Origin of the sequence: Streptomyces xylophagus, from assembly GCF_000716435.1 — a bacterium.
Taxonomy (GTDB): domain Bacteria; phylum Actinomycetota; class Actinomycetes; order Streptomycetales; family Streptomycetaceae; genus Streptomyces; species Streptomyces xylophagus.
Window position 1 is genome coordinate 1 of the sequence record NZ_JNWO01000017.1, and the last position, 57,671, is coordinate 57,671.

Genomic DNA, 57,671 nt, shown 5'->3' on the forward strand with positions numbered 1-57,671 from the left:
TACTGCAGGGGGGACCCTGTGGGAGAGTAGGACGCCGCCGAACAAATATTGCGAAAACCCCTGTACCGTTTATTCGGTACAGGGGTTTTCTGCGTTTAGAGGCCCTGCTTTTTCAAGCAGGGCTTTCCGCGCGTATTACAGACGTCCCGCACTCTTGAGAGCGAGATACGCGTCCGCCAGTGCCGGAGCAAGGGCGTCCGGTGTTGCGTCGACGATGGTGACGCCGTGCCGGCGGAGTTTTTCCGCGGTGCGGTCGCGTTCGGTCTGGGCGCGTGCCGCGGCTGCCGCCTCGTAGACCGCCTCCGTGGTTCCACGGGCAGTGGCCATGCGGGCTATGTGCGGATCTGCCACGGATGCCACCAGAACCGTATGGCGCTGGGTGAGTTGGGAGAGCACGGGGAGCAGGCCCTCTTCGACAGGGGCCGTGTCGAGGCTTGTCAGCAGGACGATCAGGGAGCGGCGCGGTGCGGTACGGATCGCGGTGGCTGCCAGGCCTCGGGCGTCTGTTTCGACGAGTTCCGGTTCGAGTGTCGCCATCGCGTTGACCAGTGACGGGAGTACGTCACGTGCCGTGCGGCCCTGGACGAGGGCGCGGACCCGGCGGTCGTAGGCGAGGAGGTCCACGCGGTCGCCGGCGCGGGACGCGAGGGCTGCCAGGAGCAGGGCCGCGTCCATGGAGGAGTCGAGGCGGGGGGCGTCGCCGACGCGGCCCGCCGAGGTACGGCCGGTGTCGAGGACGAGGAGGATGTGGCGGTCGCGTTCGGGGCGCCACGTGCGTACTGCGACCGTCGTTTGGCGGGCGGTGGCGCGCCAGTCGATGGAGCGGGTGTCGTCGCCGGGGACGTATTCGCGCAGGCTGTCGAATTCTGTGCCTTCGCCGCGGGTCAGCACGCTGGTGCGGCCGTCGAGTTCGCGCAGGCGGGCGAGTTTCGACGGGAGGTGCTTGCGGCTGGTGAACGGGGGCAGGACGCGTACCGCCCAGGGGGCCGTGTGGGTGCCTTGGCGGGTGAGGAGGCCGAGGGGGCCGTAGGAGCGGATTGTCACTCGGTCTGCTTGGCGGTCGCCTCGGCGGGTGGGGCGTAGGCGGGTGGTGAGGCGGCGGCGTTCGCCGGGCGGGACCGTCAGGCGGTGGCGGGATGCGGCGAATTCTGTGCCCGGGAGCCAGGTGCTGGGGGGCCAGGCGTCGCGGATGCGGGCTCGTAGCAGGCGGCGGGACGGGTTGGTGACCGTCAGGGTGACGTCTGCGGATTCGCCCAGGCGTACGGAGGTGTCGCCCGAGCGGGTCAGGCTCAGGCGACGTACGGGGGCGGCCAGGGCGAAGTCGCAGGCACAGGCCACCGCCAAGGGGGCGTTGACGGCCAGGATGCCCGTCCAGCTGGGTTCCCAGATGCCTACGGGGAGGGAGCCCAGGGCTGCGAGGAGGGCGGCGCGTCCGGTGAGGGCCATCAGCGGGGGACCGGGACGTGGGCGAGGATCGCGTTGATGACGGAGTCCGCCGTCACGCCCTCCATCTCGGCCTCGGGGCGCAGCTGTACGCGGTGGCGGAGGGTGGGGAGTGCCAGGGCCTTCACGTCGTCGGGGATGACGTAGTCGCGGCCCGTGAGCCACGCCCACGCGCGCGAGGTGGCCAGGAGGGCGGTGGCGCCGCGCGGGGACACGCCGAGGGTGAGGGACGGCGATTCGCGGGTGGCGCGGCAGATGTCCACTACGTAGGCGGTGATTTCGGGGGAGATCGTCGTCTTGGCGACGGCCGCGCGGGCTGCTTCGAGGTCGGCCGCGTTCGCTACGGGGCGCAGGCCGGCGGCGCGGAGGTCGCGCGGGTTGAAGCCCTCGGCGTGGCGGGTGAGGACGTCGATCTCGTCCTGGCGGGAGGGGAGAGGGATCGTCAGTTTGAGAAGGAAGCGGTCGAGTTGGGCCTCGGGGAGGGGGTACGTGCCCTCGTACTCGACGGGGTTCTGCGTCGCGGCGACCAGGAACGGGTCGGGGAGCGGGCGCGGGGTGCCGTCGACGGTGACCTGGCGTTCCTCCATCGCTTCGAGGAGGGACGACTGGGTCTTGGGAGGGGTGCGGTTGATCTCGTCCGCGAGGAGGAGGTTGGTGAAGACCGGGCCGGGCTGGAAGCGGAACTCGGCGGAGCGCGTGTCGTAGACCAGGGAGCCGGTGACGTCGCTCGGCATCAGGTCCGGGGTGAACTGGATGCGCTTGGTGTCGAGTTCGAGTGCGGACGCGAGGGCGCGGACGAGCAACGTTTTGGCGACTCCAGGGACTCCTTCTAGGAGAACGTGTCCGCGGCAGAGGAGGGCGACGACGAGGCCGGTCACGGCGGGGTCCTGGCCGACCACGGCTTTGGCGATCTCGGCGCGCAGGGATTCGAGGGAGGCTCGGGCGGTGTCCGGATTCCCCGTGATCCCGGCGTTGTCAGTGGTCGGGTCCATCATGAATGGCGTACCTCTCTTTCGAGGGCGTCGAGTTGGTCGGCAAGTGCGATGAGGGCCGCGTCGTCGCTGGGCGGCGGGCCGAAGAGGAGGGCGTGCAGGGTCTGTCCGTCGCCGTGGAGGTGGGCGGACAGCGCGGGGAGCAGGGACTCGGGCGCGTGCGCCTGGGAGACGGGGACGCCTACGAGGGGGGCGAGGCGAGTGCGGGTGGTGGAGCGCAGGGCGGTGGCCGCGCGGTCGCGGGCGTTGGCCTTGCGGTAGAGGCGGGCGCGGCCTTCGACGGTTTCGGAGGCGCGGATCGCCACGGGGAGTTTCTCGGGCACCAGGGGGCCGAGTCGGCGTGCCCGCCACAGGGCGGCCAGGGCTGCGGCGATGAACAGTTGCAGGGTGCCCCAGAGCCAGCCCGAGGGGAGCAGGTCGAAGAAGCTCTGGCTGCCGGAGTCGGTGGCCGAGATGTCGGACAGCGAGGGGAGGTACCAGACCAGATGGGGGCGCGAGCCGAGGAGTTGGAGGGCGAGCGAGGCGTTGCCCTGCTTGTCGAGACGCTTGTTGAAGAGGATGTCGGGCGCGCCGATGACGACGGTGTCGCCGCTCCCGGACGCGTCCGGGAGCCGGAGCAGGGTCGGACGGCCGTCGCTGGGGTAGCACTCGTCGGCGTCTGTGGCGGTGGTCGTGTACCTGTAGTCGCCGGTCTCCGCGTCGCCCGCGCGCTGGGCGGCCGGCATCGAGCAGTCGGGGGAGAGCGGCGAGTCGAAGCTGGGCCCGGCGTCCACGGTGACCTGGGGGGCGAGTCGCCCCAGGGACGGGCTGCTGGGGGCGACGAGGACCGTACGGCTGCCGGAGTTCGCGAACGCCGCGTGCAGGCCGGACTGTTGACGCTTGGTCAGCAGATCGGGGGCGGCGACCAGGAGGGTGGTGTCCGGGCCGGCCGCGGTGCGGGCCTGGGCCAGGGTGGTGACCACGCGCGTGGACACGCCCCGGTCGCCGAGGAGTTCGGCGACGGCGCGGCTGCCGTAGGGGTCGGCGGAGCGCGGGTCGAGGGCGCCGTGCCGGGCGTCGGAGCGGATCGCGGCGATCGCCACGGCGGCCGCGAGGAGGACCACGAGCGCGAGGACGATGCCCCGCGCGCGGGTCCACACCTGGCGGGCGGTCGGCGAGGCCGAGGTGGCGGGAAGCGTCGCCTCCGTGGTCATTCGGCGGCCCCCTGGCTGGTGTGGTGGGCCGTGTTGTGGGCGCTGCTGGTGAGGACGGGCCTGGTCCGCTCCAGGTCGCGGTCGAGTTCGGCGATGCGGCGGTACGACTGCTCGCTCGCGTTGCGCCCGCCGTACGTCACGTCGTCGAAGTGTCGGGCGGCGGCGCGCAGTTCGGCCGTGTGCGAGGGCAGTGCGCGGCCGGCTTCCGCCACTGCCTCGTCGGCGGTGCGGCCGGGGCGGACGTCGAGCAGGGCTCGCTCCTCCAGGGATCGGACAATGGCACGCATGCGTTCCTGCACGGCGGGGTTCCAGTGTCCCTGGGCGGCATGCGCCTCGGCGGCCGAGCGGTGTTCGGCGGCGCTTCGCGGGCTGTCCTCGAACAGGGCGGCGGCGGAGACGGGTTGGCGGCGTGGGGTGCCCAGGCGCCACCACAGGGCGGCCCCGACCGCGAGGACGGCCAGGATGACGACGACCAGGCCGAGTGTGCCGCCGGGTGTGGCCTCCGACGCCCTGCTGAAGAGTTTGTCGACCCAGTCCGAGATGGCGTTCAGGGCTCGCTGCGCCAGGCCGGGGTCGTTTGCGTGGTACATCTGCTTGGACAGTTCACGCCGGGCGGCCTCCCGCGCGGGGTCGCGCGGGATCGTCACCGGCGGCTCGTCGCCCGAGAGGAGCGACGACTGTACGGCTGTGCCGTGGGCGCGCAGCAGCGTCCCTACGGCCGATTCGACGGCATGCGGCAGCGCCGCGGGTACCGATGTGAGAACTCCCCCCGCCAGGCTCACCGCATCAGCTCCCCGGGGTGGGGCCGTGGGCGGCGGTGCCGTAGTCCTGGACGCCGGCGGCACGGGCCAGGTCGAGGTCGAGGGCCTCGCGGCGGATGCGCTGGTCGATGTACAGGAGGACGGTGACGCCCGCCGTGATCGGGAACGCGATCATGCGGCCGATCACCGAGCCGAGACCGCTGATGATGAGGAACGCCCAGCCGACGTCGCCGGTGCCGTTCACGAGGCCGCTGAGGCCGTCGCCGCTCGACAGCCCGGCGATGAAGGCGAACGGGATCACGAGGATGGACGACAGGATGCTCGCGATGATCTGGGCGAGCAGTTGGATGCCGAAGATGCGCCACCAGGAGCCGCGCACCAGCTTCGCGGAGCGGCTCATCGACTTCACGATGCCCTGCTTCTCCAGCATCAGCGCGGGCGAGGCCAGGGAGAAGCGGATCGCCAGCCACAGGGTGACGACGGAGCCGGCGAGGCCACCGATGACGGCGAGCGCGATGCCCGCGTCCTGCGATCCCGTGACGGCCACGACGATGCCGGGCACGGTGGGGACGCCGATCAGGGCGACGGCCATGAGGAGCAGCAGGCAGATCAGGCCGAACAGCTTGAGCAGCTGGGGCCGGGCGTCGCGCCAGGCCTCTCCGGCGGTGACCGGCTTGCCGAGTACGGCGCGGCTGGTGACCGCCGTGAGCAGGGCGGTGGCGACGACGGTGCCGATGAGGACGACCAAGTAGACGACGCCGGTGCTGAGGAAGGCCTCGCTCATGGCGCGGGTCACTTCGGAGGTGCTGGCGTTCGGGTCGTCGAGGGCGTTGGTGCTGGCGAGGTCGCTGAACGCGAAGCCCTGCACCAGGACGACGATGGTCTGCATGACGACGGCGACGGTGAGCGAGACGCCCAGGACCGTGCGCCAGTAGGTGCGCATGGTGGAGACGGCGCCGTCGAGGATCTCGCCCACACCGAGCGGGCGGAGCGGGATGACACCGGGCTTGGCCGCGGGCGGGGGGCCGCCCCAGCCGGCTCCCCAGCCGCCGGGAGCGCCGTAACCGCCGGGACCGCCGTAGCCTCCGTATCCCCCAGCACCGCCGTAGCCCCCAGGGCCTCCGGGGCCGGCCGGGCCGCCGGGGTGAGCGCCGCCCCAGCCCGGGCCCGGGGGTGGGGGCGGCGGTGCCTGGCCCTGACCCGGGGTGCCGGTGGGCGCGGACCACTGGCCGGGTGGCGGCTGCTCCTTGGACCACTGCGGGCCGGAGCCCGACGGGTCCGTGCCCGGCTGGTCCGCGGGCTGCGCGGGGCCGGGACCGTCCGAGGGTTCGGCCGGGCCGGACGCGCCGGGCTCCGGCCCGTCGGGCGGGGCGGATCCGGGCGAGGCCCAGCCCGGAGTGTCGTTCATCGTCGCTCCTTCACGGTGCCCGTCCGCGGGCGCGGCGGCAGGTTGGCAGCCATCGTGCCATGGGGTGGTCGAGCGGTGACCGGCCGCGGTAGGGGCTGGACACCTTCAATTGTCCGCCGGATACGGGGCAGACTGACCGCATGGCTGATCAGTACGCGCAATCCGGCGAGGACGGCCGGCCGACCGAGATACCCGCGATCCGCTGGGACGAGCCCCCCGAGGGCCCTGTGCTGGTCCTTCTCGACCAGACGAGGCTGCCGGCCGAGGAGGTCGAGCTGGTGTGCACGGACGCGTCCGCGCTGGTGGACGCGATCCGTTCGCTTGCGGTGCGCGGGGCGCCGCTGCTCGGCATCGCGGGGGCCTACGGCGTCGCGCTCGCCGCCGCGCGGGGCTTCGACGTGGACGAGGCCGCAAGGGCGCTGGCGGGCGCCCGGCCCACCGCGGTGAACCTCTCCGTCGGCGTGCGCAGAGCTCAGGCCGCGCACCGCGACGCGGTGGCCAAGGGAGGCGATTCCGCGCGGGCGGCAGGGGCCGCGCTGGCGGCGGCGCGGCGGTTGCACCGGGAGGACGCCGAGGCCAGCGCGCGGATGGCCGCGCACGGGCTGGTCCTGCTGGACGAGCTGCTGCCCGGCGGTGGGCACCGGATTCTGACCCACTGCAACACCGGAGCGCTGGTGTCGGGCGGCGAGGGCACGGCCTTCGCGGTCGCGCTCGCGGCGCACCGGGAGGGGCGGCTGAGGCGGCTCTGGGTGGACGAAACGCGTCCGTTGCTGCAAGGTGCTCGCCTGACGGCGTATGAGGCGGCGCGCAACGGTATGGCGTACACCTTGCTCACGGACAACGCGGCGGGCTCTTTGTTCGCGGCCGGGGAGGTGGATGCGGTGCTGATCGGGGCGGACCGGATTGCTGCCGACGGTTCGGTGGCGAACAAGGTGGGGAGCTATCCGCTCGCTGTGCTCGCCCGGTACCACCATGTGCCGTTCATCGTGGTGGCGCCGGTGACGACGGTGGATCCGGACACGCCGGACGGAGCGTCCATCGAGGTGGAGCAGCGTCCCGGGTTCGAGGTGACGGAGATCACGTCACCCCAGGTGACGATGTCGGGAGCGGGAGGGGGAATTCCGGTGGCACCGCTGGGGACCCAGGCGTACAACCCGGCGTTCGATGTGACGCCTCCCGAGCTGGTGACGGCGATCGTCACCGAAGAAGGCGCCGTTTCGCCCGTGACTGCGGGGGCGCTCGCAGAGCTGTGTGACAGGTCACGACAGGTAACGATTTAGTTAATGGGATGATGTCGTTTATGAAGGGACGAGTCCTTGTCGTCGATGACGACACCGCACTGGCCGAGATGCTCGGCATTGTGTTGCGTGGTGAAGGTTTTGAGCCGTCTTTCGTAGCTGATGGCGACAAGGCGCTGGCCGCTTTCCGTGAGAGCAAGCCCGACCTGGTGCTCCTGGACCTGATGCTGCCCGGACGGGACGGTATCGAGGTGTGCCGCCTGATCAGGGCGGAGTCCGGGGTGCCGATCGTGATGCTCACGGCGAAGAGCGACACCGTCGATGTCGTGGTCGGCCTGGAGTCGGGCGCGGACGACTACATCGTGAAGCCGTTCAAGCCGAAGGAGCTGGTCGCCCGGATCCGGGCGCGGCTGCGGCGGTCCGAGGAGCCGGCGCCCGAGCAGCTCGCCATAGGCGATCTGGTCATCGACGTGGCCGGTCACTCCGTGAAGCGGGACGGGCAGTCGATCGCGCTGACGCCGCTGGAGTTCGACCTGCTGGTCGCGCTGGCCCGCAAGCCGTGGCAGGTGTTCACGCGTGAGGTGCTCCTGGAGCAGGTCTGGGGCTACCGGCACGCTGCGGACACCCGGCTGGTCAACGTGCATGTCCAGCGGCTGCGCTCCAAGGTCGAGAAGGACCCGGAGCGGCCGGAGATCGTGGTGACCGTCCGCGGGGTCGGTTACAAGGCGGGACCGAGCTGACATGTCCAAGGACAGTGCCGCTTCGGCGCCCGGGGGGACCGGGGCCCGCGCGGAGCGGCCTGTCGGCCGGAAGGCTGCGGGCTCCCGCTGGGGACGCCTGTTGGAGGGCGGGCTGCTGCAGGGCGGGGTCCAGGGCAGCCCGGTCCTCCGCCTGTTCATGCGCTGGGTGCGCCGGCCGCTGCTGCCCGTCATGCGGCTGTGGCGGCGCAACATCCAGCTCAAGGTCGTCGTCACGACCCTGCTGATGTCGCTGGGCGTCGTCCTGCTGCTGGGCTTCGTCGTCATCGGCCAGGTGCGCAACGGCCTGCTGGACGCCAAGGTGAAGGCCTCCCAGAGCCAGGCCACGGGCGGCTTCGCCGTGGCCAAGCAGAAGGCCGACGAGGCGGCCAGCGGGACCGCCGACGACGGTTCCGCGACCGACGGCAACTCCTCGCAGAACGTCATCTCCTGGATGAGCGACCTCGTGTCGTCGCTGTCCAGCGGCGGTCAGGGCGCCTTCGACGTGGTGACGTTGCCCGCGGGCGCCGACAGCGGCGGCGGTCGCAGCCCGCGCGGTTCCGGATACGTCGACCCGTCCGCGAGCGTGCCCGAGGACCTGCGCGCGCGGGTCAACGACCGTACGACGGCGGCCCAGAGCTACACGCGCATCATCTACAGCAACGGCAAGGAGTCCCAGCCGGCGCTGGTCGTGGGCAAGCAGGTCAACGACCCGAACGGCGATCCGTACCAGCTGTACTACCTCTTCCCGCTCACCCAGGAGGAGAAGTCCCTCAGCCTGGTCAAGGGCACCCTGGCCACGGCCGGGCTCTTCGTCGTCGTACTGCTCGGGGCCATCGCCTGGCTCGTGGTGCGGCAGGTCGTCACGCCGGTGCGGATGGCCGCCGGGATCGCCGAGCGGCTGTCCGCCGGGCGCCTCCAGGAGCGGATGAAGGTCACCGGCGAGGACGACATCGCGCGGCTCGGCGAGGCCTTCAACAAGATGGCGCAGAACCTCCAGCTGAAGATCCAGCAGCTGGAGGACCTCTCGCGGATGCAGCGGCGGTTCGTGTCCGACGTGTCGCACGAGTTGCGGACGCCGCTGACGACCGTACGCATGGCGGCTGATGTCATCCATGACGCGCGCGTGGACTTCGATCCGATGACCGCGCGGTCGGCCGAACTGCTGGCCGACCAGCTGGACCGGTTCGAGACGCTGCTCGCGGATCTGCTGGAGATCAGCCGCTTCGACGCGGGAGCAGCGGCCCTGGAGGCCGAGCCGATAGACCTCAGGGAGGTCGTACGGCGGGTGCTCAGCGGCGCCGAGCCGCTGGCCGAGCGCAAGGGTACGACGATACGGGTCGTCGGCGACCAGCAGCCCGTGGTCGCCGAGGCCGATGCCCGGCGGGTGGAGCGGGTGCTGCGCAATCTCGTCGTCAACGCCGTGGAGCACGGCGACGGCAAGGACGTCGTCGTCAAGCTCGCCACGGCGGGCGGGGCGGTCGCCATCGCGGTGCGCGACTACGGAGTCGGGCTCAAGCCCGGTGAGGCGACCCGGGTGTTCAGCCGCTTCTGGCGGGCGGACCCGGCACGCGCGCGTACCACCGGCGGTACGGGACTGGGGTTGTCCATCGCCCTGGAGGACGCGCGGCTGCACGGCGGCTGGCTGCAGGCATGGGGTGAGCCGGGCGGCGGGTCGCAGTTCAGGCTGACGCTGCCGCGGACCGCGGACGAACCGCTCCGGGGCTCACCGATACCCCTGGAACCCAAGGACTCGCGCCGTAATCGTGGACTTAATGACGCCGGGTTGCCGAGCGGGGGCGGGGACAAGCGCGCGACGGTCCCGGTGCAGCCGATGGGCGACCAAGGGCCGCCGATACCCGCGCGGAACCCGATCGCTCCCAGGCTGACCGCCGCGACTCCCACGGCGGACCCGACGGCGCTGCCCGGCAATGGCGCGCGCGTGGTGCCCCGGCCGACCGGCGGCACCCGGCGGCAGGAGGACAGGCCAGCAGCGGACACGCCTCGGGGCGACAGCGTGAGCAGCACGGACCCGGCCGCCGCACCGGAGAACTCGAACAAGCAGGGGGAGGCATCTCGTGGGCGCTGACCGCGAGGGGGGCGCCCGGCGGAAGCCGGCACGCGCGGTGGCGTACATCGCGTGCGGCGTCGTAGTGCTGGCGGGATGTGCCTCGATGCCCGACAGCGGGGACCTGCGGGGAGTCGAGTCGACGCCGCGACAGGACACCCAGGTGCGGGTTTTCGCGATGCCTCCCCAGGAGGACGCGTCGCAGGCGGAGATCGTGCAGGGCTTCCTGGAGGCGTTGACCAGCGACGATCCGCGCTACAAGACGGCACGCATGTACCTGACCGCCAAGGCGGCGCGGGGCTGGCAGCCGGAGCTGTCCACCACGGTGCTCGCCGGCGGGCCGAGCACGGAGCCCGTCCGCAACCCCGGCGGCCGGGAGGACAACGACACCTTCACGTACACGCTGACCGGCGACCGGGTCGCCACGGTGGACTCGCAGCAGGCGTACTCGCCGGCGGACGGGCGGTACAGCCAGCGGGTGCACCTGACGAGGGACGCGAAGAGCGGGCAGTGGCGCATCGACGCGCTGCCCCAGGGCGTCGTCATGGGCAACTCGGACTTCCAGCGCAACTACATGTCGGTCAACAAGTACTACTTCGCGTCGAACACGACGGCCGGAGCGACCTCGGAGCCGATCGCCGTGGCGGACCCCGTGTTCGTACGGCGGCGGGTGGACCCCATGACGCAGATGGTGCGGTCCCTCCTCAACGGGCCCACCAGCTGGCTCGGGCCCGTGGTCAGGTCGAGCTTCCCCACCGGGACGGCACTGCAGAAGGGCGTCACCGCGCTGACGCCCGACGACCAGAACAAGCTGACGGTCCCGTTGAACCAGAAGGCCTCGCGGGTGGGGCTGGCCCGCTGCAACGAGATGGCGACGCAGATCCTCTACACGCTCCAGACCATGACGCCGACGGTGGACAAGGTCGAGCTGCAGGCCGCCAACGGCGCGCAGTTGTGCCTGCTCGACGAGAGCGACGCCAAGGACTTCGCGGCCCACGGCCCCATCAAGCAACCCGAGTACCTGTACTTCCTCGACGACAAGCACCGGCTGGTGCGGATGCCCAGCGACGGCCATGGCACGCACGCCGATCCGGTGCCGGGCGCGCTGGGCACGGGCGACACACAGCTGGGATCCGTGGCGGTGTCGCGTGACGAGGAGTCGGCGGCCGGGGTCGGCCTCGACGGGAAGTCGCTCTACGTCGGGTCGCTGGTGTCGGGCGCGTCGCTCGGCGACCCCGTCCTGACCAGCCAGGGCAAGACGGAGGACGACCGGCTGACGGCTCCCAGCTGGGACGCGCAGGGCGACCTCTGGGTGGCCGACCGGGACCCGAAGAACCCCCGGCTGCTCCTGCTGCAGAAGGGCGCGGGACAGCCCATCACGGTGGAGATGCCGGGGCTGGACGGCCGTGTCGAATCGGTACGGGTGGCCGCCGACGGGGTGCGGATCGCGCTCGTCGTGGAGAAGAACGGCAAGCGGTCCCTGTTCATCGGGCGGATCCAGCGGACCGGGGCGACCGGTGAGCAGCCGGTGGTCTCCGTCCTCGAACTGCGTTCCGCCACCCCGGACTTGGAGGAGATCACGGCCATGTCGTGGGCCGGGGACAGCCGGCTCGTGGTGGTGGGCCGCGAGCAACAGGGTGTGCTGCAGATGCGGTACGTCCAGGTCGACGGCTCCACACCGGAGGGTCCGGCGCCGGCGGCCCTGACCGGGGTGAAGGAGATCGCCGCGTCCGAGGACGACAAGCTGCCGCTGGTGGCTGACTCGGAGGACGGGATCGTACGGCTGCCCACCGGGGCGCAGTGGCAGAAGGTGGTCAAGACGGGGTCGGCGCCGGTCTATCCGGGCTGACGCACTGAAGCGCTGAGGTGCAGCGAAAGCGGCCGTCTCCGGCCGGGCCGAGGCCTGGTGGAGGCGGCCGTTCGTGTGTTCCGGGGCGGCTGTGCACTCGTGTGAGGGACGGTCGTCGACGGTTGCGTGTGGTTGTCCACAGGCGGTTGTCCACAGGGGTGGCCGGTCGGCGAGGGCGTTGGCACAGTGGTGGGCATGCGGGGGTGGTGGCGGGACCTCACGGATCTGGTGCTGCCGGCCGAGTGCGGAGGCTGCGGGATGCCTCGCACGGTGCTCTGCCCGGAGTGCCGTGCCGCTCTGAACGGGGCCGTACCGAGCCGGGTACGACCGATGCCTGAGCCGACCGGGCTACCGGCGACGTATGCGGCCGCCCCCTACGCGGACGAGGTGCGCGCCATGCTCCTCGCCCACAAGGAACGAGGGGCGCTGACCCTCGCGGGGCCACTGGGTGCGGCTCTGGCGGGCGCTGTGAGGGCGGGGCTGTGGGAGTGCCGGGTGGAGGGTCATGGGGGCCTGGCGGGGCTGGATGGGGGGTTGGCGGGGGTGTACGGGGATGTGGCGAGGGTGGACGGGGATGTGGCGGGGTTGGACGGGGGCTTCGTGCAAGGACTTGGGACTCAGGCCGATCAGCCGCAGGTCGGGCCGGCTCAGGCGCGGCAGCGCCAGGCAGGCCAGGTTCCGGCGGGGCAACCGGCGTACGTCGGCCATGCCCGCTCCCCGCGTGGCGGTGACGCGCCCGTTTTGCTCGTCCCCGTGCCCTCCGCGCGTGGGGCCGTGCGGGCTCGGGGGCATGATCCGGCGCGGCGGATCGCGTTGGCGGCGGCGGGGGAGTTGCGGCGGGCGGGGACTCCGGCCCGGGTAGTGGCCGTGTTGCGGCAGCGGCGGTGGGTGGCCGATCAGTCGGGGCTCAACTCGCGGCAGCGGCTGGACAATCTCGCGGGTGCGCTGGAGGTCGTCGCGGGTGGTGCCCGGTTGCTGGCCGGGGGACGGGTGGTGCTCGTCGACGACCTGATGACGACAGGGGCCTCCTTGAGGGAGGCGGCGCGTGCCGTCCGTGAGGCGATCGCGTGCGGGGGAGCAGTTCGAGCGACTGCGGCTGTGTACTCGCGTGTGTCCCGGGAAGGCAGAGGGGAACACATCGAGAGATCAATGGAGAACGGGAGGAACATGGCACTCAGTGCACCGGGAATCGTGGGTGTGAACGGCCCAGGTGACCTGATCTGCGCGGCGGTGATCGCCGCGTCGCCGGATTCCTTCGAAATAAACCGGAACTGACTGCGAACTTGCGTCGTTGCAGGTAACGACAGGAGCAATTCACCTGAACGGAGGTACACCGCGGTAGAGGGTGACGACATCCGTCCGGGCGAGATATGTTCGGTTGTGAGAGAAAGGCGCAGGCCGCACCTCTCCTATCCGAATGCCGTGCTGTGGGTTTTCTGCAATCACCCGCGGCCATGGGGTGGAGATCTTGCCCATGGGGGAGGAGGAGGTGGAAGTCACCGAGTCCGAGGTTCCGGGGTGACCGGAGCCTGGTGCAAAAGGGAGACGCTCCGCAGCGAAGCGGAGCGATCCGGGAACGGAGTTCTGCGTGGACATCGTCGTCAAGGGCCGCAAGACCGAGGTGCCCGAGCGGTTCCGCAAGCACGTGGCCGAGAAGCTGAAGCTGGAGAAGATCCAGAAGCTCGACGGCAAGGTGATCAGCCTCGACGTCGAGGTGTCCAAGGAGCCCAACCCCCGACAGGCCGACCGTTGTGACCGAGTGGAGATCACGCTCCGCTCCCGCGGTCCGGTGATCCGGGCGGAGGCATCGGCCAACGATCCGTACGCGGCGCTCGACCTCGCGGCGGAGAAGCTGGATGCCCGGCTGCGCAAGCAGCACGACAAGCGTCACACGCGCCGCGGTGCCCGTCGGCTCACGGCCGCCGAGGTCCCCGACCACGTCCCGGGCGCGGCGACGCTCAACGGCAACGGCCACGCCGCGCCGGACGAGCAGTCGGACGGCGTGCCCACCAAGAAGATCGGCTCGCTGGAAGTGAAGGGCGAAGGCCCCCTCGTCGTCCGCGAGAAGACCCACGTCGCCTCTCCGATGTCCCTCGACCAGGCCCTCTACGAGATGGAACTGGTCGGACACGACTTCTACCTGTTCGTCGACTCCGAGACCAAGGAGCCGAGCGTCGTCTACCGACGGCACGCCTACGACTACGGCGTCATCCACCTGAGCACGGACCCGATGGTCACGCAGGCACAACCGCCCGCGGCGGGCGGCACGCTGGGCGGCTGACCACCCCGGCCGACAACTGAGCCGGTGCCCCTGGAGCGCGTGTGCGCCCCCAGGGGCACCGGTGTGCGACCACTTCGCGCCCCGCTCCGTGACCGCACTGTCGTCCGGGCATGGAATCATGGCCGTACAGGGCCCAACCGGTGGGCCGCTGCCTTGGGTTGGCGATGGCGCAGGACCACAGGCCACAGCCTTCAGGGGGAGGAACGATGGCGGACAGCTTCGGACCGATGCATGTCGAGGATGCCGACGGCGTCGTCACCATGGGCCCGGAAGCGGGCTCGACACGCAAGGAGCCGATCAGAGTCCTTGTCGTGGACGACCACGCCCTCTTCCGTCGAGGCCTGGAGATCGTGCTGGCGGCCGAGGAGGACATCCAGGTCGTCGGCGAGGCGGGGGACGGAGCCGAGGCCGTGGACAAGGCCGCGGATCTGCTGCCGGACATCGTCCTGATGGATGTGCGGATGCCGAAGCGGGGCGGAATCGAGGCGTGCACCTCCATCAAGGAGGTGGCGCCCAGCGCGAAGATCATCATGCTGACGATCAGCGACGAAGAGGCCGATCTCTACGACGCGATCAAGGCGGGTGCGACGGGTTATCTCCTCAAGGAGATCTCGACCGACGAAGTGGCCACCGCCATTCGCGCCGTGGCCGACGGACAGTCGCAGATCAGCCCCTCCATGGCGTCGAAACTGCTCACCGAGTTCAAGTCGATGATCCAGCGCACCGACGAGCGCCGACTGGTGCCGGCGCCGCGGCTCACCGACCGTGAGCTGGAGGTTCTCAAACTCGTCGCCACCGGAATGAACAACCGCGATATCGCCAAGCAGTTGTTCATCTCCGAGAACACCGTGAAGAACCATGTGCGCAACATCCTGGAGAAGCTCCAGCTGCACTCCAGGATGGAGGCGGTGGTCTACGCGATGCGGGAGAAGATCCTCGAGATCCGGTGACAGATCCGGTGACGCTCAGGCCAGGAGGCGCGTGAGTTCGCCGACGAGGGGTGTGCGGAGCTCGGGGGCGTCGACCCGCTCCACGCGTACGTCCGTGCAGTCCACCCAGCTCGCGGCCTCGACCAGGGCCTGGGCCACGGACGGAACGGCCTTCGCGCCGTCCAGGGTGACCTGCTTGGCGACCAGGGTGCGGCCCTCCCGCGCCGGGTCCACCCGGCCGACCAGCCGGCCGCCGGCGAGGACCGGCATCGCGAAGTAGCCGTAGACGCGCTTCGGTTTGGGGACGTAGGCCTCCAGGCGGTGGGTGACGCCGAAGATCCGCTCTGTGCGTGCCCGCTCCCAGATCAGGGAGTCGAACGGGGACAGGAGTGTGGTGCGGTGCCGGCCTCGCGGGGGTGTCTCCAGGGCCGTCGGGTCGGCCCAGGCGGGCTTGCCCCAGCCCTCGACCGTGACCGGGACCAGGCCCGAGTCGGCGATCACCGCGTCGACCTGCTCGCCCTTGAGGCGGTGGTAGTCGGCGATGTCCGCGCGTGTGCCGACGCCCAGGGACTGTCCCGCCAGCCGGACCAGACGGCGGAGGCACTCGGTGTCATCCAACTCGTCGTGCAGCAGCGGCTCCGGGATCGCGCGCTCGGCGAGGTCGTACACCCGCTTCCAGCCGCGGCGCTGTACGCAGACCACCTCGCCGTACATGAGCGCGCGCTCGACGGCGACCTTGGCGCCGGACCAGTCCCACCACTCGCTGGTGCGCTTGGCGCCGCCCAACTCCGTGGAGGTGAGGGGGCCTTCGGCGCGGAGCTGTTTGATGACCTGGTCGTAGGTGCCGTCCGGGAGGTCGTGGTTCCAGTGCGGGCGGCTGCGGTAGGCGCGGCGCCGGAAGGCGAAGTGGGGCCACTCCTCCACGGGGAGGATGCAGGCGGCGTGGGACCAGTACTCGAAGGCGTGTGTCTGGGTCCAGTACGCGTCCTCGACCGTCTTGCGGGGGACGGCGCCGAGGCGGGCGTACGGGATCAGTTCGTGGGAGCGGGCGAGGACCGAGATGGTGTCGAGCTGGACCGCGCCGAGATGGCGGAGCACGCCGCGCACACCCGCGCGGCGGTCGGGGACACCGAGGAAACCCTGGGCGCGCAGGGCGATGCGGCGGGCGTCGTCTGCCGACAGGTCGGTCGTGGGGCGCGGGGCACTCGTCATGTCTCCGCACGATAGAGGGTGCCACTGACAATGCGGGCTGACCTGCGGATTCGCCGTGCTACGGCTGGGCGGGCAGGTACGGTGCCGTCGACGGCAGGCCCAGGTCGGACGGGAGCAGGGAGGCGACCCAGCAGTCCCGTCGTACGCCCTTGTTGTTGATCGCGGAGCGGAGTGTGCCCTCGACAGTGAAGCCGGCGTGCTCGGCGACCGTGCGGGAGCCCCTGTTGCCTACCTCCGCGCGCCATTCCACGCGGTCGATCGACAGCCGGGTGAACGCCCAGCGGGAGACGGCGACGGTCGCCTCGGTGATGTAGCCGTTGCCCCGGTACTGCTTCGTGGCCCAGAAGCCGACCTCGCCGACACCCAGGGAACGCATCGTGATGGCGAGCATGCCCACCAACTCCCCTTCGAGGAGAAAGACACCGAAGGTGAACATCGAACAGTTCGCCCAACCCTCGGGCACCAGTTGCTCGGTGAAACTCTGCGCGTGCTCCAGGAGATAGGGCGAGGGGATCGTCGTCCAGCGCTGGATCTCGGGGTCCTGGGCGGCGGAATACACGACGTCGGTGTCCTGCGGGCCGACGCTGCGCAGGAGGAGACGGTCGGTCGTGAGCGTGACGGGTTCCATCGGCCGATTCTGCTCGGGGGCGCACAAGGACGCCATGCTTTTGCGCTGTGTGAGCGGGTGATCACATTTCGCGCAATTCCTCGGAGGGACACGGCACCATCGGCGACCCCCGGCCGTTGTCCCCTTTGAAGCAGATTTGAAGGAGTGGACGGTCGGCGTCCCCGACAGGCCTCCCGGCCCGGCGGGGTCCTCGCATACGATGTCCGTTGCTCAGTTATGTCATTGGAAACCGACCGTCCCAGGCCCGACCGGCAAGGAGACCAACCCCCGTGTCCGTCCTCTCGAAGATCATGCGTGCAGGCGAAGGCAAGATCCTGCGCAAACTGCACCGCATCGCGGACCAGGTCAACTCCATCGAAGAGGACTTCGTCGACCTCTCCGACGCCGAGCTGAAGGCCCTCACCGAGGAGTACAAGCAGCGCTACATCGATGGTGAGACCCTGGACGACCTGCTGCCCGAGGCGTTCGCCACCGTGCGCGAGGCCGCCAAGCGCGTCCTTGGCCAGCGCCACTACGACGTGCAGATGATGGGCGGCGCGGCGCTGCACCTCGGCTACGTCGCCGAGATGAAGACCGGCGAGGGCAAGACCCTGGTCGGCACCCTGCCCGCATATCTGAACGCCCTCTCCGGAGACGGCGTCCACATCATCACGGTCAACGACTACCTGGCCGAGCGCGACTCCGAGATGATGGGCCGCATCCACAAGTTCCTGGGCCTCGAGGTCGGCTGCATCCTCGCCAACATGACGCCGACCCAGCGTCGCGAGCAGTACGCGTGCGACATCACCTACGGCACGAACAACGAGTTCGGTTTCGACTACCTGCGCGACAACATGGCGTGGTCGCAGGACGAGCTGGTGCAGCGCGGCCACAACTTCGCGATCGTCGACGAGGTCGACTCCATCCTCATCGACGAGGCCCGTACGCCGCTGATCATCTCCGGGCCGGCCGACCAGGCCACCAAGTGGTACGGCGACTTCGCCAAGCTGGTCACCCGCCTGAAGAAGGGCGAGGCCGGCAACTCGCTCAAGGGCCTGGAAGAGACGGCCGACTACGACGTCGACGAGAAGAAGCGCACGGTGGCCATCCACGAGGCCGGTGTCAGCAAGGTCGAGGACTGGCTGGGCATCGACAACCTCTACGAGTCGGTGAACACCCCGCTGGTGGGCTACCTGAACAACGCCATCAAGGCGAAGGAGCTCTTCAAGAAGGACAAGGACTACGTCGTCATCGACGGCGAGGTCATGATCGTCGACGAGCACACCGGCCGTATCCTCGCCGGCCGCCGCTACAACGAGGGCATGCACCAGGCGATCGAGGCGAAGGAAGGGGTGGACATCAAGGATGAGAACCAGACCCTTGCCACGATCACCCTGCAGAACTTCTTCCGCCTCTACAGCAACCTCTCGGGCATGACCGGTACGGCGATGACCGAGGCCGCCGAGTTCCACCAGATCTACAAGCTCGGTGTCGTCCCGATCCCGACCAACCGGCCCATGGTCCGCAAGGACCAGTCCGACCTGATCTACCGCACCGAGGTCGCGAAGTTCGAGGCGGTCGTCGACGACATCGCCGAGAAGCACGAGAAGGGCCAGCCGATCCTCGTCGGTACGACGTCGGTCGAGAAGTCCGAGTACCTCTCGCAGCAGCTCGCAAAGCGCGGCATCCAGCACGAAGTGCTGAACGCCAAGCAGCACGACCGTGAGGCGCCGATCATCGCCCAGGCCGGCCGCAAGGGTGCCGTGACGGTCGCCACCAACATGGCCGGCCGTGGTACGGACATCAAGCTCGGCGGCAACCCCGACGACCTCGCCGAGGCGGAGCTGCGCCAGAGCGGCCTCGACCCCGAGGAGCACATCGAGGAGTGGGCCCAGGCACTGCCTGCTGCCCTGGAGCGGGCCGAGCAGGCGGTCAAGGACGAGTTCGAGGAGGTCAAGGACCTCGGCGGCCTCTACGTCCTCGGCACCGAGCGGCACGAGTCGCGTCGTATCGACAACCAGCTGCGCGGTCGCTCCGGCCGCCAGGGCGACCCGGGCGAGTCCCGCTTCTACCTCTCCCTGGGTGACGACCTGATGCGGCTGTTCAAGGCCCAGATGGTCGAGCGCGTGATGTCGATGGCGAACGTCCCGGACGACGTGCCGATCGAGAACAAGATGGTCACGCGCGCGATCGCGTCCGCTCAGTCGCAGGTCGAGCAGCAGAACTTCGAGACCCGCAAGAACGTCCTCAAGTACGACGAGGTCCTCAACCGTCAGCGCGAGGTCATCTACGGCGAGCGGCGCCGTGTCCTGGAGGGCGAGGACCTGCAGGAGCAGGTCGTGCACTTCATGGACGACACGATCGACGCGTACATCACCGCGGAGACCTCCGAGGGCTTCCCGGAGGACTGGGACCTCGACCGGCTGTGGGGCGCGTTCAAGCAGCTCTACCCGGTGAAGGTCACCGTGGAGGAGCTGGAGGAGGCGGCCGGGGACCGGGCCGGTCTGACCGCAGAGTTCATCTCCGAGTCCATCAAGGACGACATCCACGAGCAGTACGAGGGGCGCGAGGAGCAGCTCGGCTCCGAGATCATGCGTGAGCTGGAGCGCCGGGTCGTGCTGTCGGTCCTGGACCGCAAGTGGCGCGAGCACCTCTACGAGATGGACTACCTCCAGGAGGGCATCGGCCTGCGCGCGATGGCCCAGAAGGACCCGCTGGTCGAGTACCAGCGCGAGGGCTTCGACATGTTCACCGCGATGATGGACGGCATCAAGGAGGAGTCCGCCGGCTACCTGTTCAACCTGGAGGTCCAGGTCGAGCAGCAGGTCGAGGAAGTCCCCGTTGAGGACGACAAGCCGTCGCTCGACAAGGAGGACACGGTGCCCGCGCAGGCGAGCGCCCGTCCCGAGATCCGTGCCAAGGGGCTCGACGCCCCGCAGCGGCCGGACCGGCTGCACTTCTCCGCGCCGACCGTGGACGGCGAGGGCGGTGTCGTCGAGGGCGACTTCACCAGCGACGACGAGCCCGTGCGCTCCGAGGCGGACGGCCTCACGCGCGCGGAGCGCCGCAAGCAGGGGCGCCGGGGTAGCCGCCGCAAGAAGTGACGGGCGCTCCGCGGGTCGGGCGGCTAGCTGTGACGGGCGCTCCGCGGGTCGTGGGGCGAGCTGTGACGGGCGCCCCTGAGTGAGGGGTTGAGCCTGTCGGGGCTGCTCCCCGTGCAGAGACCTTGAAGGGCCGGGCATCGTGAAGGTGCCTGGCCCTTTGGCGTGTGTGCGTTGTGCGGGTTTGCCTTGTGCGGGTGTGCGGGTGTGCGGGTGTGCGGGTGTGCAGGCGGGCGGGTTGCGGGCAGGCGCGGGGGTGCGACGGGGAGGGGGGCTGGCGCGGGCGGAGGCTACTGGCGCGGTGGGCGGTTGTTGCCCGACCTGCCCTTGGCGGCTCGGGGCCCGGGCCTCTGGCTCGGGCCGGGGCTCCGGCGCTGGCTCCGGCCCGGCCTCCGGCTCTAGGCTCCGGCTCCGGACTCGGCCCCGACCCGGGCTCGGCCCCGACCCGGGCTCGGCCCCGACCCGGGCTCGGCCCCGACCCGGGCTCGGCCCCGACCCGGGCTCGGAGCGCGGGGCGCGGGGGCCGCCCAGCCCTACCACCGTGCAGCGCCAGCGCAGGGCTGCGCCCCGGCTTTGGCCTTGGCCCCGGGCCCGGCCCCGGCCTCAGCCGCCGTAGGCCCCGGTCCGCCGTCAGCCCCCTCAGTCGTCGTCCGAGCGCGGGCCGCGGGGGCCGCCCAGTTCTACCGCCGTGCAGCGCCAGCGGAGGTCCGTGCCCCGTTCCAGGCGGAAGGCCATGGCCTTCAGTTGGTCACCGGTGCTGATGCGGGCGAAGGCCTCCACGGCGCCCGGACGGGCGACGTAGTAGCCGATGTCGCGGACCACCGGGCGGGTGCCGCGGGTGGCGCGCAGGGGGCCGTGTTCGGCGAGCCTGATCAGTTCGTCGTAGGCACGCCCTGCGGTGTGCCGGAGCATCCAGTGGACGGGCCGTTGGCCGCTCAGTACGGCGAGGAGGCGGTCGGCGAAGAGGTCGGTGGGGCGGGGCTGCGGAACGCGGCTGGGGGCGGCTTGGGCGGGCACGGTGTGGGATGCGGCGGGAGCGGGCGTGGCGGGGGCTGTGCCGCGACCTGGCGTCGGCGCGAGAGCCGTCGGGGCTGCGCTCCGGCCCGACGCGGCCGTGGGCGTCGTACGAGCTGCGCCTCGGGCCGTCGTGGCCGCCGCCGGTGTGCGGGGGCTGCGGCCCGGGGCGGCCGGTGGGCGGCCGTCTCCCGGAGCCGTGCGGGTTGCGCCTTGTCCCGTCGTCGCGGAGGGGGCGGCTGCGCGTGGCGCCGGGGTCGCGCTGTCGGTCGCCTCGGTTCCGGGTGTCGTGGGAAGCGAGCCCCCGACGCCGGACGACGTGCCCGGCAGGGACTCCGCGTTCGTCGTGCGGGACGTACCCCCACCCTGCCCGCGAGGCGTACCCGTGCCGGGGCGGCGGGGGTCGCGGCGGGGCGGGGGGCGGGTCGGGGTGTGCTGGGCGGTCCTGGTCATGACCTTGTGCATGGGGGTCCCCGTTGTGGTCGGCCCGGGATGTACCGGGAAGTAACTTCGTGGTTGGGGATCTTGTACGGGGCCATGGGTGGGGGCGGCAAGGAAGGGGTGGGTCGGGTCGGAGGGCCCGGAATGTTCACTTATCCGAGTGATCGGGAGGGCCTGAAGCCCGTAGCCGCAGGGGTGCGTAGGGTGAATCTCCGGCGTGGGGTGGACGCCTCGGACGGTGTGGGTGGGGACTCGATGGGGGACGCGCGCACGTATCCTGAAGGCCCTCCCGGTGGCACGGCACCGTCCGCGGAACCGTCCTCCCCGAGGCACTCTCCGAACTACGAAAGCGGCCAGTCATGCGCGTCTACGTCCCCCTGACCCTCTCCGGTCTCGCCGAGGCGTACAAGACGGGCGAGCTGGGGACGGGACCCTTCGTCGCGTACGCCGTGACGCCCGCGCTGCGCGAGTGGTATCTCTCCGACGACATCGAGGAGTTGGAGTACGCGGCGCTGAACCGCGCCGCGCTGGCCTCGCTGCGGCTGCTGGCGGCCGACCCCGACGCACCGCGGCGCCGGGTCGTGGTCGCCGTCGACGTACCCGACGGCACCGCGCACGCCGACCCCGACCGCGGACTCGACCCGGCGGCGCTCGGCGAGGTGCGGGTCGCCGGAACGGTGGCGCTGGGCAAGGCGGCGGCCGTACACGTGGATCTCGGCGATGCGGAGGGCGACGTGAGCGCCGCCGCCGACGCGCTTCCGGCGGCGGACCGCGGGGACGACGACGCGCAGTTCGTCGTGGACGGGGCCGAGGACCACGAGCTGCTCTGGTACGCGACGCAGGAGATCCCGAACCTCGTCGGGCTGGCCGACTGAGCCTGCCCGGTGCCGAAAGATGCCCTCTGACCTGCTGTTCTCTTGATTGTCAGTGGCGGCGGGTACCTTTTTTGGCATGGGGATGCAAGGAAGCGCGCACATCGTCTGGGACTGGAACGGCACGCTGTTCCACGACAATGACGCGATCATCGGGGCGACGAACGCGGCGTTCGCCGAGTTGGGGCTGACGCCGATCACGATGGAGGAGTACCGGGCGCTGTACTGCGTGCCGGTGCCGAGGTTCTACGAGCGACTGATGGGACGGCTGCCCACCGACGCCGAGTGGGAGGTCATGGACGACGCCTTCCATCGGCACTACACCGAGCACCGGGTCGTCTGCGGGCTGACCGAGGGCGCGGCGGAGCTGCTCGTGAGGTGGCGGACGGCCGGTCGCAGCCAGTCGATCCTCAGCATGTACGGGCATGACGAACTCGTCCCGCTGGTACGGGAGTTCGGGATAGAGCCGCACTTCATACGGGTCGACGGGCGCACCGGGCCCTCCGGCGGCAGCAAGGCCGAGCACATGGTGCGGCACCTCGGGGCGCTGGTAGGCGTGGATCCCGCGCGCACCGTGGTGATCGGCGATGCCGCCGACGACGCGGTGGCCGCCCTGCACGTGGGCGCGCGGGCCGTGCTCTACACCGGCGGTTCGCACAGCCGGGCCAGCCTCGAGGTCGTGGGCGTGCCGGTCGTGGACTCGCTGGCCGAGGCCGTCGCGGAGGCGGAACGGCTGGCGGCGTGACGGTGACCTGTCGGCCGGTGTGACGCTGCGCGGCGCGGCGACTCAAAGACACCGTGCCTTCTGAAGCACCGTGCCTCAAGGGCCCTGTGCCTCAGAGGCGCGGCGGCTCAGAGACGCGGCGTCTCAAGGGACACCGGGCGGCGTCTCAAGGGACACCTGACCTGAAGAGACACCGCGCCCCCCGTCACGTCACGCCGACCGCCAAGGTCACGTCACCGGTGCCTTCGCCCGCAGCACCGTGAGGAACTCCCGCATCCAGCTGGAGTGATCAGGCCACGCGCGGGCGGAGACCAGGGTGCCGTCGACCACCGTCTCGGCGTCCTGGAAGGTCGCGCCGGCGGACTGCATGTCGAGTTCGAGCGCCGGGTACGCCGTGACGCGCCGGCCGCGCAGGCCGTCGATCGCGGCGGTGAGCAGGGGGCCGTGGCAGATCTGGGCCACGGGCTTGTCCGTGTCGAAGAAGGATTTGAGGATCTTGCGGAGTTCGGGATCGTTGCGGAGGTACTCGGGGGCCCGGCCGCCGGGGATGACAAGGGCCGCGTACTGGCCGGGATCGACCTCGGAGAAGGCGAGATCGGCGGGCCAGGTGTAGCCGGGCTTCTCGGTGTAGGTGTCGAAGCCGGGTTCGAAGTCATGGACGACGAACTGGAGTTTCTTGCGCTCGGGGGCCGCGATGTGGACCTCGTAGCCCTCCTCGCGCAGGCGCTGGTAGGGGTAGAGGACTTCCAGCGACTCCGCTGCGTCGCCGGTGACGATGAGGATCTTCGCTGTCATGTCGGTGCGCTCCTCTGTGGCCGTGGCAGGCATCTCGGTCGGGCGTCATGAGCTCATGGGCGTCGGGTGCCATGGACCCACAGGCTCACGGCCTCACGGCGTCACGGACCCATGGGCAACGTGCCTCGCGCCGGGTCGCTTGCCAAGGGGCCGCGTCGCTCGGACACCGGCACCGTCCCGACTGCCCGTGAATACGACGATTTCACTCTCTGCGCCCCTGTGCATAACGTCAAAGTTCCACCCTCGGTTTTGTACACAACCGGCTCATGACGAGCCCCCGGTGAGGAGCGATAGCCTTGTGGCGTGATCAGCGCGATATTTCGCGGGGGCATCGTCGCCCCTGCTCTGCGCCCGGCGACCACGGACGACATCCGTGACCGGGCGGCGGTCGCTGGTCCCAGGGTCTGTTCGACAGGCCCTCGCGGGCGGGACGGAGCTCCAAGGGCTCCCAGGACGCCGTGCACACCCCGGGTACCGACGCGACAGAGATCAGCGTCACACCCTTCGGGCGTGCCGAAAATGGCTGATAACCCACCGCTCATCTCACCTTGCGGCATAGCGTCGAAGCAGACCGGACACCCCGGGCCGTGGCGTCGAGCCGCAGGGGAAGACACCGTACTTCCTTCTACGTCACGCAACGGCGCGCGACAGGAGCCAGAGGACAATGCAGACCAAGCTGGACGAAGCAAAGGCCGAGTTGCTCGAGAGGGCTGCTCGGGTAGCTGAGAACAGTCCGGTCGGGGGGCACCTACCGACCGGGACGACGGACGAGGGCACCCCGGACCGGGACACCGTGCTCGCGTTCCTCCAGCGCTACTACCTGCACACCGCCCCGGAGGACCTCGCCGACCGCGACCCGGTCGACGTCTTCGGCGCCGCCTACTCCCACTACCGGCTGGCCGAGACCCGACCCCAGGGCACGGCCAACGTACGGGTGCACACCCCGACGGTCGAGGAGAACGGCTGGACGTGCAGCCACACCGTCGTCGAGGTCGTCACCGACGACATGCCCTTCCTCGTCGACTCCGTGACCAACGAACTGACCCGCCAGGGCCGCGGCATCCACGTCGTGATTCACCCGCAGGTCGTCGTCCGCCGCGACCTCACCGGCAAGCTCATCGAGGTGCTCACCACCCCGCCCGCCGGCGATCTGCCGCACGACGCGCACACCGAGTCCTGGATCCACGTCCAGATCGACCGCGAGACCGACCGCGCCGATCTGAAGCAGATCACCGCCGACCTGCTGCGCGTCCTGTCCGACGTCCGCGAGGCCGTCGAGGACTGGGAGAAGATGCGGGACCTGGCCCTGCGGATGGCCGACGAGCTGCCCGCCGAGCCGACCGCCTCCGACCTGCCCTCCAGCGAGGTCGGGGAGGCCCGCGAGCTGCTGCGCTGGCTGGCCGCCGACCACTTCACCTTCCTCGGCTACCGCGAGTATCAGCTCCGCGAGGACGACTCCCTCGCCGCGGTCCCCGGTACCGGCCTCGGCATCCTGCGCTCCGACCCGCAGCACGCCGGCGAGGACCACCACCCGGTGAGCCCCTCCTTCGAGCGGCTCCCGGCCGACGCCCGCGCCAAGGCCCGCGAGCACAAGCTCCTCGTCCTGACGAAGGCCAACAGCCGTTCCACGGTGCACCGTCCGTCGTATCTCGACTACGTGGGCGTGAAGAAGTTCGACGAGAACGGCGAGGTCGTCGGCGAGCGCCGCTTCCTGGGCCTGTTCTCCTCCGCCGCCTACACCGAGTCCGTCCGCCGGGTTCCGGTGATCCGGCGCACGGTCGACGAGGTGCTGGAGGGCGCAGGCTTCTCGCCCAACAGCCATGACGGGCGCGACCTGCTGCAGATCCTGGAGACGTACCCGCGCGACGAGCTGTTCCAGACCCCGGTCGACGAACTCCGCTCGATCGTCACCTCGGTGCTCTACCTCCAGGAACGCCGACGCCTGCGCCTGTACCTCCGCCAGGACGAGTACGGCCGTTACTACTCGGCCCTCGTCTATCTCCCGCGCGACCGCTACACCACTGGTGTGCGCCTGCGGATCATCGACATCCTTAAAGAAGAGCTCGACGGTACCAGCGTCGACTTCACGGCCTGGAACACCGAGTCGATCCTCTCCCGGTTGCACTTCGTGGTCCGCGTCCCGCAGGGCACCGAACTGCCCGAGCTGTCCGACGCAGACAAGGACCGCATCGAGGCCCGCCTGGTGGAGGCCGCCCGCTCCTGGGCCGACGGCTTCGGCGAGGCGCTGAACGCCGAGTGCGGCGAGGAGCGCGCCGCCGAACTCCTGCGCAGCTACGGCAACGCCTTCCCCGAGGGCTACAAGGCGGACCACTCCCCGCGCGCCGCTGTCGCCGACCTGGTCCACCTGGAACAGCTCACCGAGGAGCAGGCCTTCGCGCTCAGCCTCTACGAGCCGGTGGGCGCCGCCCCCGACGAGCGCCGCTTCAAGATCTACCGCAAGGGCGCCTCGGTCTCCCTGTCCGCGGTGCTCCCGGTCCTCAGCCGCCTCGGCGTCGAGGTCGTCGACGAGCGGCCGTACGAACTGCGCTGCTCGAACCGTACGACGGCGTGGATCTACGACTTCGGGCTGCGGATGCCCAAGTCGCAGAACGGCAACGGGGATTACCTCGGCGAGGACGGACGCGAGCGGTTCCAGGAGGCGTTCGCCGCGACCTGGACCGGGCAGGCGGAGAACGACGGGTTCAACGCGCTGGTGCTGAGCGCCGGGATCGACTGGCGGCAGGCGATGGTGCTGCGGGCGTACGCCAAGTACCTGCGGCAGGCCGGTTCGACCTTCAGCCAGGACTACATGGAGGACACCCTCCGCAACAACGTCCACACCACCCGGCTGCTCGTCTCCCTGTTCGAGGCGCGGATGTCGCCGGACCGGCAGCGCGCCGGACGCGAGATCGTGGACGCCCTCCTCGAAGAGGTCGACGCGGCACTCGACCAGGTGGCGAGCCTCGACGAGGACCGCATCCTGCGGTCCTTCCTGACCGTCATCAAGGCGACCCTGCGCACCAACTTCTTCCAGGAAGCGCTCGGCGGCCACCCGCACGCGTACGTGTCGATGAAGTTCGACCCGCAGGCCATCCCGGACCTGCCGGCGCCGCGACCGGCGTACGAGATCTGGGTGTACTCGCCGCGTGTCGAGGGCGTGCACCTGCGCTTCGGCAAGGTCGCGCGCGGTGGTCTGCGCTGGTCGGACCGGCGGGAGGACTTCCGTACGGAGATCCTCGGCCTGGTCAAGGCGCAGATGGTGAAGAACACCGTCATCGTGCCGGTCGGCGCCAAGGGCGGCTTCGTTGCCAAGCAGCTGCCCGACCCGAGCGTGGACCGGGACGCGTGGCTGGCCGAGGGCATCGCCAGCTACAAGATGTTCATCTCGGCCCTGCTCGACATCACCGACAACCTGGTGGCCGGCGAGGTCGTCCCCCCGGCGGACGTCGTCCGGCACGACGAGGACGACACCTACCTGGTGGTCGCCGCCGACAAGGGCACCGCGACCTTCTCGGACATCGCCAACGGGGTCGCCGAGAGCTACAACTTCTGGCTCGGCGACGCCTTCGCCTCCGGCGGCAGCGCCGGTTACGACCACAAGAAGATGGGCATCACCGCGCGCGGTGCCTGGGAGTCCGTGAAGCGGCACTTCCGGGAGCTGGGCGTCGACACGCAGACCGAGGACTTCACGGTCGTCGGCGTCGGTGACATGTCCGGTGACGTGTTCGGCAACGGCATGCTGCTCAGCGAGCACATCCGCCTGGTCGCCGCCTTCGACCACCGGCACATCTTCCTCGACCCGACCCCGGACGCGGCCGTCTCGTACGCCGAGCGGCGCCGCATGTTCGAGCTGCCGCGCTCCAGTTGGGCGGACTACAACACCGACCTGTTGTCGGCCGGCGGTGGCGTCTTCCCGCGCACCGCGAAGGCGATCCCGGTCAACGCACACGTCCGCGCGGCCCTCGGCATCGAGGACAAGGTCGCCAAGATGACGCCGGCCGACCTCATGAAGGCGATCCTGAAGTCGCAGGTCGACCTGTTGTGGAACGGCGGCATCGGGACGTACGTCAAGGCGAGCACCGAGTCCCACGCGGACGTCGGCGACAAGGCCAACGACGCGATCCGCGTCGACGGCGCCGACCTGCGCGTCAAGGTCGTCGGCGAGGGCGGCAACCTGGGCCTGACCCAGCTCGGCCGGATCGAGTTCGCCCAGCAGGGCGGCAAGATCAACACGGACGCGATCGACAACAGCGCGGGCGTGGACACCTCCGACCACGAGGTGAACATCAAGATCCTGCTCAACGGCCTGGTCACCGACGGCGACATGACCGTCAAGCAGCGCAACAAGATCCTCGCCGAGATGACCGACGAGGTCGGCGCGCTCGTCCTGCGCAACAACTACGCGCAGAACACCGCGATCGCCAACGCGCTCGCCCAGTCCAAGGACATGCTCCACGCCCAGCAGCGCTTCATGCGCACCCTGGTCCGCGAGGGCCACCTCGACCGGGCCTTGGAGTTCCTGCCCACCGACCGCCAGATCCGTGAACGCCTCGCCCAGGGGCAGGGGTTGACCAGTCCTGAGACGGCCGTCCTGCTGGCGTACACGAAGATCACGGTCGCCGACGAGCTGCTGCACACCACGCTGCCCGACGACCCCTACCTGCGCACCCTGCTGCACGCCTACTTCCCGACCGCGCTGCGCGAGAAGTTCGCCGAGCAGATCGACACCCACGCGCTGCACCGCGAGATCGTCACCACGGTCCTCGTCAACGACACGGTCAACACGGGCGGTACGAGCTTTCTGCACCGCCTGCGCGAGGAGACCGGGGCCTCCCTGGAGGAGATCGTCCGGGCGCAGACCGCGGCCCGCGCGATCTTCGACGCGGCCGAGGTGTGGGACGGCGTCGAGGCCCTCGACAACACCGTCGAGGCGCCCGTCCAGACCCGCATCCGCCTGCACTCGCGCCGCCTGTGCGAGCGCGGCACCCGCTGGCTGCTCAACAACCGGCCGCAGCCGCTCCAGCTCGCCGAGACCGTCGAGTTCTTCGGCGAGCGCGTCGAGCAGGTCTGGTCCCAGCTGCCCAAGCTGCTGCGCGGCGCGGACCTGGAGTGGTACCAGCAGATCTACGACGAGCTGACCGGCGCCGGCGTCCCCGCCGAACTCGCCACCCGCGTCGCCGGTTTCTCCTCCGCCTTCCCCGCGCTCGACATCGTCTCGGTGGCCGACCGCACGGGCAAGGACCCGATGGACGTGGCCGAGGTCTACTACGACCTCGCCGACCGCCTCCACATCACCCAACTCATGGACCGCATCATCGAGTTGCCCCGCGCGGACCGCTGGCAGTCCATGGCCCGCGCCTCCATCCGCGAGGACCTGTACGCGGCCCACGCGGCCCTCACCGCGGACATCCTCACGGCCGGCAACGGCACCTCGACTCCCGAACAGCGCTTCACCGCGTGGGAGCAGAAGAACACCGCGATCCTCGGCCGCGCCCGCACCACCCTCGACGAGATCCAGGGCTCGGAGATGTTCGACCTCGCCAACCTGTCGGTGGCGATGCGCACGATGCGAACACTGCTGCGGACGCATTCGTAGTTCCTACGACTGTCCATTCGTAGTGCCCAGTGCCTACGACGACGAGGGCGCCCCGAGCCGCAATGGCTCGGGGCGCCCTTTTCACGGAGTGCCTTAGTGATATTCGAGGGGAGGGCTTACTTGGCCGCGCTAAGCCTGGTGACGTGACTCTGAACATCACCGAGGAACGCGTGACCGTACCCGTCCGACCGGTGCGCAAGGTCGTCCTGGAAGTCGTGAAATTCGGGATCGTCGGCGGCAGCGGCGTCCTGGTCAACTTCGCGGTCTTCAACGCCCTGCTGCACGGCCTGCACTGGCCCGCGATGCTCGCGACCGTCCTGGCCAGCTGCGTCGCGATGGGCGCCAACTACCTCGGCTTCCGCTACTACACCTACCGCGACCGCGACGCCCCCGGCGCCCGCCGTATCGCGCTGTTCTTCGTCTTCAGCGGCATCGGCGTACTCATGGAAAGCGGCCTCTTCTACGTCGGCTACCACGGCCTGGGCCTCCACGGTCCACTCGAGGTGAACGTCGTGAAGGCCCTGTCGATCGTGCTCGCGTCCGCGTTCCGCTTCCTGGTCTACCGCACCTGGGTGTTCCAGGACGAGGACCTCTAGACGGCCCGGGAGTCCTCTAGGCGACCTGGCCCGCCGGGGTGGGGGCGGGGGCCTTGGGCTTGTCGGCGCCGCCCGTGAAGGCCTCGTAGGCCTCCAGGACCTCCTCGGTCGGGCCGTCCATCCGCAGCTCGCCGCGTTCCAGCCACAGCACGCGGTCGCAGGTGTCGCGGATCGACTTGTTGTTGTGGCTGACCAGGAAGACCGTGCCCGCGTGCTGTCGCAGCTCGCGGATCCGCTCCTCCGAACGCCGCTGGAACGACCGGTCGCCCGTCGCCAGCGCCTCGTCGATCAGCAGGACGTCGTGGTCCTTGGCGGCGGCGATGGAGAACCGCAGCCGGGCGCCCATGCCGGAGGAGTACGTCCGCATCGGGAGGGTGATGAAGTCGCCCTTCTCGTTGATCCCGGAGAAGTCGACGATGCCCTGGTAGCGCTCCTTGACCTGCTCGCGGGACATGCCCATGGCCAGGCCGCCGAGGTAGACGTTGCGCTCGCCGGTCAGGTCGCCCATCAGGGCCGCATTGACGCCGAGGAGGGAGGGCTGGCCGTGGGTGTAGATACGGCCGTTCTCGACCGGGAGCAGGCCCGCGACCGCCTTGAGCAGGGTGGACTTGCCGGAACCGTTGGTGCCGATGAGCCCGATCGCCTCGCCCTTGTAGGCGACGAAGGACACCTTCTTGACCGCGTGCACCTTGCGGACGCCCGCAGCCTTCTCGGCCTTCTCGCGGCGCAGCATGCGGTTGAGGGCGGCGGTCGCAGAGCCGCGTCCGGCGCCGGTTCCGTTGACCCGGTAGACGATGTCGACGCCGTCGCAGACGACGGTGGGGATCGTGCTGTCCGCGGCCACGGGGGTCCGCTCGGTGTGGTACTCGATGGTCTGCTCAGCCACGGCCGTACGTCTCCTCAGCCTTCCAGAAGTAGATGAAGCCGCCGACTCCGGCGAGCAGCGCCCAGCCCAGTGCGGCCGGCCACACGTGCGGGGGGAGCTGGCTGGAGTGGAAGCTGTCGATCAGCGAGTAGCGCATCAGGTCGATGTAGACGGCCGCCGGGTTGGTCTCCAGGGCGAGCGTCACGAGGTGCGGCAGGTGGTCCTTGCTGGTCAGCTTGTCGATGCTCCACATGACGCCGGAGACATACATCCAGGTGCGCAGCACGAACGGCATCAGCTGCGCGATGTCCGGCGTCTTCGCGCCCATCCGGGCCATGATCATCGAGACGCCCGCGTTGAACGTGAACTGCAGGATCAGCACCGGGACCGCCATCAGCCAGGAGAAGCTGATCGGCACACCGAAGCAGAGCAGGATCACGACGAGGGCGGCCATCGAGAACAGCAGCTGCTGGAGCTGCTGCAGCGCGAACGAGATCGGCAGCGCGGCCCGCGGGAAGTGCAGGGCGCGGACCAGGCCGAGGTTGCCCGAGATCGCCCGGGTGCCCGCCATGATCGAGCTCTGCGTGAACGTCCAGATGAACACGCCCGTCACCAGGAACGGGATGTAGTCCGGGACGCCGCGCTTCGTGCCCAGCAGGATGCCGAAGATGAAGTAGTACACCGCCGCGTTCAACAGCGGCGTCATCACCTGCCAGATCTGACCCAGCTTCGCCTGGCTGTACTGCGCGGTCAGCTTGGCGGTGGCGAAGGCGGTGATGAAGTGGCGGCGCTCCCACAACTGGCGGACGTACTCGCGCAGGGAGGGGCGGGCGCCACTGACGGTGAGGCCGTGGCGGGCGGCGAGTGCCGCGAGGTCGTCTTCGTCGGCCGGAGCCGGCGAAGGGGGCGGTGTGTGGAGGACCTGGCTCACATCCGCTGCTTTCGCTCGGGGGGAGGGGGTGCGTGCGTCCGGCTGCCGTGTGCCGTTGCCCGGCGTTTCCTTACGCTTCTCTTTACGTTCTCTTACGTCGGGACGGGACCGTATCGTCGCAACGTGAGCGTAGGCCGATTCGGCGTCGGAACGCAACCGTTTCGTCGTGACGGATGTGATGGGGCCGTTAGGTTTGGGCCGGGACGGGCCTGTTGCGTCGATACGCTCTGGGTGGGTTGCTGGTGGGGGCGCCGCGTCGGTGCGGGTTCGTCGTCGGGACGGACCGGTTGCGTCGCGGGGACGGGTCGGTTTCGTTGCGGCGACGGGCCGGTTGCGTCCCGACGTGACCGCCCGACACGCCGCGCGCCGGCCCGCCCGCGCGCGCAGCGGAAGCACCCGCACCACCCGCGTCACGACGAAACCGTTTCGTCGCGACGCGACACCCCGCGTCGGAACGCAACCGTTTCGTCGCAACGCCCCTATGCTTGGTCTATGACGACGAACGCCGACGAGCCCCAGACACGTCAGCGCCGCCGCACCCCGGCAGGGGCGGCCGTACTCCGTGAGGATGTGACGGAAGCCATTCGGGCGGCGGTCTTCGAGGAGCTGGCGGCGGTCGGGTATGCCCGGATGTCGATCGAGGGGATCGCGCGTCGGGCGGGAGTGGGCAAGACGGCGGTGTATCGCCGCTGGCGTTCGAAACTGCACCTGGTGCTCGACGTGGTGTCGGCGATCGCGATGTTGGGGCTGCCGACGCCGGACACCGGTTCGCTGGAGGGTGACCTGCGGATGCTGTACGAGGTGACGTCACGGGCCCTGCGTCATCCCGTGGCCTCGCAGATCATCCCGGACCTCCAGGCCGAGGCGGCCCGGAATCCCGAGATCGCCGACGCCATGCAGAAGGCGTTGCGCGAGGGCCAGGAGGGTGTGGCCAGCAAGATCCTGGCGGCGGCCGAACGGCGTGGTGAGATCCGCCCCGGCATGGACGAGGACCTGGCCCTGGACCTGATCTCCGGCCCCCTGTACTGGCGTGCCGTGGTGATCCGCAGCCCGAAGCTGCCGAAGGGGTACCTGGGGGCGCTGGCCCGGGCGACGACGGAGGGGCTCAAGGCGCTGTAAGTCTCGCCCGACTCGGCGAGTCAGTCGTCCCGTCGGTCCAACCCCCGCCCCAGCTCCCCGAGTTCACCCGCCCGCAGCACCCGCCCACCGAACCCCGGTAGCGGTACATGCAGGGCCTTGGTCCAGCGCTCGGGGATCGCTGCGCACCCGTACACCGCCCCCGCGAGCCCGCCCGTCACGGCGGCGACGGTGTCCGTGTCGCCGCCGAGGTCGATGGCAGCGCGTACGGCGTCCTCGTAGGAGGAGGTCGTCCGTAGGGCCCAGACGGCGGAGCCGAGGCAGGGCCAGACGGCGCCGTTGAACTCCGTTGCGCGGTCGGGGTGCCAGTCGGGGGAGAGGACGACGCCGTAGCGTTCCCGGTGGTCGGGGTGGACGGACCGGAGTGTCTCCTCGACGGCGTCGAGCGGGTCGCCGCCGTCCAGTGCGACGCGCACCAACTCGTGGAAGACGGCGGTGCCTTCCCAGGCCGCGCGGTCTCCGTGGGTGAGCGCGGCGATGCGGCGGGCGGCGTCCATCGTGGCCTCGCGGCCCGCGCGGGAGAAGTACACGGCCGAGGGGGCGGCGCGCATCAACGAACCGTTCCCCGCGCCCCGTTGGCTGGTCTGGAAGTGGAGCGCGGCGGCCAGGTCCCAGGGGGCGTCGCTGCTCAGTACGGCCTCGGTCTGCAGGCCGATGTCCTTGGGTTCGGCGGCTGCCCAGCGCCGGAACCGCCGGAACATGTCGGGGAGTTGGAGCCCGCCGCACTCCAGCAGCGACTCCGCGACGAGTACGGCCATCTGCGTGTCGTCGGTGGCCTCGCCCGGGTCCCAGCCGCCGCCCCCGCACATCTCGCCGCCGTGACCGGGCGCCGGAAACCGGGCGGAGAAGGCGCCTTCGGGCCCGAACTCGAAGGGCGCGCCGAGTGCGTCACCGACGGCGGAGCCGAGGACGGCACCCCTGGCGCGCTCCGCTCTGGAGACACCGCCCATCAAGCGCGTGCCGCCCCCGGATGCAGCCGCACCCACCCCTCCCACGCCGACGTGATCATGTCCTGGACGTCGTGTTTGGCCTTCCAGCCCAGTTCGGTGGTGATGCGGTCGGCGGAGGCGACGACGCGGGCCGGGTCGCCGGGGCGGCGGGGGTGGATGGTCGGGGGGCGGTCGTAGCCGGTGGTCGCGTTGATGAGGTCGATCATCTCGCGGACCGAAATGCCTTCCCCGCGGCCGATGTTGAGGGTGAGGGCGCGGCCGCGGGAGGACTGGAGGGCGCGGGCCGCGGCGACGTGGGCCTCTGCGAGGTCCACGACGTGGATGTAGTCGCGGACGCAGGTGCCGTCGGGGGTGGCGTAGTCGTCGCCGAAGATGCGCGGGGGCGCGCCCTCGGTGAGCTTCTCGAAGACCATGGGGACGAGGTTGAAGACGCCTACGTCGGCGAGTTCGGGGGCCCCGGCTCCGGCTACGTTGAAGTAGCGCAGGGAGGCCGTGGACAGGCCGGTCGCCCGGCCCGTCGCGCGGACCAGCCACTCACCGGCGAGCTTCGTCTCGCCGTACGGCGACATGGGCACGCAGGGCGTCTCCTCGGTCACCAGCTCCACGTCCGGCATGCCGTAGACGGCCGCCGAGGACGAGAACACGAAGGACGGGACGCCGGCCGTGGTCACCGCCTCCAGGAGGACGCGCAGGCCCTCGACGTTCTCCCGGTAGTAGTGCAACGGCTGGTCCACCGACTCGCCGACCTGCTTCTTCGCCGCCAGGTGGACGACTCCGGTGACGTCCTGGTCGGCGAGGGTGCGGGCCACCCGTTCCGCGTCCAGGGTCGAACCGACCACCAGGGGCACGCCGTCGGGCACGCGGTCGGCGATGCCGGTGGACAGGTCGTCGTAGACGACCGCCTGTTCGCCCGCCTCGGTCATCGCCCTCACGACGTGCGCTCCGATGTAGCCGGCGCCGCCGGTGATCAGCCAGGTCATGTGCGGCCGTCCCCTCCGTCACTGGATGTCACTCGATCCGTGGTGGCGCGTCCCTCACGCGCCGGCCTCAGTCAATCAGGCGCCGGAGTGGGCCGAGGTCAACTGCTGGGACTCCCCGTAGGGGCCGGAGGGCCGCACGCGCGTGTGCGTCGTCGCCGGGAGCGGCCTCGACGACCGCCACAGGCGGACGAAGGAGAGGACGGCTGCAGCTGCCAGCAGACCGTTGCGTACGACCATGAGGGCGCAGCCCGTCCACGTGCTGTGGATGACGTCGGCGTACAGGGCGGGGTACTCGACGGTGCTGATCGCGGTCGCCGCCACGATCAACGCGGCCACCGCGCGCTGGGTGGTGTGCCGCGAAGTCAGACAGACGGCGGCCAGGCCGAGCAGCCAGATCATGTACTGGGGGCTGATGACCCGGCTGGTCACCGTGAACAGCAGGACGGCGCTCAGCGCGGCGTCGTACGGCGTCGCGTCGGTCCAGCGGCGGGCCCGGATCCGCCACAGCAGCAGGAACCCGAAGGCGACCGCCGTGAGCGCGAGGGAGACGTGGGCGACGGCGGAGACGTACGGTCCCGTGAACTCCATCGCGCCGTACCGGTAGTGCACCTGGCCCGCCCAGCCGGCGTGGGTCGCCAGGCCGAGGGCCGTGCCGCCGAGTGACTCGATCTGCACGCCCCTGCCGCCCTGTTGGCGCAAGAAGGCGAAAGGATTGTTGAACAAAACTACGAGGACCATGAGCGACAAGACCCCCGTCACCACCGCCGACGACCACACCGACCGCGTCGTCCGCCCCCTCGGCATCCCCAGCAGCACCAGCGCCGGCCACCCCTTCACCAGCGCGCCCAGCGCCGCGAACGCGCCGCACGCACGCGTGGAGCGCGACAACGTCAACAGGGAGATGACGGCGAACGCCGTGACCTGCACGTCGTAGCGGACGAGTGGGATGTGGAGGAGGAGCGGGAGGCCGCAGATCCAGTACGCGGCGCCGCGCAGGCTGTGTCCGGGGCGGGTGCCCGCGCGGGCCAGGGTCACGGTGATCAGCGCGTCGGTGGCGAGGGTGAGGGCGACGAACGCCTGGAAGTACGTCAGGCCCGGCAGCAGTGCGGGGGCCAGCAGGACGGGGCCGGCGCCCGGCGGGTACTGCCACAGGGGGTCGTGCGCCGGGAACGCGCCGTGCGAGAGGACGCCGTACCAGTGGTGGTACAGGCGCCACACTTCGCGCGCGACCCCGCCCCTGCCGAGCAGGGGGAGGCTGTTGTACGCGAGGAGGAGCAGCATCCCGGCGCGGGTGGCGAGCCAGGCGAGGGTGAGGGCGAGGAGGCGGTGTCTGCGGACGGCGTTCATCACAGCGGATCGTAAGCCGGGTGAATGCCGCAGGAATGCTAATACACCGTCAATCGTCGGTAAGAGCTTGCTAACAGTACAAAATCAGCCAGGTGGACAGCCAAGGTGAGGGTAAGAACGGGCGACGGACACGACCGATGCGACGGAGGCGTGCGGGGATCGTGGCCGTGGCCGTGCCGGTGGCCGTCATGCTCGCGCTGGGGCTGTGGGGGCTCGACCGCGGCGGCATGTGGGGCGACGAGGGCGTCACGTTCCTGGTCGGGCGGCGCACGGTGCCGCAGATCTGGCACCTGCTGCACGGCGTCGACGTGGTGCACGGCCTGTACTACCTCCTCATGCACGCCGTCCTCGCCGTCCACCCGGGTGAGGTGACCCTGCGCCTGCCGTCCGTCCTCGGCGCGGCGGCGACGGCCGGCCTGGTCGCCGCCCTCGGCGTACGCCTGGCCCGCCCCCGGGTCGGCCTCTGGGCCGGCCTGCTCTACGCGATCACCCCCCTCACCGGCCACTACGCCCAGGAGGGCCGGTCCTACGCCCTCGTCGCGGCGGGCGTGGCAGGCGCGACGCTGCTCCTGGTGCGGGCGCTCGAAGGACGATCGTGGTGGCCGTACGGCGCCGTCCTCGCCGTGACCTTTCTGCTGCACGAGTTCGCGGTCCTGGTGCTCTGCGCGCACGCGATCACGCTGGCGACGGCGCGGGTGCCCAGGGCGGTGTGGGCCGGCTGGGGCCGCGCGGCGGGTGTGGCGGCTGGTGTCCTGCTGCCGCTGGCCTGGGTGTCCCAGCGGCAGTCGGGGCAGGTGGCGTGGCTGCGGGTGCCGGACCGGGACACGACGGAACGCCTGGCCCGTGGCTTCCTCGCCGTCACCCCGACCGGGCTGGTCTTCTGGACCTCGGTCCTGCTGATCCTGGTCGGACTCGGCGCCGGACGGCTCACGTCGGTCGCGCTGCCGCTGCTGGTGGTACCGCCGGCGATCCTGCTGACGGTGTCGCAGTTCCGGCCGCTGTTCCACGAGCGGTATGTGCTGTACGCGCTGGCGGGGGCGCCGTTGCTGGTGGCGGCGGGGGCGGATCGGTTCATGGAGCTGGCGGGTCGGCTACGGCAGGGTGGCCGCCGTGTGCCGAGCGGTCGTCACGTGGCCGTCGCCCAAGCGGTGGCCGGGGTCGAAAGACACCCCCAGTTGGTGGGCGCCCTGACCACGAGCGCTCACCGCCCCGGAGCCGACCGTACGACCGGAGCGGCAAGCCGGCCGCCAGGTCCCCCGCAACCGCCCACCCGCTCGACTCCCGGCTCGCGCCGCTCACCTCACCGCACCCCCCTCGTCACCCTCGCCGGCGTCCTGGCCGTAGCCGTCCCCTTCCTCCACGGCCTCCCCGCCTACCGCAACGACCGCTCCGCGGCCCACCGCCCCGAGAATCTCGCCGCCGTCTCCGCCTTCGTAGGGCGTGAGATGCGGCCCGGCGACCCCGTGCTGTTCCTGCCGTCGTTCTGGCGGGTGACGGCGTCGGCGTATCCGGGACCGTTCCGCGGGGTCCGGGACCTGGCGCTGGTGGAGTCGGGGGCGAGGTCCGGGACGCTCAGCGGGCGTGAGGTGGGGCCGGGGGAGTTGCGGGAGCGGCTCGCCGGTGTGGACCGGGTGTGGATCGTCGCGCAGTCGAATCTGCTGCCGTCCCGCTGGGCTCCCGGCGATCCGACCGACCGGGTCAAACTCGACGTCGTGGACGGGGAGTTCGCGCGTCGGACGGAGTTCGTCAGCGGGCGCGTCAAGCTCGCCCTCTACATCCGCCGCATGCCCCCGCAGCCGGCGTCAGCAGCTGCACCGGTGTCTACGGCTGCTGCTCCAGCGTCGCCGAGTCCAGCGCGCCCGTGAGTTCGTCGAGGCGTTCGCGCAGCGCGCGGATCTCGTCGATGTCGAAACCGGTCGCGCCCATGATGCGACGCGGTACCTGAAGGGCGCGTTCGCGCAGGGCGACGCCCTCGTCGGTGAGCCGTACCTCCACCGAGCGTTCGTCGCGGGCGCTGCGCTCGCGCCGTACCAGACCCGCCGTCTCCAGCCGCTTGAGCAGCGGGGACAGGGTGCCGGAGTCGAGCCGCAGGTGTTCGCCCAGCTTCTTGACGGGCAGTTCGCCGTGCTCCCACAGCACCAGCATCACCAGGTACTGGGGATACGTGAGTCCGAGATCCTTGAGGATCACGCGGTAGACGCCGCCGAAGGCGCGCGACGCGGCGTTCAGCGAGAAGCAGATCTGCTGGTCGAGGCGGAGCCAGTCGGTGGTGGGAGCGGCGGCGGGAGTGGTGGTCATGTCTCCAGGATAGCGCGAGCGGGCCATTTAGTTGTGTGCAATTTAATTGTGTGCTCTACTGGTCGTCGTGAGGCGGTCCGGACACCCGGACCGGCCACCCCCGTAAAGACTTCCGAGAGGGATGGTTTCCATGGACGCGATCTACACCGCCGTAGCCACCGCCACCCACGGCCGTGACGGCCGCGCGGTCAGCAACGACGGCAAGATCGACCTTCAGCTCGGCATTCCGGTCGAGATGGGCGGCAACGGCCAGGGCACCAACCCTGAGCAGCTGTTCGCCGCCGGTTACGCCGCCTGTTTCGGCAGCGCCCTCGGCCTCGTGGGCCGGCAGGCCAAGGTCGACGTGACCGACGCCGCCGTGACCGCCGAGGTGGGCATCGGCAAGCAGGGCGAGGGCTTCGGCCTCAAGGTGACCCTGCGCGTCGAACTCCCCGACACCGTGGACGAGGCGACCGGCCGCAAGCTGGTCGAGACCGCCCACCAGGTCTGCCCCTACTCCAACGCCACCCGCGGCAACATCGAGGTCGACCTCGTCATCGAGTAGTCCCTACGACGCACAAGACCCCGGCGACGAGTGCTGATCACCTCGTCGCCGGGGTCGTCGGCGTGGTCCCGCTTCACCCCATCGAGTGAGCCTGCTCCCCGAGCCCCTGCCCTTGAGCCTGGACAGGCACCGGCACGACCGCCTTCCCCCGCACCACGCTCTCCAGCAACAAGGGCACCCCCACCACCGGCAACAGCCACACCAGCACGATCAGCCGCCCGCCCCACACGCTGATGTCCGGATGCGCGGCCTGCGTGAGAATCCCCGTGAACGCGGTCCCGATAAGGAACACCCCGAACGCCGGCCGCCGCAGCGCACCCCACACACCGGCGCCCAGCGCCGCCGCCAGCACCGGCTGCCACAGCTGCTGCCGCGTCCACTCCAGCCAGAAGTTCGCCTCCAGGTGCAGGAATTCGGGCCACAGGCGGGTGCGGTCGGGGCGGGCGTAGTGATCGGTGAGCAGGTCCTGAAGGCTGTCGGTCTGGGACGGATAGTGCAGCGCGCTCGCCAGAACCAGCGTGCCCAGCGCGGCAGTTGCGCCCAATGCGGCGACCGTCACCAACGCGCGCCCCGGAGCCCGCCCGCGCCGCCACCGTCCTACGGCGACCAGCGCGCCCGCGCCGGCCAGGCACAGCCCGAGGAACAGGGACTGCGAGTGCTTGACCGTGAAGAGAAGCAGCAGGGAACCGCCGACGAGGGCGAGCCCGGCACGCGTACGGCGCCCCTTCAGCACCAGCGCGCTACCCCACAGCGCCGCCAGCGTCAGGGCCGTCATCAGCCCCTCGGTCATCGGCCGCATCGCGGTCGTCCCGCACGGCAGCACGTAGTAGAGGGCCTGCCCGGTCAGCGCGAGCGGCACCGACACGGACAGCGTGCGCAGGATCAGGAAGACGAGGATCCCGCCCGCGACCGTGAGGACGACACTCGACGTCCACAGCCCCCAGACCGGACCGAGCGCCGTGACGAACGGCACGAGGAACACCGGGTATCCGGGCCGCACTTCGAAGATCCGCATGAACCGCTCCGAGGTGAACGGCGTGATGAACCCGTCCGTCTGCCCGGCCCGCAGCCGCGCGTCCACCCCTCGCCACTCCGCGTCCCGGCACTTCTTCGCGACCCGCGCGGCGGGGTCCTTGCCGTGGAAGTTCAGCGGGTTCACGCTCTGGTCGCGCCGTGCCGTCGCGCCCTGGCTCGCGCAGCTGTAGTCGATGGCGACGGTCGCGGCCTCGCGCTCGCTCGCGCCGCGCAGACTCAGCGCGTACGACAGGTAGTTCTTGGTGTCGGGGGTGGCCCGGCCGGTGACATTGGCGAGTTGGAGCACCGCGAACACGGCGGCCAGCACCAGCACCCAGGTGCGCGGCCTCATGAGGACGCCAACTGGTCGTGACCGGCGGCGGGGGAGGGGACCCGAGCAGCGGAGGCCTGCTCCGGCAGCCAGTTCTCCTCGCCCAGCAGCAGCGTCCGTACGACCCTCTCGGCGGCCCGCCCGTCGTCGAACTCGCAGTAGAGCGACCGGAATTCGGTCCGTAGCCGCTGCGCGTCCTCGTCTCGCCAGGCGCCCGAGGCGAACAGCCACGCCAACTCCCGGTAGGAACCCGACACATGGCCCGGAGGCGCGGCGGTGACGTCGAAGTAGGTGCCCCTGCTGGCCGCGTACGCCTCCCGGTCGTCGGCGTGGACGACGATCGGCCGGTCGAGGTTGGCGTAGTCGAACATCAGGGCCGAGTAGTCGGTGACCAGCGCGTCGGACGCCAACATGACGTCCTCGACGGAGGGTTCGTCGGTCGCGTCGACGAGGACACCTCGCCGGTGCAGGTCCGCGAGGCCGAGCCCGCGCGCCGGGCCGGTGGCGAGGGTGGGATGCAGGCGTACGACGAGGGTGTGGTCCGGGCCGAGATCCTCGGCGAACCGGGCCAGGTCCAGCCGGTCGACGTGCCCGCGCCTGCTGTACTCGCGGCGGGTCGGCGCGTACAGCACGACCGTGTGCTCGGCGGGGATGCCGAGCCGTTCCCGAACTGCCGCCCCGGCTCCCGGTGTTGCTCCGACCAGAACGTCATTGCGCGGGCTGCCCGTCCGCACCGACGCGAAGTGACACGGATACGCCCGCTCCCACACCAGTTCCGAGTGCCGGTTGGCGACCAGGCTGTAGTCCCAGCGGTCGGCGCGGCGCAGCATCTGCGGCACATCGACGCCGTAGCGGGCGCCGGGCTTGTCCAGCAGGTCGGCCGCCATGTACTTGAGCGGGGTGCCCTGGTGGGTGTGGATGTGGACGCTGCCGGGGCGCTTGGTGAGGGTGCCGGGCCAGTTGACGTTGTTCACGAAGTACGTGGCCCGCGCGGTGAGTTGGTGGTAGCGCGGGGTGTTGAGGAGGACGTGCTCGACGTCCGGCGGCAGCAGCGCGGCCTGTTCCGCGTCCTGCACGACCCACACGCCCCGGAGCTGCGGGGCGATCTCCTTCGCTTTGTAGTACACGGCGCCCGGGTCGCCGAGGACCCCGCGATGCGAAAAGGCCGAGTACACAACGAGGTTGGGGTCGAGGGAGCGGCGGGCGTGCAGCGCGGCCCAGCCGCCCTTGACGCGTCCGGCCGCCGCCTTGCGTGCCTGCAGCGCCCGTCGTTCGACCTGCCGGGCGGCCCGTCCCGCCTGCCGCCGGACCCGGTACTGCGCGTAACCGCCTTCCAGGGCACGGACTTCGGCGTCCACCGACGCCCCGGCCGGCTTGTGCTTGGCGAACAGTTCGGCCGTACGGCGGAAGAACTCGGCCTTGTCGGACGGGGGCAGTCGGTCCGGTTTGCCGAGGATGTCGAGACAGTGCTCGCCCATCTTGCGATGCAGGTAGGGGCGCCAACTCGCCAGCTCCGGGCGGGAGTCGACGAACGCGAAGACCCGCTCGTACTGGTCGTGGATGTCGAAGTGCTTGCGGCTGGTGGTGGACAGGATGTTGCCCTGCCGCCGCTGCCGGTAGTTGAGGCAGATCCGGTCGAGGGTGGCGATCCGCTCGGCGCTGAGCAGCACCGGGAACGTCCAGGGCGTGTCCTCGTAGTAGCCCGGCGGGAACTCGAAGGCGTTCTTGTGCACGAACTCTCGGCGGTACACCTTGTTCCACACGACCATCAACAGGTCGAGGATCTCCGGGTGTTCGGCGACCGTGAAGGTGTCGTCGACCTCCGTCAGGACGTGCGCGAGGACGTTGCGCCGGGTGCCGCCCCACCAGTAGGTGCGCGCGTAGTCGAAGACCAGCACGTCCGGGTCGCCGCTCGCGTCGAGCCGGTCGGCCATCGCGCGCAGGGCGCCCGGGGTGAGGGTGTCGTCGCTGTCGAGGAAGAAGAGGAAGTCGCCGGTGGCCAGGGGCATTCCGGCGTTGCGGGCGCGGCCGAGGCCGACGTTCTCCGGCAGGTGCAGCACCTGTACGCGCGGGTCGCGGGCCGCGTACTCGTCGAGGATCGCGCCGCAGCCGTCCGGCGAGCAGTCGTTCACGGCGATCACCTCGATGTCCCGGTAGGACTGCTCCAGGACCGAGTCGAGGCACTCGCGCAGAAAGCCCTGCACCTTGAAGACGGGGACGATGACGCTGAAGCGGGGCACTTCGGGTTCAGCTCCTTACGAGGGTGGCGGCGGGGGCCGGTACGCGCTCCGCGAGCGGGATCACGGGCGGGATCGCCTCCGGCGGCGCACCGAGGAACACCCGGCGTACGACCCGCTCGGCGGCCAGCCCGTCGTCGAACTCGCAGAAACGGGCGCGGAATTGATCCCTGAGCGCCTTGGACTCCGCCCCCGCGTACGAGCCGTCGCGGAACACCTGCGCCAATTCCTCGGGCGTGCGCGTGACCGGTCCCGGCGGCGCCTCCATGAGGTCGAAGTAGACGCCCCGTGTCTCCCGGTAGACCTCCCAGTCGTCGGCGTACACGACGATCGGCCGGTCGAGGTTCGCGTAGTCGAACATGATCGACGAGTAGTCCGTGACCAGCGCGTCGGCGGCCAGGCACACGTCCTCCGAGGAGCGGTGCCCGGTCACGTCGATGATCCGGCCGCTGCTCTTCGCCCGGCCCTGGTCGTAGAAGTAGTGGGCGCGCAGCAGCACGACCACGTCCTCACCGGCCGCCGCGCAGAAGGCCTCCAGGTCGAGCCCGGTGTCGAAGCCGGTCTGATAGTCGCGGTGGGTGGGCGCGTACAGGACGGCGGTCTTGCCCTCCGGGACGCCCAACTCCCGCCGTACGCGGGCCACATCGTCGGCGGTCGCCGTGTAGAAGACGTCGTTGCGCGGATAGCCGTACTCCAACGCCTCGTACGAGCCCGGGAAGGCGCGCTCCCACATCTGGGTGGAGTGGCGGTTGGAGGAGATGTTGTAGTCCCAACGGTCCACCCGGCCCAGCAACTTGGCGAAGCTGCCGGTCGCGGCGGCCACGACCGGGTACGTCGACTGGTCGACGCCCATCTTCTTCAGCGGGGTCCCGTGCTGCGTCTGGACGTGCACGCTGCCGCGCCGCTTGACGACACCCTCGGCGAAGTTGGCGTTGTTCACCAGGTACTTGGCGCGGGCCAGCACCTCCCAGTACTTCCGGCTGCCGATCACGGCGTGCTCGACGCCCTTCGGTACGGCGTCCACCGCGTCCGGCTCGACCAGGAACACCGAGCGGATCTGCGGGGCGAGTTGGCTCGCCTTGGCGTGGATCGCGGCGGGGCTGCACGCGTAGCCGCGGCCCCAATAGGCGCAGTAGACAGCCAGGTTGGGGTCGAGTCGGCGGCGCAGGGCGCGGGCGTAGAGGATGCGGGTGCGGAGCATGCGGGGGCGCGGGACCCGCTCGGCCGCTCCCGACGCCGACCGGTTGGCGCCGCGCAGCGCCCGGAACGCCGAGTACGCCCCCGACGCCAGCAACCGGTGCTGAACTCCCAGGCTCCCGCCCGGCGTACGGAAGCCAGCGGGCCGGTGCGTGCGGTACAGCCGGCCCGCCCGGCGGAAGAAGGCGCGGTGCCCAGAGGGGAGCCGCTCGGGCCGGGAGGCAGTCTTCAGCACCACCGCGAAGAGCTGCTCGAAGAGAGCGCCGGACAGCTCGCTCCCGGCGGCACGCGTCAGCACCATGTCGACCTGGTCGAGGAGTTGGTGATGGTGCTCGCCCGGCAGGTTGAGCCGGCTGCCCTGCCGGCGCAGCAGATGCCGTACGACCACCGAGCGCAGCACCGCCACTCGCTCGGCGGCGACGGTGACCAGGCCGCCCCAGCCGAGGTCCGTGAACGGGCCTTCGGGGAAGGTGAGTTGGTGGTCGGTGAGGAAGGCGCGGCGGTAGGCCGCGCTCCATGCCGGGAGCTGTACGCCCGTCAACTGCGGTGCCTGCGCGGGGGAGAAGGCACCGGCCGGGGTCTTCGCCAGCAACGGGGCGGCCGGGTTGGTGGGCTCGCCCTCCCACCACGGGGTCCGCTCGTGCTCGAAGTACAGGACGTCGACGTCGCCGGTCTCCGTCAGCCGGGCGTCCAACGCGGCCAGCGCGCCCGGGGCGAGGGTGTCGTCGCCGTCCAGGAACAGGACGTGGGCGCCGGTCGCCGCCCGCAGCCCGGTGTTGCGTGCCCCGCTGAGGCCTGCGGACGGCGGTGAGTGCACCGGGGCCACCCGGGAGTCCCGTCCGGCGTGATCGTCGGCGACATCGGCGGCCGGGGAGCCGGGGGCGTCGCAGACCGGGATCAGCTCGAAGTCGCCGTAGGACTGCGCGAGGACCGAGTCCAGGGCCTGGGAGAGCCGGCCGGCGACCCCGTGGGACGGGACGATGATGCTGAAGCGGGGCATTCTGTTCTTTCTCCAGTGGGCCGGAGGGGAGGTTCCGGGTCAGTGCGCGCGGCAGACCCCGGGGCGTCCGGTCGGGCGCCAGGTGGTCGGGCGGGTTGGTGTGGGTCGCGAGGGGCTTGACGGCATGCGAACTCCCCGGTGTGGGAACGGCGTTCAGAGGCGGTCGGTGACGGGCTGGGACGTGGTGGGCTGTGGCACGGTGGCGAGCGGGGAGCGCGTGCGGCTCGCGGCGGGGGACGGGACCGGGTGGCGGTCGGCGAGCGGGACGACCGGCGGGAGGTCGGTTTCGCCCAACACCACGTGGCGTACGACCCGTTCGGCGGCGCGGCCGTCGTCGTAGGGGCAGAAGCGTTCGCGGAACGCGGTGCGCAGCTGGGTCGAGCGGGAGCCGCGCCAGTGGTCGGTCGCGAAGATGTCGATCAGTTCGTCCTCGCTGCGCGCGACCGCGCCCGGCGGGAAGGCGCGCAGGTCGAAGTAGGTCCCGCGGGCCGCCTCGTAGGCCTCCCAGTCGTCGGCGTGGATGACGATCGGGCGGTCGAGGTTGGCGTAGTCGAACATCAGGGACGAGTAGTCGGTGACCAGCGCGTCCGAGGCCAGGCACAGCGATTCGACGCTGGGATGATCGGTGACGTCGATGATCCGGCCGGACGCGGGGGCGAGGGGACCCTCGTGCCAGTAGTGGGCGCGGGCCAGCACCACGAAGCGCGGGCCGAGGCGGCGCAGGACGCGGTCGAGGTCGATGTGGGCGCGCTGGGTGCGGCGGTAGTCGCGGTGGGTCGGCGCGTAGAGGAGGGCGATGGCGTCCTGCGGGATGCCGAGGGACTCGCGCAGGCGGTGCACGTCGGCCGAAGTCGCCTGCTGGAACACGTCGTTGCGGGGATAGCCGTAGGCGAGCGTGGTGTAGCTGCCGGGGTAGACCCGCTCCCAGGTCAGGGTGGTGTGGCGGTTGGGGGACAGGACGTGGTCCCACTTGTCGACGCCCTTGAGGAGTTCGCCGAAGTCCATGTCCCGTGCCGCCGCCGGGCGTTCCTGGAGGTCGAGGCCCATGTGCTTGAGCGGGGTGCCGTGTTGGGTCTGGATCATCACCTGGCCGGGGCGCTTGACCAGCCGGCGGTCGAAGTTGACGTTGTTCACCAGGTACTTGGAGCGGGCCAGCGCCGTCCAGTAGGCGGCGGTGTTCGGGCGCAGCCTGCGCGTCGCGGCCGGGATCGTGTGGTGGTGCTCGGGACGGGCGATCCACGCGGTGCGGATGTGCGGGGCGTGGGTGCGGAACGCGGTCTCCAGCGCGCCCGGGTTGCAGCTGTGGCCGCGCCCCCAGTAGGCGGCGAACACCGCGCGATTCCGTAGCGGGAGCCGGAGTTGGACCCGGTAGTGCACCTGGAGGACGGCCGCCCTGAGGGTGCGCAGCAGCTTGGCGGTGAGCTTGACCGCGCTGCGGCGCCAGCTCATCGCCCGCTGCACGGCCCGGAACGTGCGGTGGACGCCGAAGTGCACGAACGTGTGCCGCATCCGGGTGCGCACCGGGACCGTGCTGCCGGGGATGCGGTAACGCCGGTAGTGGGCACGGGCCTTGCGCAGGAACTCGGCGCGGGTGCCGCGCGGCAGCCGGTCCGGCTTGGTGAACACCGTCGCCAGATGGTCGACCATGCGGCGGAACAACACCGGCCGCCACTGGGCGAGTTCGGGGCGCGCGTCGACGAACGCGAAGACCCGGTCGTACTGGTCGAAGACGTCGAAGTGCTTACGGCTGGTCGTGCCGAGGATGTTGCCCTGGCGGCGCTGGCGGTAGTGGACGCAGACCCGGTCGAGGGTCGCGATCGTCTCCGCCGCCATCAGGACCGGGTAGGTCCACGGGGTGTCCTCGTAGTAGCCGGGCGGGAAGGCGAAGCCCTCGCGCTCGACGAACTCCCGCCGGTACGCCTTGTTCCAGGCGACCATGATGACCCGGAGGAGCCCGGGGCGGTCCTCCAGCCGGAAGGGGGCCGGGCCTTGTTCGGTCAACTGGGCGGCGACCTTGTTGCGTTGGGCCTCCCCCGACCAGAAGGTGCGGGCGTAGTCGAAGACCAGGACGTCCGGCTCGCCGGTCTCCTTGACGCGGTCCGCGATCGAGCGCAGCGCGTCGGGTGTGAGCGTGTCGTCGCTGTCGAGGAAGAGCAGATAGTCGCCGGTCGCTTCCTCCAGACCGGCGTTGCGGGCGCGGCCGAGGCCCTGGTTCTCGGGAAGGTGGACGGCGCGTACGCGGGCGTCGCGGGCCGCGAACTCGTCGATGATCGCGCCGCAGGCGTCCGGCGAGCAGTCGTCGACCGCGATCAACTCCAGATCGGGATACGACTGGGAGAGCACCGATTCCAGGCATTCGTGCAGGTACGCCTGGACCTTGTACGCGGGGACAATGACACTGAACCTGGGCAAGGGACATCCATGGGTCGGTCGGCGCGGGCGTTCTGCCCGGGAACGGCCGATGGAGTGACTTGGTTACGCCCCGTACGGCATACGGGGGACGCACGGTGAACGCGAAGGGGCGGGCCGGTGACGGCCCACCCCTTGAACTATGTGCGGTTTATTACTATTTGACCGCGCCCGCCATGACACCGGACACGAACTGCCGCTGGAACGCGAAGAACACGGCCAGCGGGATCACCATGGAGATGAACGCACCGGGTGCCAGCACGTCGATGTTGTTGCCGAACTGGCGTACCTGCGTCTGCAGTGCGACCGTGATCGGCTGCGTGCTGGACTTGGTGAACACCAGCGCGACCAGCATGTCGTTCCACACCCACAGGAACTGGAAGATGCCCAGGCTCGCGATCGCGGGCCCGCCGAGCGGCATCACGACCCGCGCGAACAGCCGCAGTTCACCGGCGCCGTCCAGCCGGGCCGCCTCCAGCAGTTCGCGTGGGATCTCCGCGAAGAAGTTCCGCAGCAGGAACACCGCGAACGGCAGCCCGTAGCCGACATGGAACAGGATCACCCCGAAGATGGTCCCGAACAGGCCGAGTTTGCCGAAGAGTTCGGCGATCGGGATCAGCGCGACCTGCACCGGCACGACCAACAGGCTGACCACGCCCAGGAACCACCAATCACGGCCCGGGAACTCCATCCACGCGAACGCGTAGCCCGCGAGCGAGCCGATCACCACGACGAGGATCGTCGCCGGGACGGTGATCAGGACGGTGTTCCACAGCGAGTTGGTGATGTCGCTGTTCTCCAGCAGCGTCTTGTAGCTGTGGAAGGTGAGTTGGGAGGGCTGGCTGAAGACCTTCCACCAGCCGCTCGCGCTCATGTCCTCCGGTGAGCGCAGTGAGGACAGCAGCAGCCCGATCGTGGGGACCAGCCAGAACAGGCCGACGACGATCAGGAACACCCGGACCAGCCCGCCGCTCACCGCCCCCGCGATCCGCTCGCCGAGCGACTCCCGCGCCTTGACGGCCTCAACCGGCGCCGCGTTCCCCAGAGTTCCGGCTTCCGTGGTCATCGCCGCACCTCCCGCCTGAGCCGCCGCACATTGAAGAGCATGACCGGAATCACCAGCAGCAGCAGGAACACCGAGATCGCGCTGGCGATCCCCGGCTGGTCCTCCGAGAAGCCCTTCCGGTACAGCTCCAGGGCCAGCACGTTCGCGTCGTCCTGGGAGGAGCCCGGGGCGATGATGAAGACCAGGTCGAAGATCTTCAGCACGTTGATCATCAGCGTGACGACGACGACCGCGAGCACCGGCGCCAGCAGCGGCACCGTGACCCGCCGGAACACCTGCCACTCGTTGGCGCCGTCGACGCGAGCCGCCTCCAACAACTCCCTCGGCACCCCCGCGAGCCCGGCCGCGATCAGCACCATCGCGAACCCGGCCCACATCCACACGTACGACCCGATGATGGCCGGCGTCACCAGCGACGGGCCCAGCCATTCCACACCGTTGTACGGCGCCTTGAAGTTGCTTGCCGGGAGCCGGAGTTGGGCCCCGTCGGCCTTCGCGGGCAGCGTGAAGGTGCCGTCGCCCGCGGCCTTCGTCGAGGCGACCATCTTGCCGTCCTTGACCGCCTCGATCTTCATCCCCCCGTAGCCGAGCTCGGACGGGTCGACCCCGCCGAGCTTGCCGACGCCCTTGCCGCGGGTGAAGTCCTGCCAGGTCGTGCCGGTGATCTTCCCCGGTTCGGCCTTCGCGGCTACGGCCTTCTTCGCGCTGCCGGGCATCTGGTCGGGGGCGACGCCGACCAGCGGGAGCGTGATCGTCTGGCCGGTGTGGACCGTCGTACTGGTGATGAAGCCGCCGTGGTCCGCCTTGAGCGGGGATTCCCGGCCCGGGTGGGCGTTGGGGAACGCCGACGACGAGGCGAACGTGTCGTGGACGCCGACCCAGACCGCGTTGGCGACCCCCTTGTGCGGGTCCTGGTCGTAGACGAGGCGGAAGATGATGCCGGCGGCCAGCATGGAGATCGCCATCGGCATGAAGACGACCAGCTTGAACGCCGTTCCCCAGCGCACCCGTTCGGTCAGCACCGCGAAGATCAGGCCGAGGGCGGTGGCGACCGTCGGCGCGAACACCACCCAGATGACGTTGTTCTTCAGGGCGGTGCGGATGCCGTCGTCGGTGAACAGGGCCTTGTAGTTGTCGAATCCGGCGAAGCCGTCGCCGGCCTGGTTGCCGAAGCTGCGGACCAGCGAGTACCCGATCGGGTAGACCACGAGCGCGCCGAGCAGCACCAGGGCGGGCAGCAGGAACAGCACTGCCACGGTCCTGCGCGTGCCGGTCACGCTCTTGCGGTTGCGGGGAGGGACGGAGGCCCCGGGGGCCTCCGCCGCTGCCGATGCCATCTCGGGCTCAGCTCCCGCTCGCGTACGCCGCCGCCGCGTCCTTCTCCAACTGCGCCTGCGTACCCGCGATGTTCGTGGGGTTCTTCAGGAAGTCCTGGAGGTCCTTCCACTCGCCCTTGCCGGGGGTGCCGCCGAAGGCCTGCGGGGCCTGGTCGGACATGTCGAAGCGGAAGTCGTCACCGGCCGCGATGAGCGACTTGGCGATCTTCTGCTGCACCGCGTTCGGGTACGCGGAGTCCGGCACGTTCTTGTTGGGGGAGAGGTAGCCGCCGAGCTTCGCCTGGATCGTCGCCGCGTCCGGGGAAGCCAGGAACGTGGCGAGGGCCTGGGCCGCCTTGGAGTCCTTCAGGATGACGGCCGCGTCGCCGCCGGAGACCACAGGCGCGGCGGAGCCCACCGCCGGGAACGGGAACACCTTCGCGTCCGTGCCCACCTTCGCCTTGGTCTCACCGATGTTGACCTGCACGAAGTCGCCCTCGTAGACCATCGCGGACTTCGGCTGGTCGCCGCCGGTGAACGTCTGCGTGACGGAGGCGGGGAACTCGGTCTGCAGCGCGCCGTTCTGACCGCCCGCGATGTAGGCCTTCTTGCCCCAGATCTGGGCGAGCGTGGTGAGGGCCTCCTTCACGGAGGGGTCCGTCCACTTGATCTTGTGCTGGGCGAGCTGGTCGTACTTCTCCGGCCCGGCCTGCGACAGATACACGTTCTCGAACCAGTCGGTGAGCGGCCAGCCGTCCGCGCCCGCGACCGAGAACGGGGTGACTCCGGAGTCGTAGACCGTCTGCGCGGTGGTCAGCAACTCCTGCCAGGTCTTGGGTTCCTTGGCGCCCGCGTTCGCGAAGACCTTCGCGTTGTACCAGATCAGCGACTTGTTGGCGGCCTTGTAGTACACGCCGTACTGCTTGCCGTCGACCTTGCCGATGTCCTGCCAGCCCTGCGAGTAGTTCTTCTGCAACTCCGCGATCGCCTCGGGTCCGAGGGGCTTGGCCCACTTCTTGTCGACGGCCTGCTTGATGGCGCCGGGCTGCGGGAGCATCGCGACGTCCGGCGGCTGGCCGCCCGCGACCTTCGAGCCGAGGAAGTTGATGATCGGGTCCTGGGCGGGCACGAAGGTGACCTTGGCGCCCGTGCGCTTCTCGAACTCCGCGAGGACCGCCTTGAAGTTCTTCTGCTCGGCACCCGTCCACACGGCGGCCACTTCGAGGCTCGCGCCGTTCAGCTTGGGCAGGGTGACCGTGCCGGTGCTCTCGGAAGGGGTGCTGGATTTGCCGTTGTCGCTCTTGTTGTCACTGCCACCGCAAGAGGTGAGCGAGAGCGCCAGTGCTCCCGCGGCGACAACTGCCGCTGTACGTACGGTTATGCGTGTCCGGTATGTGCTGCTCGTGCTGCGCATCACTGCCCCGTTCTTCGTTCCTCGTCGAACGCTCGAACGCTTCCGTGCGCACTGGTCTACGCCCGGTACTTGAAGGCGGCAAGATGGCGTCCGCTGTCAAGACCGGGATCGTGACTGGGTCGTGACGTGGGGTTGTGTGGGCAAGCTGTGAACGATCAGAGGAGCGACGGCACCTCCGCCGCCGACACCGAACGCGTGGCCCGCTCCAGCGCGCTGGCCAGGAGCGCCAAGTCCGTGGGCCCGTTGCCCAGTTCGCGGACCGGGCGGCGGGCCGGGGGGTCGCCCATGCGCTGCCACTCCAGCGGGACGACCGTGGGGCGCAGTGTCGCCGTGCGCGGGATACGGCCCGTGACCCGGCCGCCCTGGAAGGGGGTCGCCCGGCCGTCCGGGAGGGTCAACCGGCCGCGCCCCGGGGCCGGTTCGTCCGGGCCCTGGGTCGTCGCGTCGAGCGTGACGCGGAGCGTGGCGTGCCGGGCCGGTTCCGTCTCGGACGTACGGGCGTCCAGCGCGGCCGCCGCGACCAGGTGCACGCCGAGTCGCTCGCCCTCGCGGGCCACCGCCTCCAGCGCGCGTATGACCGAGCCCGCAGCTGGGCGCCCGGGGGAGCCCAGCGGGGGTTTCACCAGCGCGTCCAGGTCGTCGACCACCACGACCAGCCGGGGCAACGGCGGTGCTGCCTCGGTCTGTTGACGGGCCGCCGCCGAGGGCCGCAGCCGGATCGTCGCACTCGGCGGGCTCTCCAGATCCCCGGCGCCCGACGTGCCGCGCTGGGAGATGATCCGGCCCGACATCTCGTGCCGCGAGTGCCACTCGGCGAAGCCGATCCGGCCCAGCAACTCGGCCCGCCGCTTCAGCTCGGAGCTCAGGGACTGCGCGAACTCCCGCATTCGTACAGGGTCGTTGGCGGTGAGATGCGTGGTGACATGCGGTACGTCCGTGCAGACCCGCAGGCCCTCGCCGTGACCGCCGCTCGCCCCGACACTGTCCCGGCCGTCCATCAGCACGATGCCCAGCCGGTCGGGGCGCTCGGCGGCGGCGAGCGAGGCGACCACCGCCCGCAGCAACTCCGTACGACCACTGCCGGGCGGGCCCTCGATCAGCAGGTGCGGTCCCTCGGCGGCGAGGTCCGCGGTGACCGGCCCGCGCGGACCGGCGCCGAGCACCGCCCAAGCCCGCCCGCCGAGCGCGTCCTTGTCGTCGCCGGCGTCCGCCCAACGCGTCAGCAGGGACGCCGGGGTGGCCCGGGCCAGCCCCAACTCGTCGAGCAGCCGCGCGGATTGGGGCAACGGCGCCGACACACGCGTGTGCCGCTCGCCCGCCGGACCGTCCGCCCGGAGCGGAGCCAGCGCCCGCGCGAACCGCTCGGCCCAGGCCAGCGATACCGCGTCCACCGCGGCCACGGTGCCTTGGCCGACGGGGCCGGAGGCGGAGGGGCCGGAGTCCGTCTGGTCGGGCCGAGACGCCTCTGTGCCGAGCCGTGACGCCCCCGTGCCGCCGTGCGCGACCCGCAGTACCCGCAGTGCCGTCGCGACATCACCGCTGAGCAGCCCGACCGCCCCGCACTCCCGGAACGTCGGCGCCGCCGCGCATGCCGCCTCGTACGTCTCCGTCACGGGCGACGCGGGCGAGGCCGGCTCCGTCTCGGCGAGACACACGACGTGGATACCGGCCCGGGGCCCGTCATGGGCCAGCCGCGCCACCGCCTCGCGCACATCGGCTCCACCGGGGTCACCGTCCACCACGAGCACGGTGTACGGCCCCACGAAGCCGTCCACCGAGCCGTCACCGTCGTCGGTGCGGGCCCAGGAGGGACGGTGGGCGGCGCCGCGAACCTGGTCGGCGGGCTCGGTGTCGGCGGGGCGCGGTCGGGTGGCGCCGGAGGCCGGGTCGTCGAAGGCGCCCGAGGGGTCGGAAGTGCCGGACCGGTGGTGGTGGGCGTCGTCGCTGGTGCTGTACGTGGTCGTCGCTCCACGCTGACGGCGGTCGTCGGCTGCATGCCGTGCGGTGCCGGTCCCCAACTGGCCCTCTGCCGAGCCGAGTTGTGAGGAGACGCCCGGCTGGGAGGACATCCCCGACTGCCCCTCCGTCGAGCCGCGCTGTGCGCCGATGCCCGGGGTGCGCCGGCCGGAGGCGCCGGACGTGACGGTCGGCCGACCCGTGCCGTGCGTGTCGGCCGCGTGGTCCTCCAGGCGGCGGAGGAGTTCGTCGGTACGGGCCGTGGCCTGCTCGCGGTCGTAGGCAAGGAGGAGACGGCAGTCCTGGCCGTGTCCGGGGCGCAGATGCGGCAGCCAGCCGAGCCAGGACCACTCGGCGGTGCGCTCGGCCACGGTACGCGCGCGGTCCGTGCTGATCAGCACGATCTCCAGGGCGTCAGGCGAGTGCAGCGCGGCGAGCTGGGCCACCACCGCGCGGGCCAGCCCCGAGAGCCGCGCGCGCGGACCGGCCAGGCCCAGCGCGCCGACCTCGCGCAGCCCGGAGGTCACCGGCACCGCGGGCAGCAGTGCCGAGCCGTCAGGTGTCGCCCGGTCCGCCGTACCGAGCCGCACGGTGAGCGCCTCGGGGTGACCGGGGGCGCGCTCCCACAGCCGGGGTCCCGGGCCCAGGGCGGTGAGCAGCAGGGCCGCCGGGTCGGGCCAGGTGTCCGGCTGCTGGGGGACGACGGGCGGGGGCGGCACGCTCTCGTCGGCGCCCTCCTCGTCGTACGAGCCGCCGTATGCCGAGCCGTACGCCGACTCGGAGTCCTCGGCGGTCGGCTCGCCGCGTCCGCCCGTCAGACGGCGTGCCCACTTGCCGATGCCACCGCGCCTGCGCACACCCGGCGGCACGTCGGTGCCACGGAGAGGGGTGCCCTTGCGTCCGTCGTGGTCGCCGGAGTCGTCGTCGGTGGGGATGCGGGAGGTCGTCGTACGAGCGGAGAACGCGTCCTCGGTGTCGCCGTCCTCAAGAGCCTCGCCGAACACCCCGAAGCGGCCGGCGTGGGTGTCCCCGCCGTCGTGGACGACGCGGTGCTCGATGCTCGGGGCGCTGCCCTGGCCCGGCACCACGAGCGGTTCACTGCGCGGTGCGGCCGGGTTTCCGGGGGACACGCGCACGTGGCCCTCGCCGTCGGGGGCCGTCTCGGCGCGCGCTCCCGAGCCGCCGGACGGGGTCAGCCGCAGGGCCGACTCGCCGATGCGCAGCAGCGCGCCCGGGGCGAAGCGCACCGGGCGGGTGCCCACGCGCGTGCCCGCCAGGGTCGTGCCGTTCGTCGAGCCGAGGTCGGCGACCGAGACGCGGCCACCGGGGTCGACCGTGACCGCGCAGTGCAGCCGGGACACGTCCGGGTCGTCCAAGGGGACGTCGGCGTCGGCGGAGCGGCCGATGTGGATCTGACCGCCGTGCAGGAGGTGCACCCCGCCCGCGTCCGGCCCGGCGACCACATGGAGCTGGGTCGGGGCGTCGTCCAGCTCGGGATGCGCCTCGGGCTCGGCGGGGGTGCCCAGGGACAGCACCGCGCCGTCCGTCAGCGGCGGCTCGCCGAGGGTGCAGCGCTGGGTGTCGAGGCGCTCCACGCCCGCGTACAGCACGATCGGGCCGCCGGACTCGCGGCTCCGCTCGGGCTGGGACGCCGCCGCGTCGGCGGAGACCGCCGAGGCCAGCGCCGAGGCCACCGCGGCCAGGGCCGTGCCGGCGGGCGCGGTGACCAGCACATCGCAACTCGCGAGGCGGCCCCGCGGCTGCGCGGGCGGCCCCAACGGGTCTACGACGGTCAGCCGGATCTGCATCGCCGTCAGCGGTCCCTTCTGCCCGGGCAGAGGTTTCCCCCCACCCCAACACGAGCACATCGGCCAGTACTGCACGCATCCTCGCACCTGCCACTGACAACTCGCCCGGGGCCCGGCAGCAAGTGATCTTGATTGGTCAGCTCTGTCCCCAAAAGTGCCTGACCAGTGCCGCACCGGTGATCGAGTGAGACCGGTCATGTCCGGCTTCGGCAACCAGGAGACCGGGGTAAGCGTCTTTCCTTCGAACATGTACGGCAACGCTTACGTAGGTAGCCGCAAGAGGGGCGGCACTACAGTGGACCGGAACACAGGCAAGCAGCAGGGAGCGCAGACGTGCGGCCGGTAGGCAGCAAGTACCTCCTGGAGGAGCCGCTCGGACGCGGTGCCACGGGCACCGTCTGGCGGGCCCGCCAGCGCGAGACGGCGGGCGCCGAGGCGGCCGTCCAGGGTCAGCCCGGCGAGACCGTCGCGATCAAGGTCCTCAAGGAAGAGCTCGCCAACGATCCCGACATCGTGATGCGGTTCCTCCGCGAGCGGTCGGTGCTGCTGCGCCTGACCCACCCGAACATCGTCCGGGTCCGCGACCTGGTGGTCGAGGGCGATCTCCTGGCGCTCGTCATGGACCTCGTAGAGGGCCCCGACCTGCACCACTACCTGCGCGAGAACGGCCCCTTCAGCCCCGTCGGCGCCGCGCTGCTCACCGCGCAGATCGCCGACGCGCTGGCCGCCAGCCACGCCGACGGCGTCGTCCACCGCGACCTGAAGCCGGCCAACGTGCTGCTCAAGCAGGGCGGCGGCCAGATGTACCCGCTGCTCACCGACTTCGGCATCGCCCGCCTCGCCGACTCCCCGGGCCTGACCCGCACCCAGGAGTTCGTCGGCACGCCCGCGTACATCGCGCCGGAGTCCGCCGAGGGCCGCCCGCAGACCTCCGCCGTGGACATCTACGGCGCCGGCATCCTGATGTACGAGCTGGTCACCGGCCACCCGCCGTTCTCCGGCGGCTCGGCCCTCGAAGTCCTCCACCAGCACCTGAGCGCCGAACCGCGCCGCCCCTCGACGGTCCCCGACCCCCTGTGGACGGTCATCGAGCGCTGCCTGCGCAAGAACCCGGACGAACGCCCCAGCGCCGAGAACCTCGCCCGCGGCCTGCGGGTCGTCGCCGAGGGCGTCGGCGTGCACGCGAACTCCGCGCAGATCGCCGCCGCCGAGAACGTCGGCAGGCTGCTGGCCCCCGACCCCGCGCCCGCCGCCGTACCGGGCGTGCCCGGCGCCGCGGACCCGACGCAGGTCCTCTCACACGGAGCGGGCGGCTACGACCCGAACGCGGCCACCAGCGTCCTCCCGCACACCAGCGGCCCCGTGGGCGCCGCCGACCCGACCACCGTGCTGCCGAACCGCGGCGCGGCCGACCCGACCACGGTCATGCCGCAGAACCCGTACGGCCAGCAGGGCGGGCAGAACCCGTCGGGCCCCGGCCCCGAGCAGCCGCACCCCTGGCAGAACCAGCTCCGCGCGGCCCGCGACCGCAACGAACAGACACAGTTCCAGCCCTACCTCGACCCGGGCGAGGACCCGCTGCGCCGCCGCCCCCAGCGCCAGGTCGCCCACCCGCAGCAGCAACAGCCACAGCCCCGCCAGGCCGCCCAGCAGCGCCCGCAGCAGCGGCCCCCGCAGCGCCAACAGCGCCCGCAGCAGCAGGGCTACGGCTATCCGCAGCAGCAACAGCCGCAGCAGTACGCCCCGCCGCGCCAGCAGCAGCCCCAGCGGCCGCAGGAGCCCGCACGTGAGCCCCGCCAGCCGCGGCAGCGCAGCGCCAACCCGATGAAGATCCCCGGACTCGGCTGCCTGAAGGGCTGTCTGTTCACGATCGTCCTGCTGTTCGTCGCGGGCTGGCTGGTGTGGGAGCTGACCCCGCTGCAGGACTGGATCGGCACCGGCAAGAGCTACTGGCAGGAGATCACCGGCGTCGTCCACACGGTGAGCGGCTGGGTCAAGGATCTGGGTTCCGCGGCGGGCAACTGACCGCCGACCGACCGTCGACCGACCGCTGAGCGACCCCCGACCGACCGCTGACCGACGCCGACCAATCGCCGTAAAGCCCCAAGTCCGGCGTTGTGTTGGTGATTTGTCGACACCCAGTGGGTGATTTCTGCCTCGGCGGTGAAGGTTGGCTCATCTGACGCGTAGTTTTAACGACAACACGCGTCTGGATGGAGCAGTCTTGGCACGGAAGATCGGCAGCCGGTACACCGCCAACCAGATCCTGGGGCGGGGCAGCGCCGGCACGGTGTGGCTGGGTGAGGGTCCCGAGGGGCCCGTCGCCGTCAAGCTGCTGCGCGAGGACCTCGCGTCCGACCAGGAACTCGTCGGACGCTTCGTGCAGGAGCGCACGGCCCTGCTCGGCCTGGAGCACCCGAACATCGTGTCCGTACGGGACCTGGTCGTCGACGGCAACGACCTCGCCCTCGTCATGGACCTGGTCCGGGGGACGGATCTGCGCACCCGGCTGGACCGGGAGCGGCGCCTCGCCCCCGAGGCCGCGGTGGCGATCGTCGCCGACATCGCGGACGGACTGGCGGCGGCCCACGCGGCCGGCGTCGTGCACCGGGACGTCAAGCCGGAGAACGTCCTCCTCGACATGCAGGGCCCGCTCGGCCCCGGCGGCGCGCACCCCGCGCTGCTGACGGACTTCGGGGTCGCCAAACTCATCGACTCCCCGCGCCGCACCCGCGCCACGAAGATCATCGGCACGCCCGACTATCTCGCCCCCGAGATCGTCGAGGGCCTGCCCCCGCGCGCGGCCGTCGACATCTACGCCCTCGCGACCGTCCTGTACGAACTCCTCGCCGGCTTCACCCCGTTCGGCGGCGGCCACCCCGGCGCGGTGCTAAGACGGCACGTCACCGAGACCGTCGTACCGCTGCCCGGGATTCCCGACGAACTCTGGCAGCTGATGGTGCAGTGCCTGGCGAAGGCCCCGGCCTCCCGGCTGCGGGCCTCCGAACTCGCCG

General features: G+C 70.8%; 40 protein-coding genes (1 of these 40 running past the window's edge). 17 read left to right on the top strand and 23 right to left on the bottom strand.

What is annotated here, in order from left to right; genetic code table 11:
* Nucleotides 1–135 precede the first annotated feature (135 nt).
* From OO70_RS32625 to OO70_RS32645, 5 genes are read right to left on the bottom strand one after another with little or no spacing between them, the layout of a single operon-like run.
* Nucleotides 136–1,446, bottom strand: coding sequence for a DUF58 domain-containing protein (locus OO70_RS32625; protein ID WP_043679202.1), 1,311 nt, complete (start codon nucleotides 1,444–1,446; stop codon nucleotides 136–138).
* Nucleotides 1,446–2,435, bottom strand: coding sequence for an AAA family ATPase (locus OO70_RS32630; protein ID WP_106971804.1), 990 nt, complete (start codon nucleotides 2,433–2,435; stop codon nucleotides 1,446–1,448). Before OO70_RS32630 ends, OO70_RS32625 begins: the two co-directional genes overlap by 1 nt.
* Nucleotides 2,435–3,628 (bottom strand): DUF4350 domain-containing protein, encoded by a 1,194-nt coding sequence (locus tag OO70_RS32635; protein ID WP_043679208.1) that lies wholly within the window; start codon nucleotides 3,626–3,628, stop codon nucleotides 2,435–2,437. Before OO70_RS32635 ends, OO70_RS32630 begins: the two co-directional genes overlap by 1 nt.
* Nucleotides 3,625–4,410, bottom strand: coding sequence for a DUF4129 domain-containing protein (locus OO70_RS32640; RefSeq protein WP_043679211.1), 786 nt, complete (start codon nucleotides 4,408–4,410; stop codon nucleotides 3,625–3,627). Before OO70_RS32640 ends, OO70_RS32635 begins: the two co-directional genes overlap by 4 nt.
* Nucleotides 4,411–4,414: 4 nt before the next feature.
* The gene (locus OO70_RS32645) at nucleotides 4,415–5,797 is read right to left on the bottom strand and encodes a DUF7544 domain-containing protein (RefSeq protein WP_043679214.1); all 1,383 of its coding nucleotides are present in this window, start codon (nucleotides 5,795–5,797) and stop codon (nucleotides 4,415–4,417) included.
* A gap of 140 nt (nucleotides 5,798–5,937) precedes the next feature.
* Here OO70_RS32645 and mtnA point away from each other — a divergent pair, with 140 nt between their 5' ends.
* From mtnA to OO70_RS32680, 7 genes are all read left to right on the top strand, one after another.
* Nucleotides 5,938–7,077, top strand: coding sequence for an S-methyl-5-thioribose-1-phosphate isomerase (gene mtnA / locus OO70_RS32650; protein WP_043679217.1), 1,140 nt, complete (start codon nucleotides 5,938–5,940; stop codon nucleotides 7,075–7,077).
* Between the two features lie 8 nt (nucleotides 7,078–7,085).
* Complete coding sequence (gene mtrA / locus OO70_RS32655) at nucleotides 7,086–7,775, top strand: two-component system response regulator MtrA (protein ID WP_187284748.1); 690 nt, start codon at nucleotides 7,086–7,088, stop codon at nucleotides 7,773–7,775.
* Between the two features lies 1 nt (nucleotide 7,776).
* Nucleotides 7,777–9,861 (top strand): MtrAB system histidine kinase MtrB, encoded by a 2,085-nt coding sequence (gene mtrB / locus OO70_RS32660; protein WP_043679223.1) that lies wholly within the window; start codon nucleotides 7,777–7,779, stop codon nucleotides 9,859–9,861.
* Nucleotides 9,851–11,689: an LpqB family beta-propeller domain-containing protein gene (locus OO70_RS32665; RefSeq protein ID WP_043679226.1), complete on the top strand. Its 1,839-nt coding sequence runs from the start codon at nucleotides 9,851–9,853 to the stop codon at nucleotides 11,687–11,689. Before mtrB ends, OO70_RS32665 begins: the two co-directional genes overlap by 11 nt.
* Before the next feature lie 195 nt (nucleotides 11,690–11,884).
* A complete protein-coding gene (locus tag OO70_RS55490; RefSeq protein ID WP_043679229.1) occupies nucleotides 11,885–12,964 on the top strand; it encodes a ComF family protein in 1,080 nt (359 codons plus the stop codon).
* A 313-nt stretch (nucleotides 12,965–13,277) separates the two neighbouring features.
* Complete coding sequence (gene hpf, locus OO70_RS32675) at nucleotides 13,278–13,970, top strand: ribosome hibernation-promoting factor, HPF/YfiA family (RefSeq protein WP_043679231.1); 693 nt, start codon at nucleotides 13,278–13,280, stop codon at nucleotides 13,968–13,970.
* Between the two features lie 206 nt (nucleotides 13,971–14,176).
* Nucleotides 14,177–14,920: a response regulator gene (locus OO70_RS32680; RefSeq protein ID WP_043679232.1), complete on the top strand. Its 744-nt coding sequence runs from the start codon at nucleotides 14,177–14,179 to the stop codon at nucleotides 14,918–14,920.
* Nucleotides 14,921–14,935: 15 nt separating this feature from the next.
* On the opposite strand, the gene OO70_RS32685 is transcribed toward OO70_RS32680, so the two are convergent.
* Both OO70_RS32685 and OO70_RS32690 read right to left on the bottom strand, forming a co-directional pair.
* Nucleotides 14,936–16,111 carry a winged helix-turn-helix domain-containing protein gene (locus OO70_RS32685; protein WP_043679234.1) on the bottom strand — a complete coding sequence of 392 codons (1,176 nt, stop codon included), beginning with the start codon at nucleotides 16,109–16,111 and terminating at the stop codon, nucleotides 14,936–14,938.
* Between the two features lie 58 nt (nucleotides 16,112–16,169).
* The gene (locus OO70_RS32690) at nucleotides 16,170–16,739 is read right to left on the bottom strand and encodes a GNAT family N-acetyltransferase (RefSeq protein ID WP_043679236.1); all 570 of its coding nucleotides are present in this window, start codon (nucleotides 16,737–16,739) and stop codon (nucleotides 16,170–16,172) included.
* 269 nt (nucleotides 16,740–17,008) lie between these two features.
* Here OO70_RS32690 and secA point away from each other — a divergent pair, with 269 nt between their 5' ends.
* Nucleotides 17,009–19,822 carry a preprotein translocase subunit SecA gene (gene secA, locus OO70_RS32695; protein ID WP_043679239.1) on the top strand — a complete coding sequence of 938 codons (2,814 nt, stop codon included), beginning with the start codon at nucleotides 17,009–17,011 and terminating at the stop codon, nucleotides 19,820–19,822.
* A gap of 636 nt (nucleotides 19,823–20,458) precedes the next feature.
* On the opposite strand, the gene OO70_RS56235 is transcribed toward secA, so the two are convergent.
* Nucleotides 20,459–21,286: an Rv3235 family protein gene (locus OO70_RS56235; RefSeq protein ID WP_234337003.1), complete on the bottom strand. Its 828-nt coding sequence runs from the start codon at nucleotides 21,284–21,286 to the stop codon at nucleotides 20,459–20,461.
* 347 nt (nucleotides 21,287–21,633) lie between these two features.
* On the opposite strand from OO70_RS56235, the gene OO70_RS32705 reads away from it, so the two are divergent.
* Both OO70_RS32705 and OO70_RS32710 read left to right on the top strand, forming a co-directional pair.
* Nucleotides 21,634–22,149, top strand: a complete 516-nt coding sequence (locus OO70_RS32705) for a DUF6912 family protein (protein WP_043679244.1) — start codon at nucleotides 21,634–21,636, stop codon at nucleotides 22,147–22,149.
* Between the two features lie 76 nt (nucleotides 22,150–22,225).
* Nucleotides 22,226–22,891, top strand: a complete 666-nt coding sequence (locus tag OO70_RS32710; RefSeq protein ID WP_043679247.1) for an HAD family hydrolase — start codon at nucleotides 22,226–22,228, stop codon at nucleotides 22,889–22,891.
* A 207-nt stretch (nucleotides 22,892–23,098) separates the two neighbouring features.
* On the opposite strand, the gene OO70_RS32715 is transcribed toward OO70_RS32710, so the two are convergent.
* Nucleotides 23,099–23,665 (bottom strand): DJ-1/PfpI family protein, encoded by a 567-nt coding sequence (locus tag OO70_RS32715; RefSeq protein ID WP_019056759.1) that lies wholly within the window; start codon nucleotides 23,663–23,665, stop codon nucleotides 23,099–23,101.
* A 664-nt stretch (nucleotides 23,666–24,329) separates the two neighbouring features.
* Here OO70_RS32715 and OO70_RS32720 point away from each other — a divergent pair.
* Together OO70_RS32720 and OO70_RS32725 are read left to right on the top strand one after the other, a co-directional pair.
* On the top strand, nucleotides 24,330–29,261 hold the full coding sequence (locus OO70_RS32720) for an NAD-glutamate dehydrogenase (RefSeq protein WP_043679250.1): 4,932 nt from the start codon (nucleotides 24,330–24,332) through the stop codon (nucleotides 29,259–29,261).
* A 143-nt stretch (nucleotides 29,262–29,404) separates the two neighbouring features.
* Nucleotides 29,405–29,857 carry a GtrA family protein gene (locus tag OO70_RS32725; RefSeq protein ID WP_043679253.1) on the top strand — a complete coding sequence of 151 codons (453 nt, stop codon included), beginning with the start codon at nucleotides 29,405–29,407 and terminating at the stop codon, nucleotides 29,855–29,857.
* 16 nt (nucleotides 29,858–29,873) lie between these two features.
* Here the strand turns inward: OO70_RS32725 and OO70_RS32730 are convergent, their stop codons facing one another.
* The gene (locus tag OO70_RS32730; protein ID WP_078651652.1) at nucleotides 29,874–30,743 is read right to left on the bottom strand and encodes an ABC transporter ATP-binding protein; all 870 of its coding nucleotides are present in this window, start codon (nucleotides 30,741–30,743) and stop codon (nucleotides 29,874–29,876) included.
* Nucleotides 30,736–31,653: an ABC transporter permease gene (locus tag OO70_RS32735; RefSeq protein WP_043679255.1), complete on the bottom strand. Its 918-nt coding sequence runs from the start codon at nucleotides 31,651–31,653 to the stop codon at nucleotides 30,736–30,738. Before OO70_RS32735 ends, OO70_RS32730 begins: the two co-directional genes overlap by 8 nt.
* 492 nt (nucleotides 31,654–32,145) lie before the next feature.
* Here OO70_RS32735 and OO70_RS32740 point away from each other — a divergent pair, with 492 nt between their 5' ends.
* The gene (locus OO70_RS32740) at nucleotides 32,146–32,772 is read left to right on the top strand and encodes a TetR/AcrR family transcriptional regulator (RefSeq protein WP_043679258.1); all 627 of its coding nucleotides are present in this window, start codon (nucleotides 32,146–32,148) and stop codon (nucleotides 32,770–32,772) included.
* A 20-nt stretch (nucleotides 32,773–32,792) separates the two neighbouring features.
* Here OO70_RS32740 and OO70_RS32745 read toward each other — a convergent pair whose 3' ends face one another.
* From OO70_RS32745 to OO70_RS32755, 3 genes are all read right to left on the bottom strand, one after another.
* Nucleotides 32,793–33,740 carry an ADP-ribosylglycohydrolase family protein gene (locus OO70_RS32745; RefSeq protein ID WP_043679261.1) on the bottom strand — a complete coding sequence of 316 codons (948 nt, stop codon included), beginning with the start codon at nucleotides 33,738–33,740 and terminating at the stop codon, nucleotides 32,793–32,795.
* Nucleotides 33,740–34,720, bottom strand: a complete 981-nt coding sequence (gene galE / locus OO70_RS32750) for a UDP-glucose 4-epimerase GalE (protein WP_043679264.1) — start codon at nucleotides 34,718–34,720, stop codon at nucleotides 33,740–33,742. The genes OO70_RS32745 and galE overlap by 1 nt, the downstream gene beginning before the upstream one ends.
* 75 nt (nucleotides 34,721–34,795) lie before the next feature.
* A complete protein-coding gene (locus tag OO70_RS32755; protein WP_106971805.1) occupies nucleotides 34,796–36,067 on the bottom strand; it encodes a glycosyltransferase 87 family protein in 1,272 nt (423 codons plus the stop codon).
* Between the two features lie 137 nt (nucleotides 36,068–36,204).
* Between OO70_RS32755 and OO70_RS32760 the strand changes: the two genes are divergently transcribed.
* On the top strand, nucleotides 36,205–37,932 hold the full coding sequence (locus OO70_RS32760; protein ID WP_051741852.1) for a glycosyltransferase family 39 protein: 1,728 nt from the start codon (nucleotides 36,205–36,207) through the stop codon (nucleotides 37,930–37,932).
* Here OO70_RS32760 and OO70_RS32765 read toward each other — a convergent pair.
* Nucleotides 37,889–38,365, bottom strand: coding sequence for a MarR family winged helix-turn-helix transcriptional regulator (locus tag OO70_RS32765; protein ID WP_043679269.1), 477 nt, complete (start codon nucleotides 38,363–38,365; stop codon nucleotides 37,889–37,891). The two genes, OO70_RS32760 and OO70_RS32765, sit on opposite strands and share 44 nt — an antisense overlap.
* Before the next feature lie 130 nt (nucleotides 38,366–38,495).
* Here OO70_RS32765 and OO70_RS32770 point away from each other — a divergent pair, with 130 nt between their 5' ends.
* Complete coding sequence (locus OO70_RS32770) at nucleotides 38,496–38,909, top strand: organic hydroperoxide resistance protein (protein ID WP_019056748.1); 414 nt, start codon at nucleotides 38,496–38,498, stop codon at nucleotides 38,907–38,909.
* 73 nt (nucleotides 38,910–38,982) lie between these two features.
* Here OO70_RS32770 and OO70_RS32775 read toward each other — a convergent pair whose 3' ends face one another.
* From OO70_RS32775 to OO70_RS32810, 8 genes are all read right to left on the bottom strand, one after another.
* Nucleotides 38,983–40,275: a hypothetical protein gene (locus OO70_RS32775; RefSeq protein WP_051741853.1), complete on the bottom strand. Its 1,293-nt coding sequence runs from the start codon at nucleotides 40,273–40,275 to the stop codon at nucleotides 38,983–38,985.
* Nucleotides 40,272–42,494 carry a bifunctional glycosyltransferase/CDP-glycerol:glycerophosphate glycerophosphotransferase gene (locus tag OO70_RS32780; RefSeq protein ID WP_043679272.1) on the bottom strand — a complete coding sequence of 741 codons (2,223 nt, stop codon included), beginning with the start codon at nucleotides 42,492–42,494 and terminating at the stop codon, nucleotides 40,272–40,274. Before OO70_RS32780 ends, OO70_RS32775 begins: the two co-directional genes overlap by 4 nt.
* Before the next feature lie 7 nt (nucleotides 42,495–42,501).
* Nucleotides 42,502–44,688: a bifunctional glycosyltransferase/CDP-glycerol:glycerophosphate glycerophosphotransferase gene (locus OO70_RS32785; RefSeq protein WP_043679275.1), complete on the bottom strand. Its 2,187-nt coding sequence runs from the start codon at nucleotides 44,686–44,688 to the stop codon at nucleotides 42,502–42,504.
* Nucleotides 44,689–44,841: 153 nt separating this feature from the next.
* Entirely contained in the window at nucleotides 44,842–47,100 is a 2,259-nt protein-coding gene (locus OO70_RS32790) for a bifunctional glycosyltransferase/CDP-glycerol:glycerophosphate glycerophosphotransferase (protein WP_043679278.1), read from the bottom strand.
* A gap of 154 nt (nucleotides 47,101–47,254) precedes the next feature.
* A complete protein-coding gene (locus OO70_RS32795; protein ID WP_043679281.1) occupies nucleotides 47,255–48,163 on the bottom strand; it encodes a carbohydrate ABC transporter permease in 909 nt (302 codons plus the stop codon).
* A complete protein-coding gene (locus tag OO70_RS32800) occupies nucleotides 48,160–49,500 on the bottom strand; it encodes a carbohydrate ABC transporter permease (protein WP_078651653.1) in 1,341 nt (446 codons plus the stop codon). Before OO70_RS32800 ends, OO70_RS32795 begins: the two co-directional genes overlap by 4 nt.
* Nucleotides 49,501–49,507: 7 nt before the next feature.
* On the bottom strand, nucleotides 49,508–50,893 hold the full coding sequence (locus OO70_RS32805) for an ABC transporter substrate-binding protein (RefSeq protein ID WP_043679284.1): 1,386 nt from the start codon (nucleotides 50,891–50,893) through the stop codon (nucleotides 49,508–49,510).
* 155 nt (nucleotides 50,894–51,048) lie between these two features.
* A complete protein-coding gene (locus OO70_RS32810) occupies nucleotides 51,049–54,657 on the bottom strand; it encodes an FHA domain-containing protein (RefSeq protein WP_043679287.1) in 3,609 nt (1,202 codons plus the stop codon).
* 333 nt (nucleotides 54,658–54,990) lie between these two features.
* Between OO70_RS32810 and OO70_RS32815 the strand changes: the two genes are divergently transcribed.
* Nucleotides 54,991–56,682, top strand: coding sequence for a serine/threonine-protein kinase (locus OO70_RS32815; RefSeq protein WP_043679290.1), 1,692 nt, complete (start codon nucleotides 54,991–54,993; stop codon nucleotides 56,680–56,682).
* A gap of 199 nt (nucleotides 56,683–56,881) precedes the next feature.
* Nucleotides 56,882–57,671 carry the 5' portion of a serine/threonine-protein kinase gene (locus OO70_RS32820; RefSeq protein WP_043679293.1) on the top strand. The gene runs 452 nt beyond the window's last position, so only the first 790 of its 1,242 coding nucleotides appear in the window; it begins with the start codon at nucleotides 56,882–56,884; its stop codon lies off the right edge, out of view.

Bases quoted from the DNA above. Each gene is read 5' to 3' on its own strand.
- OO70_RS32625 (WP_043679202.1), bottom strand. From the start codon at position 1,446: ATGGCCCTCACCGGACGCGCCGCCCTCCTCGCAGCCCTGGGCTCCCTC.
- OO70_RS32630 (WP_106971804.1), bottom strand. From the start codon at position 2,435: ATGGACCCGACCACTGACAACGCCGGGATCACGGGGAATCCGGACACC.
- OO70_RS32635 (WP_043679208.1), bottom strand. From the start codon at position 3,628: ATGACCACGGAGGCGACGCTTCCCGCCACCTCGGCCTCGCCGACCGCC.
- OO70_RS32645 (WP_043679214.1), bottom strand. From the start codon at position 5,797: ATGAACGACACTCCGGGCTGGGCCTCGCCCGGATCCGCCCCGCCCGAC.
- mtnA (WP_043679217.1), top strand. From the start codon at position 5,938: ATGGCTGATCAGTACGCGCAATCCGGCGAGGACGGCCGGCCGACCGAG.
- mtrA (WP_187284748.1), top strand. From the start codon at position 7,086: ATGATGTCGTTTATGAAGGGACGAGTCCTTGTCGTCGATGACGACACC.
- mtrB (WP_043679223.1), top strand. From the start codon at position 7,777: ATGTCCAAGGACAGTGCCGCTTCGGCGCCCGGGGGGACCGGGGCCCGC.
- OO70_RS55490 (WP_043679229.1), top strand. From the start codon at position 11,885: ATGCGGGGGTGGTGGCGGGACCTCACGGATCTGGTGCTGCCGGCCGAG.
- OO70_RS32680 (WP_043679232.1), top strand. From the start codon at position 14,177: ATGGCGGACAGCTTCGGACCGATGCATGTCGAGGATGCCGACGGCGTC.
- OO70_RS32685 (WP_043679234.1), bottom strand. From the start codon at position 16,111: ATGACGAGTGCCCCGCGCCCCACGACCGACCTGTCGGCAGACGACGCC.
- OO70_RS32690 (WP_043679236.1), bottom strand. From the start codon at position 16,739: ATGGAACCCGTCACGCTCACGACCGACCGTCTCCTCCTGCGCAGCGTC.
- OO70_RS56235 (WP_234337003.1), bottom strand. From the start codon at position 21,286: ATGACCAGGACCGCCCAGCACACCCCGACCCGCCCCCCGCCCCGCCGC.
- OO70_RS32705 (WP_043679244.1), top strand. From the start codon at position 21,634: ATGCGCGTCTACGTCCCCCTGACCCTCTCCGGTCTCGCCGAGGCGTAC.
- OO70_RS32710 (WP_043679247.1), top strand. From the start codon at position 22,226: ATGGGGATGCAAGGAAGCGCGCACATCGTCTGGGACTGGAACGGCACG.
- OO70_RS32715 (WP_019056759.1), bottom strand. From the start codon at position 23,665: ATGACAGCGAAGATCCTCATCGTCACCGGCGACGCAGCGGAGTCGCTG.
- OO70_RS32720 (WP_043679250.1), top strand. From the start codon at position 24,330: ATGCAGACCAAGCTGGACGAAGCAAAGGCCGAGTTGCTCGAGAGGGCT.
- OO70_RS32740 (WP_043679258.1), top strand. From the start codon at position 32,146: ATGACGACGAACGCCGACGAGCCCCAGACACGTCAGCGCCGCCGCACC.
- OO70_RS32745 (WP_043679261.1), bottom strand. From the start codon at position 33,740: ATGGGCGGTGTCTCCAGAGCGGAGCGCGCCAGGGGTGCCGTCCTCGGC.
- galE (WP_043679264.1), bottom strand. From the start codon at position 34,720: ATGACCTGGCTGATCACCGGCGGCGCCGGCTACATCGGAGCGCACGTC.
- OO70_RS32755 (WP_106971805.1), bottom strand. From the start codon at position 36,067: ATGAACGCCGTCCGCAGACACCGCCTCCTCGCCCTCACCCTCGCCTGG.
- OO70_RS32760 (WP_051741852.1), top strand. From the start codon at position 36,205: ATGCGACGGAGGCGTGCGGGGATCGTGGCCGTGGCCGTGCCGGTGGCC.
- OO70_RS32765 (WP_043679269.1), bottom strand. From the start codon at position 38,365: ATGACCACCACTCCCGCCGCCGCTCCCACCACCGACTGGCTCCGCCTC.
- OO70_RS32770 (WP_019056748.1), top strand. From the start codon at position 38,496: ATGGACGCGATCTACACCGCCGTAGCCACCGCCACCCACGGCCGTGAC.
- OO70_RS32775 (WP_051741853.1), bottom strand. From the start codon at position 40,275: ATGAGGCCGCGCACCTGGGTGCTGGTGCTGGCCGCCGTGTTCGCGGTG.
- OO70_RS32785 (WP_043679275.1), bottom strand. From the start codon at position 44,688: ATGCCCCGCTTCAGCATCATCGTCCCGTCCCACGGGGTCGCCGGCCGG.
- OO70_RS32795 (WP_043679281.1), bottom strand. From the start codon at position 48,163: ATGACCACGGAAGCCGGAACTCTGGGGAACGCGGCGCCGGTTGAGGCC.
- OO70_RS32800 (WP_078651653.1), bottom strand. From the start codon at position 49,500: ATGGCATCGGCAGCGGCGGAGGCCCCCGGGGCCTCCGTCCCTCCCCGC.
- OO70_RS32805 (WP_043679284.1), bottom strand. From the start codon at position 50,893: ATGCGCAGCACGAGCAGCACATACCGGACACGCATAACCGTACGTACA.
- OO70_RS32810 (WP_043679287.1), bottom strand. From the start codon at position 54,657: ATGCAGATCCGGCTGACCGTCGTAGACCCGTTGGGGCCGCCCGCGCAG.